The 57,671-nt window shown below is 59.2% G+C and carries 54 protein-coding genes, 1 tRNA gene and 1 riboswitch (2 of these 56 cut by a window edge); of the genes, 34 read left to right on the top strand and 21 right to left on the bottom strand.

Features of this window, described 5'->3' with window-relative positions:
• Positions 1-516: the beginning of an ABC transporter ATP-binding protein gene (locus CARG_RS03695; RefSeq protein WP_020976058.1), read on the bottom strand. It extends 3,114 nt beyond the left edge of the window; 516 of the gene's 3,630 nt are visible here — the first part of the coding sequence; its start codon is at positions 514-516; its stop codon lies beyond the left edge, outside the window.
• Between the two features lie 38 nt (positions 517-554).
• A complete protein-coding gene (locus CARG_RS03700; protein WP_020976059.1) occupies positions 555-1,277 on the bottom strand; it encodes a hypothetical protein in 723 nt (240 codons plus the stop codon).
• A gap of 91 nt (positions 1,278-1,368) precedes the next feature.
• Between CARG_RS03700 and CARG_RS03705 the strand changes: the two genes are divergently transcribed.
• From CARG_RS03705 to CARG_RS03720, 4 genes are all read left to right on the top strand, one after another.
• Positions 1,369-2,211, top strand: coding sequence for a (2Fe-2S)-binding protein (locus CARG_RS03705; RefSeq protein ID WP_020976060.1), 843 nt, complete (start codon positions 1,369-1,371; stop codon positions 2,209-2,211).
• Between the two features lie 94 nt (positions 2,212-2,305).
• A complete protein-coding gene (locus tag CARG_RS03710) occupies positions 2,306-3,025 on the top strand; it encodes a hypothetical protein (protein WP_020976061.1) in 720 nt (239 codons plus the stop codon).
• Positions 2,952-4,223, top strand: a complete 1,272-nt coding sequence (locus CARG_RS03715) for an MFS transporter (RefSeq protein ID WP_236620162.1) — start codon at positions 2,952-2,954, stop codon at positions 4,221-4,223. Before CARG_RS03710 ends, CARG_RS03715 begins: the two co-directional genes overlap by 74 nt.
• A 69-nt stretch (positions 4,224-4,292) precedes the next feature.
• Positions 4,293-6,335: a DEAD/DEAH box helicase gene (locus CARG_RS03720; protein WP_020976063.1), complete on the top strand. Its 2,043-nt coding sequence runs from the start codon at positions 4,293-4,295 to the stop codon at positions 6,333-6,335.
• A 99-nt stretch (positions 6,336-6,434) separates the two neighbouring features.
• Here the strand turns inward: CARG_RS03720 and CARG_RS03725 are convergent, their stop codons facing one another.
• On the bottom strand, positions 6,435-6,887 hold the full coding sequence (locus CARG_RS03725) for a hypothetical protein (RefSeq protein WP_020976064.1): 453 nt from the start codon (positions 6,885-6,887) through the stop codon (positions 6,435-6,437).
• 10 nt (positions 6,888-6,897) lie between these two features.
• A complete protein-coding gene (locus CARG_RS03730; protein ID WP_020976065.1) occupies positions 6,898-7,572 on the bottom strand; it encodes an HNH endonuclease family protein in 675 nt (224 codons plus the stop codon).
• Positions 7,573-7,629: 57 nt separating this feature from the next.
• Between CARG_RS03730 and CARG_RS03735 the strand changes: the two genes are divergently transcribed.
• The 5 genes from CARG_RS03735 to CARG_RS09610 are packed head-to-tail and all read left to right on the top strand — an operon-like array spanning position 7,630 to position 15,725.
• Positions 7,630-10,554, top strand: a complete 2,925-nt coding sequence (locus tag CARG_RS03735; RefSeq protein ID WP_020976066.1) for a DEAD/DEAH box helicase — start codon at positions 7,630-7,632, stop codon at positions 10,552-10,554.
• Positions 10,555-10,570: 16 nt separating this feature from the next.
• The gene (locus CARG_RS03740; protein WP_020976067.1) at positions 10,571-11,341 is read left to right on the top strand and encodes a hypothetical protein; all 771 of its coding nucleotides are present in this window, start codon (positions 10,571-10,573) and stop codon (positions 11,339-11,341) included.
• A gap of 6 nt (positions 11,342-11,347) precedes the next feature.
• Positions 11,348-12,481: a metallophosphoesterase family protein gene (locus tag CARG_RS03745; protein ID WP_020976068.1), complete on the top strand. Its 1,134-nt coding sequence runs from the start codon at positions 11,348-11,350 to the stop codon at positions 12,479-12,481.
• A 20-nt stretch (positions 12,482-12,501) separates the two neighbouring features.
• Positions 12,502-15,162: an AAA family ATPase gene (locus tag CARG_RS03750; RefSeq protein ID WP_020976069.1), complete on the top strand. Its 2,661-nt coding sequence runs from the start codon at positions 12,502-12,504 to the stop codon at positions 15,160-15,162.
• A 44-nt stretch (positions 15,163-15,206) separates the two neighbouring features.
• Positions 15,207-15,725 carry a MarR family winged helix-turn-helix transcriptional regulator gene (locus CARG_RS09610; RefSeq protein WP_020976070.1) on the top strand — a complete coding sequence of 173 codons (519 nt, stop codon included), beginning with the start codon at positions 15,207-15,209 and terminating at the stop codon, positions 15,723-15,725.
• A 66-nt stretch (positions 15,726-15,791) separates the two neighbouring features.
• Here the strand turns inward: CARG_RS09610 and CARG_RS03760 are convergent.
• The 5 genes from CARG_RS03760 to CARG_RS03780 all read right to left on the bottom strand — a co-directional run bounded on the left by CARG_RS03760 (position 15,792) and on the right by CARG_RS03780 (position 21,023).
• Positions 15,792-15,864: transfer RNA gene (locus CARG_RS03760), tRNA-Arg, on the bottom strand.
• Positions 15,865-15,978: 114 nt separating this feature from the next.
• A complete protein-coding gene (locus CARG_RS03765; protein WP_020976071.1) occupies positions 15,979-16,638 on the bottom strand; it encodes a LutC/YkgG family protein in 660 nt (219 codons plus the stop codon).
• Positions 16,635-18,188, bottom strand: coding sequence for a lactate utilization protein B (locus tag CARG_RS03770; RefSeq protein WP_020976072.1), 1,554 nt, complete (start codon positions 18,186-18,188; stop codon positions 16,635-16,637). Before CARG_RS03770 ends, CARG_RS03765 begins: the two co-directional genes overlap by 4 nt.
• Positions 18,185-18,970 (bottom strand): (Fe-S)-binding protein, encoded by a 786-nt coding sequence (locus CARG_RS03775; RefSeq protein ID WP_020976073.1) that lies wholly within the window; start codon positions 18,968-18,970, stop codon positions 18,185-18,187. Before CARG_RS03775 ends, CARG_RS03770 begins: the two co-directional genes overlap by 4 nt.
• A 373-nt stretch (positions 18,971-19,343) precedes the next feature.
• Positions 19,344-21,023, bottom strand: coding sequence for an L-lactate permease (locus tag CARG_RS03780; RefSeq protein WP_020976074.1), 1,680 nt, complete (start codon positions 21,021-21,023; stop codon positions 19,344-19,346).
• A gap of 300 nt (positions 21,024-21,323) precedes the next feature.
• Between CARG_RS03780 and argS the strand changes: the two genes are divergently transcribed.
• The 7 genes from argS to CARG_RS03815 all read left to right on the top strand — a co-directional run bounded on the left by argS (position 21,324) and on the right by CARG_RS03815 (position 29,605).
• Entirely contained in the window at positions 21,324-22,997 is a 1,674-nt protein-coding gene (argS, locus tag CARG_RS03785) for an arginine--tRNA ligase (protein ID WP_020976075.1), read from the top strand.
• Positions 22,998-24,416 (top strand): diaminopimelate decarboxylase, encoded by a 1,419-nt coding sequence (lysA, locus tag CARG_RS03790; RefSeq protein WP_020976076.1) that lies wholly within the window; start codon positions 22,998-23,000, stop codon positions 24,414-24,416.
• A gap of 57 nt (positions 24,417-24,473) precedes the next feature.
• A complete protein-coding gene (locus CARG_RS03795; protein WP_020976077.1) occupies positions 24,474-25,262 on the top strand; it encodes an electron transfer flavoprotein subunit beta/FixA family protein in 789 nt (262 codons plus the stop codon).
• Between the two features lie 18 nt (positions 25,263-25,280).
• Complete coding sequence (locus CARG_RS03800) at positions 25,281-26,198, top strand: electron transfer flavoprotein subunit alpha/FixB family protein (RefSeq protein WP_020976078.1); 918 nt, start codon at positions 25,281-25,283, stop codon at positions 26,196-26,198.
• A gap of 13 nt (positions 26,199-26,211) precedes the next feature.
• Complete coding sequence (locus tag CARG_RS03805; RefSeq protein ID WP_020976079.1) at positions 26,212-27,414, top strand: cysteine desulfurase family protein; 1,203 nt, start codon at positions 26,212-26,214, stop codon at positions 27,412-27,414.
• Positions 27,415-27,489: 75 nt separating this feature from the next.
• Positions 27,490-28,590 (top strand): tRNA 2-thiouridine(34) synthase MnmA, encoded by a 1,101-nt coding sequence (gene mnmA, locus CARG_RS03810; RefSeq protein WP_041746962.1) that lies wholly within the window; start codon positions 27,490-27,492, stop codon positions 28,588-28,590.
• Positions 28,583-29,605: a uroporphyrinogen decarboxylase/cobalamine-independent methonine synthase family protein gene (locus CARG_RS03815; protein WP_144198535.1), complete on the top strand. Its 1,023-nt coding sequence runs from the start codon at positions 28,583-28,585 to the stop codon at positions 29,603-29,605. Before mnmA ends, CARG_RS03815 begins: the two co-directional genes overlap by 8 nt.
• Positions 29,606-29,956: 351 nt before the next feature.
• Here CARG_RS03815 and CARG_RS03820 read toward each other — a convergent pair whose 3' ends face one another.
• On the bottom strand, positions 29,957-30,700 hold the full coding sequence (locus CARG_RS03820; protein ID WP_020976082.1) for a lipase family alpha/beta hydrolase: 744 nt from the start codon (positions 30,698-30,700) through the stop codon (positions 29,957-29,959).
• A gap of 29 nt (positions 30,701-30,729) precedes the next feature.
• Here CARG_RS03820 and CARG_RS10205 point away from each other — a divergent pair, with 29 nt between their 5' ends.
• Positions 30,730-30,876 carry a hypothetical protein gene (locus tag CARG_RS10205; protein WP_169733198.1) on the top strand — a complete coding sequence of 49 codons (147 nt, stop codon included), beginning with the start codon at positions 30,730-30,732 and terminating at the stop codon, positions 30,874-30,876.
• 45 nt (positions 30,877-30,921) lie between these two features.
• Here the strand turns inward: CARG_RS10205 and CARG_RS10440 are convergent, their stop codons facing one another.
• Entirely contained in the window at positions 30,922-31,059 is a 138-nt protein-coding gene (locus CARG_RS10440) for a hypothetical protein (protein WP_236620163.1), read from the bottom strand.
• A gap of 16 nt (positions 31,060-31,075) precedes the next feature.
• Entirely contained in the window at positions 31,076-31,756 is a 681-nt protein-coding gene (locus CARG_RS03825) for a 3'-5' exonuclease (RefSeq protein ID WP_020976084.1), read from the bottom strand.
• Positions 31,757-31,811: 55 nt separating this feature from the next.
• Between CARG_RS03825 and ligA the strand changes: the two genes are divergently transcribed.
• Together ligA and CARG_RS10210 are read left to right on the top strand one after the other, a co-directional pair.
• On the top strand, positions 31,812-33,938 hold the full coding sequence (gene ligA / locus CARG_RS03830; RefSeq protein WP_020976085.1) for an NAD-dependent DNA ligase LigA: 2,127 nt from the start codon (positions 31,812-31,814) through the stop codon (positions 33,936-33,938).
• An 81-nt stretch (positions 33,939-34,019) separates the two neighbouring features.
• Positions 34,020-34,175, top strand: coding sequence for a hypothetical protein (locus CARG_RS10210; RefSeq protein ID WP_169733199.1), 156 nt, complete (start codon positions 34,020-34,022; stop codon positions 34,173-34,175).
• Between the two features lie 83 nt (positions 34,176-34,258).
• Here the strand turns inward: CARG_RS10210 and CARG_RS03840 are convergent, their stop codons facing one another.
• The gene (locus CARG_RS03840) at positions 34,259-34,918 is read right to left on the bottom strand and encodes an ACT domain-containing protein (RefSeq protein ID WP_020976087.1); all 660 of its coding nucleotides are present in this window, start codon (positions 34,916-34,918) and stop codon (positions 34,259-34,261) included.
• 163 nt (positions 34,919-35,081) lie between these two features.
• Between CARG_RS03840 and gatC the strand changes: the two genes are divergently transcribed.
• Together gatC and gatA are read left to right on the top strand one after the other, a co-directional pair.
• On the top strand, positions 35,082-35,381 hold the full coding sequence (gene gatC, locus CARG_RS03845; RefSeq protein WP_020976088.1) for an Asp-tRNA(Asn)/Glu-tRNA(Gln) amidotransferase subunit GatC: 300 nt from the start codon (positions 35,082-35,084) through the stop codon (positions 35,379-35,381).
• Between the two features lie 17 nt (positions 35,382-35,398).
• Positions 35,399-36,895 carry an Asp-tRNA(Asn)/Glu-tRNA(Gln) amidotransferase subunit GatA gene (gatA, locus tag CARG_RS03850; RefSeq protein ID WP_020976089.1) on the top strand — a complete coding sequence of 499 codons (1,497 nt, stop codon included), beginning with the start codon at positions 35,399-35,401 and terminating at the stop codon, positions 36,893-36,895.
• 124 nt (positions 36,896-37,019) lie between these two features.
• On the opposite strand, the gene CARG_RS03855 is transcribed toward gatA, so the two are convergent.
• Positions 37,020-37,364 carry a hypothetical protein gene (locus CARG_RS03855; RefSeq protein ID WP_020976090.1) on the bottom strand — a complete coding sequence of 115 codons (345 nt, stop codon included), beginning with the start codon at positions 37,362-37,364 and terminating at the stop codon, positions 37,020-37,022.
• 45 nt (positions 37,365-37,409) lie between these two features.
• Positions 37,410-37,567, top strand: a riboswitch (cobalamin riboswitch).
• Positions 37,568-37,613: 46 nt separating this feature from the next.
• Here CARG_RS03855 and CARG_RS03860 point away from each other — a divergent pair.
• The 6 genes from CARG_RS03860 (at position 37,614) to gatB (ending at position 44,719) form a co-directional block, all read left to right on the top strand.
• On the top strand, positions 37,614-38,642 hold the full coding sequence (locus CARG_RS03860) for a FecCD family ABC transporter permease (protein WP_020976091.1): 1,029 nt from the start codon (positions 37,614-37,616) through the stop codon (positions 38,640-38,642).
• A complete protein-coding gene (locus CARG_RS03865; RefSeq protein WP_020976092.1) occupies positions 38,642-39,448 on the top strand; it encodes an ABC transporter ATP-binding protein in 807 nt (268 codons plus the stop codon). Before CARG_RS03860 ends, CARG_RS03865 begins: the two co-directional genes overlap by 1 nt.
• A gap of 56 nt (positions 39,449-39,504) precedes the next feature.
• Complete coding sequence (locus CARG_RS03870) at positions 39,505-40,611, top strand: ABC transporter substrate-binding protein (RefSeq protein WP_020976093.1); 1,107 nt, start codon at positions 39,505-39,507, stop codon at positions 40,609-40,611.
• Between the two features lie 25 nt (positions 40,612-40,636).
• A complete protein-coding gene (locus CARG_RS03875) occupies positions 40,637-42,064 on the top strand; it encodes a DHA2 family efflux MFS transporter permease subunit (RefSeq protein ID WP_020976094.1) in 1,428 nt (475 codons plus the stop codon).
• A 58-nt stretch (positions 42,065-42,122) separates the two neighbouring features.
• A complete protein-coding gene (locus CARG_RS03880) occupies positions 42,123-43,151 on the top strand; it encodes a 6-phosphofructokinase (protein ID WP_020976095.1) in 1,029 nt (342 codons plus the stop codon).
• Positions 43,152-43,225: 74 nt separating this feature from the next.
• Entirely contained in the window at positions 43,226-44,719 is a 1,494-nt protein-coding gene (gatB, locus tag CARG_RS03885) for an Asp-tRNA(Asn)/Glu-tRNA(Gln) amidotransferase subunit GatB (protein WP_020976096.1), read from the top strand.
• Positions 44,720-44,852: 133 nt separating this feature from the next.
• Here the strand turns inward: gatB and CARG_RS10215 are convergent, their stop codons facing one another.
• A complete protein-coding gene (locus CARG_RS10215) occupies positions 44,853-45,008 on the bottom strand; it encodes a hypothetical protein (protein ID WP_020976097.1) in 156 nt (51 codons plus the stop codon).
• 204 nt (positions 45,009-45,212) lie between these two features.
• Between CARG_RS10215 and CARG_RS03890 the strand changes: the two genes are divergently transcribed.
• Genes CARG_RS03890 through CARG_RS03900 form a run of 3 tightly spaced genes read left to right on the top strand, consistent with a single transcriptional unit; the run spans position 45,213 to position 48,401 of the window.
• Positions 45,213-46,562, top strand: a complete 1,350-nt coding sequence (locus tag CARG_RS03890) for a YkvI family membrane protein (RefSeq protein ID WP_020976098.1) — start codon at positions 45,213-45,215, stop codon at positions 46,560-46,562.
• A gap of 15 nt (positions 46,563-46,577) precedes the next feature.
• Positions 46,578-47,453, top strand: a complete 876-nt coding sequence (locus tag CARG_RS03895; protein ID WP_020976099.1) for a LysR family transcriptional regulator ArgP — start codon at positions 46,578-46,580, stop codon at positions 47,451-47,453.
• 27 nt (positions 47,454-47,480) lie between these two features.
• Positions 47,481-48,401: a DoxX family protein gene (locus CARG_RS03900; RefSeq protein ID WP_020976100.1), complete on the top strand. Its 921-nt coding sequence runs from the start codon at positions 47,481-47,483 to the stop codon at positions 48,399-48,401.
• A 143-nt stretch (positions 48,402-48,544) separates the two neighbouring features.
• Here the strand turns inward: CARG_RS03900 and ilvD are convergent, their stop codons facing one another.
• The 3 genes from ilvD to CARG_RS03915 form a co-directional block, all read right to left on the bottom strand.
• Positions 48,545-50,410, bottom strand: a complete 1,866-nt coding sequence (gene ilvD, locus CARG_RS03905; protein WP_020976101.1) for a dihydroxy-acid dehydratase — start codon at positions 50,408-50,410, stop codon at positions 48,545-48,547.
• A gap of 71 nt (positions 50,411-50,481) precedes the next feature.
• Entirely contained in the window at positions 50,482-51,003 is a 522-nt protein-coding gene (locus CARG_RS03910; protein ID WP_020976102.1) for a PH domain-containing protein, read from the bottom strand.
• Positions 51,004-51,026: 23 nt separating this feature from the next.
• Positions 51,027-52,730: a mechanosensitive ion channel family protein gene (locus tag CARG_RS03915; RefSeq protein WP_169733200.1), complete on the bottom strand. Its 1,704-nt coding sequence runs from the start codon at positions 52,728-52,730 to the stop codon at positions 51,027-51,029.
• Positions 52,731-53,002: 272 nt separating this feature from the next.
• On the opposite strand from CARG_RS03915, the gene CARG_RS03920 reads away from it, so the two are divergent.
• The 3 genes from CARG_RS03920 to ilvC all read left to right on the top strand — a co-directional run bounded on the left by CARG_RS03920 (position 53,003) and on the right by ilvC (position 56,622).
• Entirely contained in the window at positions 53,003-54,943 is a 1,941-nt protein-coding gene (locus CARG_RS03920; protein ID WP_020976105.1) for an acetolactate synthase large subunit, read from the top strand.
• Positions 54,944-54,945: 2 nt separating this feature from the next.
• Entirely contained in the window at positions 54,946-55,479 is a 534-nt protein-coding gene (ilvN, locus tag CARG_RS03925) for an acetolactate synthase small subunit (RefSeq protein ID WP_020976106.1), read from the top strand.
• A 129-nt stretch (positions 55,480-55,608) separates the two neighbouring features.
• A complete protein-coding gene (gene ilvC, locus CARG_RS03930; protein WP_020976107.1) occupies positions 55,609-56,622 on the top strand; it encodes a ketol-acid reductoisomerase in 1,014 nt (337 codons plus the stop codon).
• A gap of 90 nt (positions 56,623-56,712) precedes the next feature.
• Here the strand turns inward: ilvC and CARG_RS03935 are convergent, their stop codons facing one another.
• From CARG_RS03935 to CARG_RS10225, 3 genes are all read right to left on the bottom strand, one after another.
• Positions 56,713-56,976: a metal-sensitive transcriptional regulator gene (locus tag CARG_RS03935; protein ID WP_020976108.1), complete on the bottom strand. Its 264-nt coding sequence runs from the start codon at positions 56,974-56,976 to the stop codon at positions 56,713-56,715.
• 76 nt (positions 56,977-57,052) lie between these two features.
• Positions 57,053-57,193, bottom strand: coding sequence for a hypothetical protein (locus CARG_RS10220; protein ID WP_169733201.1), 141 nt, complete (start codon positions 57,191-57,193; stop codon positions 57,053-57,055).
• 45 nt (positions 57,194-57,238) lie between these two features.
• Entirely contained in the window at positions 57,239-57,403 is a 165-nt protein-coding gene (locus CARG_RS10225) for a hypothetical protein (protein WP_020976110.1), read from the bottom strand.
• A 157-nt stretch (positions 57,404-57,560) separates the two neighbouring features.
• Between CARG_RS10225 and CARG_RS03940 the strand changes: the two genes are divergently transcribed.
• Positions 57,561-57,671 carry the start of a cation diffusion facilitator family transporter gene (locus CARG_RS03940; RefSeq protein ID WP_020976111.1) on the top strand. Its footprint extends 966 nt past the window's final position, so the window shows 111 of its 1,077 coding nt (coding positions 1-111); its start codon is at positions 57,561-57,563; the stop codon falls past the right edge of the window.

Here is a 57,671-nt window from a genome sequence, read left to right on the forward strand (position 1 = left end):
GCGCCACGCCCCCACAACAATGATCGGGATCGACACCAAAGCCATTGCCGCAAGAGGCGGCGACAGCCACAGCATCACAACGATGACCCCCGCCATTTTGATCGAAGACCCAAGCGCCAATGGCAACATCGCAAGAATCGCCTGCACTGTGGACAAGTCAGAAATCGTCCGACTCATCAACTGCCCCGAATCGACCTGACGAGCCGCAGGCCCATCCAACCGGTGAACCGAACGCAACGCATCAATGCGCAACAGGTGCTGGGTGCTCAAACTCAAGCGCCCGGCCGTGTACCTACGACCAAATTGGAAGCAGAAACGTACCACGGCGATAGCCACCAATGCAGCAATGAGTGGCGCAACCGGGCTGCCCCCAATAGCCCGGTCAATCACATCCTTGGTCAGTAGTGGCGTGTAGACCTCAGCGGCAACCACCATCAAAGTGCATACCGCAGTGACAACAGACAGTCTCCGCTGAGCGACGACGACCTTTGCAAGCCTCAGGGCTGAATCAAACACGTGACAAACTGCCTACACGCTGCACTAAAAGAAACCGATTAAAACTCTGCAGGGAGCGGGCCAAGGGAGGTACGTGCGTTAGAGATCACTTTGTGCGCCAGCGTGCGGTTAGCGAAGGTGCCAACAACCGCGCCCACGCCCAGAGGCAGCAGCTTGCCCAACCATGCAGCCTTGAACTTCTTACCCATGCGCTTGACCGCGGCGGCAGTCAGCTTAGAGTTGACGTCCTTCAAACGCGGAGCACCAAAGCGGGTGAGGGTGGCGGCGACAGATGCGCCATTTTTCTTGTTCAGATCGCCCACCGCGGCGTCAACAATCAGAGTGCCGGCCGAACCTAACAACACCACCAAGATCAGTGCACGACGACGTTCCTCGTCGTGGATATCGACGCCGCGTAGATACGCCGACGCCATCACATACAGCGTCGCAGCATCAAGAAACACCAAAGACTCCGCGCCAACAGCAGCGGCACCAGTGACGAAACCGATCCCGGGGATCGCAGCTGCAGCACCCGCACCCGCACCCGAGCCCATAGCCAGGCGCTTGAGATGCTTGTCCATCATTTTCTGAATCTCGCTGGGCGACGCGTCGGGGTTTCCGGCACGCAACCACTCGACGTATTTGACGATGGCACCGCTTTGCATATGGGCCGCGCGATCAACAGCCTTGATCAACATCCGCCCGCTAGCGCCCGCACGCTGCTCGAGCGCAGCGGGATCAGAGTTCACAGCGTCTGTAATGGAATCCGTATTGGTAGCCATAAGCACACAGTCTAGTAGGGCTCCTAACGGCAGCATTTGTTAGCCTGGGACACTAACAACGCACGACCGCCACATGGATAGGGCAGCACCCATGACATCCCCACCTGACAGCGCAGCGCATCGCGACGCCGTCCTGAGACAGTGCGCTCACCTGTGCGCAGACTACCCACGTTTTGCCCCAGCGCTGCACCCTCAGGATGAGTCGCGGACCTTAACAAATGATGAGCTGCAGCAGCACATTCCACGCGCAATTGCTGATTGTCAGCAGCGTTTCAATCTGGAGCAGCCTAAACATGCTGCACAAGTGTGGTGGTTTTCGGCGTGCAATACTTTTGTGGGGCCGGCTGTGACCGCAGCGGTGGAGTACGCCGCCATTCTTGACATGCATCTGGATGATGGCCAGCTGTTTCTTCGCGATGACGAAGACTACTGGTTGGGTTTCATGCCCGGACGGGTCCATAGGCTCGAAGACACCACCGACGAATCCACGTGCGAGCTACTAGCCGAACAAGCAGCCGCGTTCGCTCGCAGCATCACACCGATTGTTGAGCAACTGGCCGAGCAGGCATCTATGCGGCCCAAACCTTTGTTCGCGATCGCCTATGACGCACTCATCCAGGCTGCGATCAATGCTGGTAACGACAGCTTCGATCCTGCGGAAGGCATAAGGGTCGCCCATGCCTTGGGGCGGGGTTTTGGTTCAGTCACCGGGATCGACAATCTCATCGTTGAGGTAGTGGATGGTCAGTGGGAGGATGCTGACGTCGCGGGGGCCCTGGCGGGCGAAATATGCGAAGGGCACCACGTGGCGCGCCGGGTGAGTTGTTGCATGATTTTTCACTCCGCGAGCAGTGGGAAGTGCGCGAATTGTCCTCGTCAGACCCCGCAGGATCGACATGCAGCGGTGGCATCGATCGTTGATTCGGACTTTTAGGGGCCGGCCGCGGGGTGCGTTCTTCGGCTAGGCTAGGTGCCGTCGCGGGCAGGCGCCGTCTGTTTGTTGAAACTTTCCGTAGAAAAGGTGTGTCGTGAGCTTTTTTGAAGACATTGCTCTGGCTCTGGATGCTGAGGGTATTGAATCTCGTGCCACGGAGGCTCCAGATCCCACACTCTTTGTTCCGATCAGTGCGGATGTGGAAATTCAATTTGTAGAAACTGATCCCGTGCTTCCCGCAGCCAACGTGTATGTCGCTGCGGCTGACGTTGATGAAGACGATGAAGATTTTGACGCCGTGCTCACCTCTGTTGTGTTTTCGGTTGAGGATGCAGTCGCTGCGGTGGCCCAGCACATCGCAACCGACCAATTGGTGAGCATTCTTCGTGAATTGTTGGAAGGCTCCGATAGCCGTTTGCAGGATCTGCAGTTTTTCCAGGATCCTGTCGTTCCTTCATTGGTGACGGCAGAGGTTGGTGATTCATCCACCCTTGAAGTGAGTGTTTCAACGGTGGATGCTGCACCGGTGGCTCGGGTGCGTTTTATCTGCCCGGCACCGGTTGACGCCGATAATCTGGCGCAGCAGTGTGAAGAGTGTGACACAGATGCGGTGGCTGAAGAAGTGCTGGAACTAGGCACTTTTAAGGAGATCAATCGGCTGTTTGACATTGTTGCTTTCGCAGCGGAGCAGGCGGATTCGTGGGAAGAGCAGCTTGTTCCGGTAGCCGATTACGAGGCCTATGGCGATCTTTACGATCACCCGGCAGAAGCACTCGATGACATCGATGGTGTTGATGACGTCGAGCAGTTCTGAACAATCACCTTCGCGCACTCCGATTCCCAGAGAAATTTGGGTGCTGGTTAGTGCTGCGCTGGTCATTGCGTTGGGCTATGGCATGGTCGCGCCGATCTTGCCTCAGTTCGCTAAGAGCTTTGATGTAAGTATCGCTGCGGCATCCGCCGTGGTGAGTGCTTTTGCGGGTATGCGTTTGCTGTTCGCTCCTGCAGCTGGGCGCCTGCTTAACGCTTTCGGTTCTCGCACCGTGTACCTATCCGGTTTGTTGATGGTGGCCGTGTCCACAGGGCTTGTGGCAACCGCACATGACTACTGGCATGTGTTGGTGTTGAGGGCTGCGGGCGGTATTGGATCCACCATGTTCACGGTGTCTGCGATGGGGTTGATTGTCCGCATCGCACCGCCATCCATTAGGGGTAAAGCCTCATCGACGTATGCGACTGCGTTTCTGTTGGGCAATATTTTGGGACCTTTGTTGGGTTCGGCATTGGCAGGCTTAGGTATGCGGGTGCCTTTTATCATCTATGGCATCGCCCTGCTTATTGCCACTGCTTTGGTGTGGATCATGCTCGATCCTGCGGTTATTCGTGACGTCGAGCAGCATGGTGCTTCTGCGATGCGGTTGCGCGAGGCATGGGGCCGTACGTGCTATCGAGCAGCACTCGTCGGGGCTTTTTACAACGGGTGGGCAAACTATGGAGTCAGGGTTGCGATTATCCCGCTGTATGTGGCGACGTTTCACAGTGCTGCACTGACGGGCATGATTTTGGCGAGTTTCGCAGCGGGTAACGCTGTTGCATTGCAAGGAGCCGGTCGTCTGGCGGATACATTGGGGCGAAAACCGCTGGCGCTGACGGGCATAGTGACGAATGCCACCTTCGCAGCTGTGCTGGGGTTGAGTCAGCACACGGCCGTGTTGATCGGTGTTTCGGTTCTGGCTGGTGCAGGGGCGGGTATTTTAGCGCCCGCACAACAGGCTACTGTCGCTGATGTTATCGGACAGGAGCGTTCGGGAGGCGGGGTGCTTGCGACGTTCCAAATGGTGCAAGACCTGGGCACAATCAGTGGCCCACTGATTATCGGAATGGTTGCTGAAGCATTCGGTTTCAGGTGGGCCTTTGCCTTGTGTGCGGCTATTGGATTGGTGGCTGTCGCGGCGTGGGCGCCGGCTGAAGAACCGCTTGGGCTCGGGCAGTCTAGGCCCCAGCCAGCCTGATGTGCTGACGCCACGCGAGGCCGTCATAAATAGCTAAACAGGGGCGGAACGCGTACAGTGGCTAAAACAATGAGCAATACCGATAACGTCACCAGCGGCGTTGAAGAGCTGGAAAACGTGAACTTGTCGGAAGTGGAAGATCATTCGCAGGACGTCCAAGAAGACGTCAGGGAAGCGAAAGAATCTGAGGCTACCGGCCCGATTAATGGTTTTGAAAGCCTTGGACTCCCTGCGAACGTGCTCGCAGCAGTCAAGAAGGTGGGCTTCGAGACCCCGTCCCCCATTCAAGCGCAGACCATCCCGGTGCTGATGGAAGGCCACGACGTTGTGGGCCTCGCACAGACCGGTACTGGTAAGACCGCTGCATTCGCACTGCCAATCCTTTCCCGGATTGACCTGGACATGCGTAAACCCCAGGCTTTGGTCCTGGCCCCCACCCGTGAGCTAGCACTACAGGTTGCAGACAGCTTCCAATCCTTCGCCTCCAGCCTTGGTGGCATCCACGTGCTGCCGATCTACGGTGGCCAGGCCTACGGCATTCAGCTGTCCGGCCTTCGCCGCGGTGCGCAGATCATCGTCGGCACCCCGGGTCGTGTCATCGACCACCTCGAAAAGGGTTCCTTGGACATCTCGGATCTTCGCTTCCTCGTGTTGGACGAAGCAGACGAGATGCTCAACATGGGCTTCCAAGAAGACGTCGAGCGTATTCTCGCCGACACCCCGGAAGACAAGCAGGTTGCACTGTTTTCCGCCACAATGCCCAACGGCATTCGCAGGATCGCCCGCGAGTATCTGCGTGAGCCGAAGGAAATCTCGGTCAAGTCCGAGACCCGTACCAATACCAATATCACCCAGCGTTACCTGTCGGTCGCGCACCGCAACAAGCTCGACGCCTTGACCCGCATTCTTGAGGTCACTGAGTTTGAGGCCATGATCATGTTCGTGCGCACCAAGCACGAAACTGAAGAACTCGCTGAAAAGCTCCGTGCACGCGGATTCTCTGCTGCAGCTATCAACGGTGACATCGCGCAGGCACAGCGCGAGCGCACGGTCGACCAGCTTAAGGACGGCCGTCTCGACATTCTGGTCGCAACAGATGTTGCTGCCCGTGGTCTTGACGTTGAGCGGATCAGCCACGTGCTGAACTATGACATTCCGAATGACACCGAAAGCTATGTCCACCGCATCGGCCGTACTGGTCGTGCTGGGCGCTCCGGCGAAGCTATTTTGTTTGTCACTCCCCGCGAGCGTCGCATGCTCCGTTCCATTGAGCGCGCCACCAATGCGCCCTTGAATGAGATGGATCTGCCGACCGTCGATGAGGTCAACGAATCCCGCAAGAGGAAGTTCGCGGATTCCATCACCAATGCGCTTGAGCACGCTGAGGTCGCTGTGTTCCGCAAGCTGGTCAAGGAGTACTCGGAAGAGCACGATGTTCCCCTTGAGGACATTGCTGCCGCTTTGGCCACCGAGGCCTCGTCCGGCGATGAGTTCTTCATGAAGGAACTTCCCCCGAGCAAGCGCGATCGCTTCGATCGTGACAACCGCGGCGACCGTGGTGATCGTGGCGGCCGTCGTGATCGCTTCGACCGCGAAGCCCCCACGCGTTTCGATCGCAGTGGTAAAGAGATGGCCGTATACCGCTTGGCAGTGGGCAAGCGCCAGCACGTGCGCCCCGGTGCTATCGTCGGCGCTCTTGCTAACGAAGGTGGTTTGAGCAGCAAGGACTTCGGCCGAATCAACATCGCTGTTGATCACACCCTGGTCGAGCTTCCCAAGGACCTTCCGAAGGAAGTGTTCGAGGCACTCGAAGACACTCGTATTTCCGGTCAGCTGATCAACATTGAGCCAGATCCCGGCGCGCCCATGGGGCGTCCTGCAGCGCATCGCTCCCGTGGGGACCGCGATGATCGTGGCGGCCGCGGTGGTTTCCGTGGGCGTGATGATCGTCGTGATGATCGCGGTGGCCGCGGTGGTTTCCGTGGGCGTGATGATCGTCGTGACGATCGGGATGATCGTGGTGGCCGTGGTGGTTTCCGTGGGCGTGATGATCGTCGTGACGATCGCGGTGGCCGTGGCGGCTTCCGCTCACGCAACAACGATCGCTATTAGAAGCAGTCGTCGGCTTGAGGCCGACTAGCTGCTAAAGCTTAAGGGCTGGGAAGATCTCAACGAGATCTTCCCAGCCCTTAAATGGCTTTTAGGGGGGTTTTAGATGAACATCAATACCGCGGCGATGATCCACAGTGCGTTGAAGATTCCAGAAAACATGGCGAGTTGCTTCTTCAGCGCGGGGGCTTTGTCGGGTTCAGCTGCGTGCGCTGCGGGGTCGGTAGCGAGCGCCAGCAAGGCTTTTTGGCGGGGGAGAACCAGGAAGAACAGGACAGCCCAGGCGATGACGCTGATGAGGATCGCGGCGTGAAACTTACCTTGCTTCATGTAGGCACTGTCGAAGATGAACATTCCCAGGCCTGCTAGTGGCACGAGGAGGCTCAGCAGTGCGTAGGTGTTGGTGATGCGGTGCAAGATGCGGGCAGAACCGAGGGAGGATTGGTCGCCTCCTGTGGCTTGGAGTGCGAAAGCGGGGTAGAGGGAGGATGCAACCGCCACGGGCCCGAGGAATAGGATGGCAGCAATGATGTGCACGATAACGAGGATATTCACCCGCTAAACCCTACCCAAGGGTTGCGTGGAGCGCATCTTGGACGATGCAGGCGCGTTTCATGGTGCTGACGTCGTCGTTGCTCAGGTTTAACTGGTAGGTTGCGGCAATCAGCGCTATTCTGCGTGCGTACCAGCAGTGCACGGTGCGGTCGGGCGGCATCCATTCGGCTGGTAGTTTGTCGCCTTTGTCTTGGTTGTGGGTGCGGGACACGGCGACGAGGTTGAGTGGGTCGTTGGCGAAGGCACGCATTGTTGTGTGGTCCCAGGTGTAGGCGCCCATGTCCCAGGCTGCTGATAGGGGAAAGATGTGGTCGATTTCTATCGCTTGGTTGACGTTGGGGCCCATCCGTCCATTGCCGTAGGGATCTGCTGCCTCACCGCGGATGAGCGTGCAGCCATCGAGTGATTGTGGGCCGAGTGCTCGGGAGAGTTCGCGTTGTCGCGTGGTACACGGATGGGTGTTGACGTCGGCCGTGGCCCATCCCCCGAATTGCTCACGGTGGTAGGGGGCTGTCGCCGGCCGGTCGCTGCGCTGTCCCCTGGGTATGTGGGGCAGTGTGTGCGCTAGTGGAGGGTCGTAGGTGAAACCTTCTGTTGGGTGGCCGGGGTGTAGTGAGTGGGCGATGGTGACGATGGTGGCAATAATCAGCAGGCGTTTGTAGTTTCGGAGGGGGTCACGGAGCATATCTACATAGACGTCGTGGTGGTGGGTGTGGTTCCGGGGCCGGGTAGTCTGTAGGTCATGCCCACCCCAGATTTTTTGCTTCACGGCACAGTTGCCGCTGATGGGGTGCTGTATTTGTGGATTGAGCAGACCCAGGGGCACCGTGTGGTGACGGTGCAGGATGTGCCGGGGGATACTTTCCCGCCGGTGATCCATGGGTTGTTGTCGTCTTCTCGTGTGCGGGTGGCTAAAAATATTCGGGTGCATACGCCGAAGGGGAGGGAAGTCCGGCTTGATATGCAGGCTGTGGGGTTGATCCCGGAGCAGGCGGTGCGTTTTTTATCGAGCGCGGCGTTTGTTTTGTCTGATTCGCCGGCGGCGACGCGGCGTCAACGTTCGGCGATCGCACCAGATCTAATGTGGTTGCTGTCCGCGTATGTTGGCATCGAGCGTTTTGTGCGTTCGGGCGGTTTTTTGCCCTCGGTGCGCTGGGAGGATGGCAGCTGGTATGGGTGTTGGATTCTGGCAAGTGGCGTGAGGGAACGGGCTTGGCAGATTGATATGAGCCGTGCTCAGCCGGGGGTTTTGGAGGCCAATTTTGGGCCAGGTCTCATCGAGTGGTTGTGCGGGCGCTACGCCCATTGGGTGGTTGTGAGCTTGGTGGATGACACCGCACTAGACGACCCGCACCCGTTGGTGCGTTCACTGGTGGGATATGAGCCTGTGCGGCGGACCCGGGAGAGTTTTGTTCAAGAGCTCAACGCGTGGGTGAAAAGTGCCAACACGGTTCCTATGCAGGTTGTGGTGATGGTGGAGGAACCAGTCGATAGCTTGTGGCCGGTGAGTGTACAGGTGCGTGTGGGGGTGGATGCGCCCGTCCCGGCTGCGACGCTGTCAGCTGATTTCCAAGTGGAGGCGCAGCAACTCATCGAAGAGGTTGCCGACGCCGCTCCAGGAGTGTCGTGGTGGCCTCGATGGTCAGATGACTGCGTGGAATTGGGGGTGGAGGACATGGCAACCCTCATCGACCGTGACATAGCCGAGCTCAGTCGGGCCGGGGTGAAAGTGATGATGCCCCAATCCTGGTCCAAAGGTTCGGCCACAGCAACGCTCAAGGTTCGCTCCAGCCAGCAGCCCGGCGCGATCGTGCGTCATTTTGGGATGGATCAGATTGTCGAATACGACTGGAAGGTTGCGGTTGATGGCCAGGAGCTTGATGCGCAGGCGATGAATGAGCTGATCCACAGCAGCCATAATTTGGTGAAGATCCGCGGCAAGTGGATCAGTGTTGATCAGCGGATGCTTGGCAAGATTCGCCAGTATATTGAGCGGGCGGCTCAGGCGGATCGTCGTCTGCGGGGTGAGGGCACGGCGGCTGCAAGTGGGGTGATGAGCGCCGCTGACGTGCGTGCTTTGGCGTTGGAGCAGGCTGCAGAGGACGTGCTGGATCGGGATGTGGAGATTGCCTCCAATGATCCCTGGGTGGAGGCCCTGTGGGGTGCGGAGATGCCGGCCCCACAGCCGCGCGAGGTGCCGGACAGTGTGCAGGCTACGTTGCGGCAGTATCAGCAGCGTGGCTTGGATTGGTTGGCGTGGATGTCGGACAACAACGTCGGTTGTATTTTGGCCGACGACATGGGTTTGGGCAAGACTCTGCAGATCCTGGCGCTTGTGGCCTACGAGCGTTCGGGTGCGTCTGCCGCCGGCAGGGCCGCAAAGCCGTCGATCGTGGTGTGCCCTACGTCGTTGGTGCATAACTGGGTGGCGGAGGCGGCCAAGTTCGTGCCCAGCCTCAACGTCGTTGCTTACCATGGCCCGCGCCGAGACATCGAGGCGGTGCGTCATGCGGACTTGGTGGTGACTACCTACACCACGGTCACACGCGACGTCGAAACCCTCAAAGACATCGAGTTCGACCACGTCATCGCCGATGAGGCCCAGGCGATCAAAAACACTGCGACAAAGGCAGCTCGCGCTATTCGTCTGCTGCCCGCGCGCCATCGCATCGCTTTGACCGGTACCCCTGTGGAAAATCGCCTGATGGAGCTGCGGGCGATTATGGATTTCTGCAACCCCGGCATTCTCGGGACGCAGAGTTTCTTCCGCAATTATTTCGCCAATTCCATTGAACGGGATGACAACCTTGATCTTGCGGACACGTTAAAGAAGTTGTGTGCTCCGTTCATGCTTAGGCGCATGAAAACCGACCCCAGCATTATCGATGACCTACCGGACAAGAGCGAGCACATCGTCGAAGTGTCCATGACCGCCGAACAAGCCGCTCTTTACCAGGCGCTTGTTGATGAGATCACCGCGGTGCTCAACAGCACGGATGTCAACGAACGCTCCCGCCGCAAAGGCTTGGTGCTCAGCTCGATCACCCAGATCAAACAAATCTGCAACCATCCCGCCCACTATCTCAAAGACGGCAGCCCCATGATCCTCAAAGGTCGGCACCGCAGTGGAAAAGTCGAAGCATTAATGAATATTGTTGACGCCGCGTTGCGTGCAGGTAAGCAGATTTTGGTGTTCACGCAATACCGCGAGTTCGGGACCATGCTGCGAACCTATTTGAGTAACTACACCGGAAGCGACATCGACTTCCTCCACGGTGGCACTACCCCACAGGGGCGGCAGCAGATGGTTGAACGCTTCCAACAAGGTGATGCGCCCATGTTGATCGTTTCGCTCAAGGCTGGTGGCACGGGCCTGAACCTCACCGCAGCAAGCGTCGTGGTTCACATGGACCGGTGGTGGAACCCAGCGGTAGAAAACCAAGCCACCGACCGTGCGTACCGCATCGGCCAGCGCGACAATGTTGCCGTGTATAAAATGGTCACCCTATCGACCCTCGAAGAATCCATCCACGATGTCCTGGCCGGAAAACTCACTCTCGCCAGCAGCGTGGTGGGTGCCGGCGAGGGCTGGCTGACAGAACTGTCGCCCGAAGAATTCACCATGCTGCTCCAAGCGGACAGCATCAGCGAACGCACGACCACTTAAAAAAAGGGGGGAAGTTATGAACGTAAGCGACACACCACCGGCACGCTCGGTCAAAGACAACGTCATCTACGCCAAATTCGGCGCATCCCAACAACATGACGAACCCGCACAACCTGCAACCCCCACCACAGTCGCCCCCACGATTACCCCGCACGTGCAGCTGCGCCTGCTGCTAGCCACCATCTGCGAGCGCGGCCGTTACACTCGCGGCGTCAACTATCATCGCGATGGGCATGTCACCAGCACCGACGTTCGCGCCGGGCTGGTCACAGGGCTGGTGCGCGGATCTCAATTGGATCCCTTTGAGGTTGCCCTCCACTTCGCATCCAACCCCCTTGACCGCGACAGCATCACCGGCATACCCCATGCGTTGACGTTGATGAGCAAAGGCACATACCCGCAGCAGATCGCGACCCAACTGTTTGATATCCAGCGTTGCGAGTGCACCTGTCCGGACCCAGCTCCCGTGTGCAAACACGCCGTCGCCGTCGGACTCGCCTTCGCCGATATGCTGCACAGCAACCCCGAAAAAGCACTCGCTCTCCGGCACATGAGCCTGGCAACCATAGCTGATGCCATCGATGCCCCACCCGCAGCCGATTTTTGGAACGGCGGGCAGTTGCCGCCACTGCCGGACATAGAACCCGACAGTGCCCTCGAACGCGGCGACCGCACGCTGCTCACCCAAGCTATACGCGCGGCATCATTAAACTCCGTAGAAGCACTCAGAGGCATGTATCAACTCGAAGAGATCTACGAGCACATCATGCCCACCAACCCTCGCTAGGACACCATGACACGCTTCATCCACACTTCCGACTGGCAACTCGGTAAAACCTGGGCCCGGCTACGCCCCGAAGCCGCAGCACGATTGGCCGAAGCACGCCTCGAAGCCATCCGCACCCTCGGAAAGCTAGCCACTGAACACGGCGCAGAGTTCATTGTCGTCGCAGGCGATGTGTTCGAGCACAATAGCCTTAGCCGCGAAACCCTCGGCCGTGCGCTCGAACAACTTAAAGCATTACCCGTGCCCGTCTACCTCCTACCGGGAAACCACGACCCCCTGGTCGCCGACAGTATCTTCTACGAAACCCAGGACATCCCCGGCGTCCATATTGTCACCGACCACACGCCCATTCGCGTCGAAGGCACCAGCACACCGGTAGAAATTGTCGGAGCCCCCTTGCTCACCCGTCACCCCGACACAGACCTCGTCGCACTCGCCCTCGACGCACTACCCGATGACCCCGAACACCCAGCACGCATCCTCCTAGCCCACGGACAAGTACTCAACCGCGACACCATCGACAACCCCGCCACCATCGACCTTGGGCTGATTGAAGACGCCCTGCAACGCGGCGTCATCAATTATGTTGCGATGGGCGATACACACTCCGCGCAAACAATCGGACACAGCGGCGCCGTGTGGTACTCCGGAGCACCAGAACCCACAGACTTTTTCGACACAGCAACCGGTGGCGGTGAAAACAACAGCGGCCACGCCCTGCTGGTTACCCTGCGCGACGAAGGGGTCGATGTCGAAGAACTATCCACGGGCACCTGGACCATGGAAGCCATCGAAGCCGATGTCAACAGCATCGATGACGTCGAGGATTTCCTCGCGCGCCTCGACGCCTACCCCAACAAATCAAAAACAGTCATCAAATACACCCTGCGCGGCACCGTCGATCTCACCGCAATGAACCACCTTGACGCAGGACTTGACGCACGAACCCCCATCTTCGCCGCATTCTACCCACGCGAACGGCTCATGGACCTCACACTCGCCCCCGGCACCGAAGAGCTCGACACCCTCCAACTAGGAGGCTACGCAGACGGAGCACTCCGAGAACTCCTCGAGGCAAGCGCAGACGGCGACACAACAGCCGAAGACGCCCTCCGCCTACTGTTCCGACTCCAACACTAAAGACCCCACACGAGGACACCATGCGCATTCACAGCCTGAGCTTCGATAACCTCCGCGGAGTCGAACACTTCCAGCTATCCAACATCCCAGACACCGGTGTTGTCATCGTCAGCGGCAGCAACGAAGCTGGAAAATCCACCATCCTCGACGCCCTCGACATGGTGCTGACCCAAAAACACACCACCGGAAAAGCCCAGTACAAACTCATGCGCCCCGTCGGGCGCGACGTACCCACCACCATCACACTCGACGCCACCATCGGGCCGCACCACATCAACGTCACCAAAACCTACTTCAAACAAAAACGCTGCGAACTACGCATCCTGACGCCCACCGTGGAAAACCTCACCGGCGGCGAAGCCGAACAGCGCCTCGAAGACATCCTCGCCGAACACATCGACCCCACCCTGCTCAGCGCATTGTTCGTCCGCCAAGGAACCATCGACGAACGCATTAATGCCGCAGGAATCCCCAGCCTGAGTGCCGCACTCAGCGCCGCCGGCGCCGCCAACGACCTCGACAACGGCAACCCCACCGAGGTGACGGGGGACAACACCGCCCTCATGGACGCCGTCGCAAAAGAATACGGACGCTACTTTAGTGAAAAAACAGCCAAACCAACGGGCGAATATAAACAAGCAGAAGCGGACCTCGCCGCAGCAGAACAACGCTATGCCCAAGCACAAATCGACGTTGACAGCGTAAAAAACTACGTCGATCGGGTCGGCGAAGCAGAAGCCATACGCGACGACGCCGCCCAACGCATACCCGGTGTTCGTGAAGAACTCGAACAAGCCCGCGCAGACCTCGCCGAAGCCCAAGAAGCCACCAAGCACGCTCACGCAGCAACCGAGAAAAAGAACAGTGCACAGATCGTACTAGAAGCAGCAGAGCAACGCCTCGATCAGCGCACAGCACTCAAAACCCGCGTCGCCGCACTGAGCAAGCACGTGGAAACCCTGCTGCAACAACAACCAGAACTCGAACAAGCCCACCAAGAAGAACAACAGCGCGCAGCCGAACTCCACGAACGCGTTACCCAAGCCCAACAACTGCGCGATACCGCGGCAGCTGCCGTGCGCGACGCCAAACAACAACTCACCCGCGCCTCCCAACTGCGTGACTGGGCACACCACACCCAACTGCTCGATCAAGTAGCTGGCATTAACGACCAGATCGTCGAGCTGGAAAACATGCTGCCTAGCAACCCCATCAGCGCCGAGCTCGTCCAGAAGATCACAGAAGCAGAACGTGACACACGCGAGGCACGGATCCGCGCCAGCGCCGTCGCAGCAAAAATCACCACCCAAGCAGTAGGGGAGGGCGCCCCCACAGAAATCCTCCTCGACGGCGAACCCACACCCGTAGGCGAGACCCATACACTCACCCACGCCACCACCGTCCGCATTGCCGACGTAGACATCCACATCACCCCTGGCCTCGGGAACGAGGACGTCTTCGCCGACCTCACACGATGCGAACAGCAACTCACCGCATTGCTCGACGACGTCGCGGCGTCATCAGCCGAAGAAGCACTCAGCAGGGCGCAAGCCGAACGCCAACTCGCCGAAGAAATCACCAGCTTGACCCGCGAACGCACCGCCATCATCGGTACACGCGACGTTGACGACATGCGCAGGCACACCCAACGCATCGAACAACTCCTTGGCGACTTCGACCCCATCACCGTCGATGAAGCAGAACAAGCATTGGTTAAAGCCAGCGCTGCTCACGAAGAGGCCGAAGAACACCACACCCAAGCCGACAGCGACGCCCGCGTGCACGAAAGCCGCGTCATGGCACTACGCACACCCGCAGAAACAGCCCTCAACATCCACCGAAGCAACCTCGAAGCCGCACAAGCAACCCTCGCGGAAGCCGCCGACGAACTAGCAACCGCAGAGCTGGAGCACACGCAAGAACAACTCGACGCCGCTCACGCGCAGGCCCTCAGCAACTTCGAACAAGCAACAGCCGCCGAACAACAGGCCCTGGACGCACTAGCCCAGGCGGACCCAGAACTGCGACGCAGCCTCTACGAAGGCGCCCAAGCACAACTCGACAGCCTCCGGGAACGCATCGACGACGCCCGCACCACCATCGCCACCTGCACCGGGTACATCGAACAGGCACAAGGTGCGGCTGAACGCCTAGAAAACAGCCATGCAGAAGTCGACAACGCCCGACGGCACCACGCATCAATACAACGGCGAGCCGAGGCAGCCAAGCGCCTACGCGACGTCCTCATCGGCCACCGCGACGCCGCGCGCGCAGCCTACGCCAAGCCCTTTGCCGACAAACTCAACGACCTCGCCAGGGCAATCTTCGGGCCCGACCAACGTTTCGACCTCGATGCAGAACTCGGGATCGACAGCCGAGTCAACATCGGCAGCGATGGCAGTGCCCTGACCAGTGTTCCGGTCGGCCAGCTCTCCGGTGGCGCCCAAGAACAACTCGGCATGCTCCAACGTTTTGCCGTCTCAGAACTCGCGGGCTGTAACCTGCCAGTGATCATCGACGATGCACTTGGGCACACCGACACGCACCGACTATCACGCATGGCCACCGTGCTCAGTAGGGCTGGGCGGCAGCAGCAAATCATCGTACTCACCAGCACACCAGCGCGGTTCGAAAAAGTCGTCGGCAAGAAGGAATATTCCGTCACAGACCTTCAGATGTGACAGGGCTGCAGCACTAAGGAATACTTCTAACAAGGAGGTAAGACATGAGTACTCAACACCCGCTTAACCTCGAAGGCGACGATGGTCGCGACGCCCGCGGTGAACTGTGGGCCCGCATCACTGCAGCAGGCCTCGCCGTACACAAGGCCCTCGATGAAGGACTTCCCGGAGGAATCAGCAGCGCTGACTACTCCATCCTTTCCGTGCTACGCGCAGCACCCCACGTGCCGCTAGACCACCAACACTGCCACGCTTTCGAACTTCGCCTAAAGGAAATCTGTGACCTGCTGCAGTGGGACCGATCCAGAGCATCACACCAAGTGATCCGCATGGAAAAACGCAACCTGGTCGCGAAACATCCCTGCAGCAGAGACGCACGCGGCGTCGTCATTCGCTTGACCGAACAAGGCCAAGAGATCATTGGAAAACTGCATCCCCAATACCTCGACGCCATTGACGAAGTATTCTTCAGCAAGCTCGACGCGGAAGAAATCTGCATGATCAGCTCAGTCGTCGACCGTGTGCTGGGGCCACAAAAACAAAAACTCCAAGAGTTGGCGTAGCACTAGAGTCCGCCGCCCCAGCCGGCAAAAACAAAGCCCGCCTGTGTGCAACAGACGGGCTAGATGTGCCCCCGAGACGATTCGAACGTCCGACCGCTGGTACCGGAAACCAGTGCTCTATCCCCTGAGCTACGGAGGCATGTGCAAAACAAGCGCTTGCAACCTCAGCCATGTTACCACCCAGCCAGACACGGCGTGAAAAAGCCCCGCCACACGGATGTAACGGGGCAGAAAGAAGCGACCTGAACTGGTATTACTTCTTGACGATAACCACGATCAACGTACGCGGACCGTGCACGCCCTCGACACGATTGAGCTCAATGTCTGACGTCGCGGAAGGACCGGAAATCCACGTCACCGGCGCGGTGCGGGACAGGCGGGCGACCGTATCGGGAATGCCGTAGGTGATGGTGCCCTCGCGGACGATGCACACATGGCAGTCCGGGACCAGGGTCAGCGCACGACGCCCACACACTGGGTTGGATTCCAAAGAAATCGTGCCGGTCTGGGCGCAGGTCACGTGACTGTCGGTCACCACGGCGTCAACCCCATTGAGCAGACGCGGATCCGAGGAACGATCATCCGGGGTTGCTTCACCGCTGAACTTCTCAAACAGGGCAGGATCGAGACCCTCTGCGTAGCGGACGGTGGATGCACCGCGCGAGTTGAGGATGTCACCGATAGTGGCGGACAGCTCCGCCTCAGTGGTCTCCGTGACCTCAGCCTTGTAGTCGATCAGACGATCGATGAGGATCTCACGGAGCTCCTCAGTGCTGTAGTGGTACTCGCGGTTGTATTCGCGAGGAACCTCTACCGGACCCGGGGCGGTGTTAGCAAGCTTGTGTGCGTTAGCGATCCTGCTCAGGATTTCCTTCTTCGCCGCTTGGTTGCGGGCGGAGTTGATGACGCTCACTTTGTCTCCTCGGGGCTAGTGGGGTGTGCGGGCGGCTGGGCGGGAATGCCTTCGGCGCGCGCTGAGGCAAGCAGCTGTTGTGCTTCCTCACTGTCGAACCACTGGCGGAAAGACTTCTTCGGCGGAACCGCGGTGTCGCGAACGTCAGTCCATCCGGCCAAGAAGCTCGGAAGGTGGGTGATTTTTCCGTTGAAACCACCCAAAATACGGCCGAGGGAAACCATGTGGGTGGACAGATTCCACAGCTTCTGGTTTCCGAAGACAAGTCCCATGCCGCCCATGATGACGCCCTCTACCTTGGGCTTGTGATTTTCGATCTTCTTGTGACGCAGTTCCAGTAGTGCACTGGGGATATCGATCTTGACCGGGCAGGCCTCGAAGCAGGCGCCACACAGGGTGGATGCGTAGGGCAGGGAGGCGTTGGGGTCGTGCGAGGAATCCATGCCGGTGAGCTGCGGCGTCAGGATCGCACCGATCGGGCCTGGGTAGGTGGAACCGTAGGCGTGTCCGCCCGCGCGTTCGTACACAGGGCAGACGTTCAGGCACGCAGAACAACGGATGCACTTGAGTGCCTCACGGCCGATTTCATCAGCCAGTGCTGCGGTGCGGCCATTGTCCACCAAAACAATGTGGAAGTTCTGGGGGCCGTCGCCTTCGGTCACACCCGACCACATAGAGGTGTAGGGGTTCATGCGCTCACCGGTGGAGGAGCGGGGCAGAAGCTGCAGGAATACCTCGTAGTCCTGGAAGGTGGGCAGCAGCTTTTCGATACCCATGACGGAGATGAGGGTCTCCGGCAAGGTGAGGCACATGCGGCCATTACCTTCGGATTCCACGATGGTGACGGTGCCTGTCTCGGCGATACCAAAGTTCGCGCCAGAGATAGCCACCTTGGCATCCATGAACTGCTCCCGCAGGAAGGTGCGCGATGCTTCAGCAAGCTCTGCCGGATCCGACGATAGTGTTTCGTCGGTGTTGGGCATCTCTTTGATGAAGATGTCGCGGATCTCTGCCCGGTTGCGGTGGATAGCCGGAACCAGAATGTGCGATGGGGTGTCCTTACCCAGCTGGACGATGAGCTCAGCTAAGTCGGTTTCGCGGGCTTCGATGCCGGCTTCGCGCAGCTGGTCGTTAAGGCCGATCTCCATGGTGGCCATGGACTTGATCTTGACGACCTTCTTCTCACCGGTCTCCTGTACCAGTGCGGTGACAATCTCGCCGGCTTCTTTGGCGTCGCGGGCCCAGTGGACGTGACCTCCACGTGCGGTGACGGCAGCTTCGAACTGCTCCAGCAGCTCAGGCATGCGGGCCATCACGTCGCGCTTGATGTGCGAACCGGCCTCGCGCAATGCCTGCCAGTCATCGATCTCAGCGATGACGGCAGCACGCTTGTCGCGAATGGTGTGCGTTGCCTTGTGGAGGTTGCGCCGCTGGGTGGCGTTGTACAACTCGTGGTGTGCAGCCTTGGGGAAGGTTTCGGTGCCGCGCAGGTGTCCAACACCCTCAGGTGCGCGGGGCGGCATGGTCGGCTTGCCTAGGAAGACGCTCACAGCATTGCCTCCTTGGTGTAGATTGCGGACGAAGGCGTCCAGGGGTGGTCTTTGGTGGACGCCAGAATCTCAGCCATATGCACTGCACGAACACCAGCGTGCTGGCGGGACAAAGCGCCGCCGATATTCATCAAGCAGGAAGCGTCGCCTGCAGTGACGTATTCTGCCTCGGTGCTCTTGATGTTCCGGCACTTGTCACCCACCATCGATGCGGACACTTCAGCATTCTTCACAGAGAAGGTGCCGCCGAAACCGCAGCATTCGTCGGCGTGGGGAAGCTCCACCAAGTCAATACCTTCTACGTTGCGCAGCAATCGCAAAGGGCGGTCCCCAACCTTGAGGAAACGCAGGGAGTGGCAAGTGGAGTGGTAGGTGACGCGGTGGGGGAAGAATGCGCCAAGCTGATCAGTGCCCGCGACGTCAATAAGAAACTCGGACAAATCGTAGGTCTTTTTCGCAGTGGCACGAGCACCGTCGACTAGTGCAGCGTTGCCGTAGCGGGAGGCGACGTGTTCGTGTTGCTCGCGAACAGCACCGGCGCAGGAACCCGACGGGGCGACGACGCAATCGATCGACGGATCCGAAAAAGCGTCGACATAGTTCTTGATTTGGGGGATAGCCTCGCGCTGGTACCCGGTGTTGACGTGCATCTGGCCGCAGCAGGACTGTTGCTCCGGGAAGACGACTTCGTGGCCGAGTCGGGAGAGGATGACTGCAGTGGCCTTGACGACGTCCGGGAACATCGCATCGCCAATGCAAGTCGAGAAGAGAGCGACGCGCATGGGCTGCTCCTTTTCTTTTCAAGCGGGTGAGTTGTTTTCTTTTAAATGCGTTTAGAGCTGTTTAAAAACCACAAACGTATGCGTCAATCCTAGCAAACAAATCTGCATCGATTTTATAGATGACCGGCAATAATCCTGGCGTCGCACATGGGCTGATGTGCGAAACCAAGGTTTAACTCACAAGAAATTAATTCGTAATTCCTGCAGGGTGACTTAATACAGCTTAGGCAGAATTAAACTTTTGGACTTTTTGAGTTTGCTGTCGGGAATTTGCAGGTATTTCGCGGAGTGTTTGCTATGAAAATTACAATGACAACGTTGCGGAAATGGGTGTGGGGCGCCGGAAGACGCCCCACAGTCGCTGATGCCCTGGCTACACGAGGAAGCTCAGAACGTTGGTCTGGAGGTAGACCAACAGGCACACTACGAAGAGCATGCCCAGCGACCAGCCGGCCACGGACTTGAAGATGGAGGATTCTTCGCCCTCCAGGTTTACTGCAGTTGCGGCAATAGCTAGGGACTGCGGGGAAACCATCTTGCCGACCACACCACCGGTGGTGTTGGCTGCAAGCATGAGGTCCGGGTTCAGGCCCGCGTGCTCGGCTGCGGTTACCTGCATCTTGCCGAACAGGGCGTTAGCGGATGTGTCGGAGCCGGTGACTGCAGTACCAACCCAGCCCAGAGTCGGCGCGAGGAAGGCGTAGACCGCGCCTAGGGATGCGACATATTCGCCGATGGAGACGGTTTGACCGGAGTAATTCATCACATAAGCCAGAGCCAGCACAGCGGCAATCGTCAGGGCTGCGTGGCGCATGCGGAACATGCAGTGGCCGATTTCGGCGAAAACCCGACCGAGGTCGGTCTTGTAGCGGCCACCCTCATTGAACACCGCGTAGATCACACCGACGATCAGGCCCGAAATGAGCAGCAGGGTGCCGGGGTTGTTGATGTAAGCAAGCGAGTATGCGGACTTCACAGGCTCACCGGAGGCGGTCAGCAGGTGGTCCTTAAGGACCGGCCAATCGAAGGAGATCATGAAGGTCTCCTTCAGCCATTTCGGGAAGGGGTTGGTGAGCGAACCAAATTTGTCGAGGTTGCACACACCGAAAATCAGGGTGACAACAAGGTAGGGGAGCAGTGCCATCCACACGCGGACGCCGGGTAGCTCATCGTGGATTGCTGCGGGGCCGACTCCCATGCGCGCACGCATTTCTTCGACGCCGCGAGGCTTCCAGAACCGCAGGAATCCGACGGCGACGCCGAGGGAGAAGATGCAGGCGACGATGTCTGTGAGCTGGTACGCGAAGAAGTTAGAGGTGGCCCACTGGGCGATACCGAAAGCGAAGCCGATGACGACGGCGGGTACCCATGCGTCCTTGACGCCGCGGACACCGTCGAGGATGAGCAGCAGGATCAGCGGCACGAAGAATGCGAGAACCGGCGCTTGGTGGCCGACGATCGCTGCGATGTGGTTGGTTTCTTCGGCGGTACGTCCGGCGACTGCACCGGCAGTGGTGATCGGGATGGCGACGGCGCCGAAGGCGACGGGTGCGGTGTTGGCCAGCAGTACCACGGTGGCGGCGCGCAGGGGCTTGATGCCGAGCGCGAGGATCATCGTGGCGGTGATGGCGACGGGGGCGCCGAAACCTGCGAGTGCCTCCAGTAGGCCACCGAAGCAAAAGGCGATGAGGATGGCCTGGATGCGGATGTCGCCATTGCCCAGGCGGTCGAAGGTGCGGCGGAGGTCTTCGAAGCGGCCGGAGATGACGGTGACTTCGTAGAACCAGATCGCCATGACGATGACCCAGACGATCGGTAGTAGGCCGAAGAGGCCGCCGCGTCCGGCAGAAGAGACGGCGAGAAGCCAGGGCATCTTGAAGCCGACGATGGCCACAAGAATTGACGCCGCGAGGGCGACGAGTGCGGATGTATGGGCGCGTGCCTTGACGCCTATGAGCATCACAAAGAATGTGAGTAGTGGAATGGTCGCTACGGCTGCGGATAGGCCGAGGCTTCCTGCTACGGCACTGGTGTCAGCAACAAAGCTCTCCATCGGTGCTCCTTGTTAGAAGTAGGTGTGCAAAAAACGTTTGTGTGCGTTAGGCCACTTTTATGGGCGCCGTTAAGATTCTCGCAATCACAATACCTATGAGATGTTACTCCTATCACTCTTCCTATCGCTATGTTTTACCCCTCCTATAAAAGCTATTGTTCAACAATCGACTTTCCAACCTGTAAAAATGTGTAAGGCAGTGAGTATTGTCACCTCCCGCGGGCTCCCCCCGTTGCTTGCCAAACCCCAACGAGGGGCAATATTGTGTGCGACAAACCAGCTTCGATAGGCTTGCAGGTTATGACTCCCGCAGACCTTTCACAGCTGATCCGGGCTGTCGCAGTGGATTACTTCACTGAGCAGCAGCTCGATGCCTCCGTATTGCCTCAAGAAGTAACCGTTGAGCGCCCCCGAAACCCGGAGCACGGCGATTACGCAACCAACGTGGCACTGCAGGTAGCAAAGAAGGTCGGTAAAAACCCCCGCGAGATCGCCCAGGGTCTGGCCGACGCGCTGAGCGCTCAGGACGCGATTGCCAGCGCTGACGTCGCGGGCCCCGGCTTCCTCAACATCCGCCTGGCTGCAGCAGCCCAAGGACAAATCGTCGCCACCATCATCAATGCAGGTCAGTCCTTCGGCCACAACGACAGCTTGAGCGGCGCCGCCATCAACCTGGAATTCGTGTCCGCCAACCCCACCGGCCCCATTCACCTCGGCGGCACTCGTTGGGCGGCGGTAGGCGATGCTCTCGGTAGAGTGCTAGCAGCCAACGGCGCGCGCGTCACGCGCGAGTACTACTTCAATGATCACGGCACCCAGATCGACCGCTTCGTGCGCTCCCTCATCGCCGCAGCCGAAGGACAACCGACCCCTGAAGACGGGTACGGCGGAGCCTACATTCAGGACATTGCGAAGGCTGTCGTTGCGGCCGAGCCTAGCGTGCTTAACCTGCCCGAAGAACAAAAAGCAGAAGCCTTCCGCGCACGCGGCGTCGACATGATGTTCGCGCAGATCAAGGAGTCACTGCACGAATTCGGAACAGACTTTGACGTATTCTTCCACGAAAATTCCCTCTTCGAATCCGGCGCCGTTGACCGTGCGATCGCGATGCTTAAAGACAACGGCAACCTCTACGAAGCCGACGGTGCGTGGTGGCTACGCTCCACGGAATTTGGAGACGACAAGGATCGCGTCGTCATTAAGTCTGATGGCAACGCCGCGTACATCGCCGGCGACATTGCCTACGTGGTCGACAAAATCGAACGCGGCCACAACCTGTGCATCTACATGCTGGGGGCCGACCACCACGGTTACATTGCCCGCCTGAAGGCAGCAGCTGCGGCACTGGGGTACGACCCCAACCAGGTCGAAGTCATGATCGGTCAGATGGTTAACCTGCTGGAAAACGGCGAAGCCAAGAAGATGTCCAAGCGCGCCGGCACTGTGATCACCCTCGAAGACTTGGTGGAGGCAATTGGCGTCGATGCAGCCCGCTATGCCCTGATCCGTTCCTCCGTGGATTCTTCTCTGGACATCGACCTCGGGTTGTGGGCGTCCCAGTCCAGCGACAATCCGGTGTTCTACGTCCAGTACGGCCACGCCCGCTTGTGCTCGATTATGCGCAAAGCCTCCGAGATCGGCATTGAGGTTCCTCATGACGCCGCGGGGCTGTCCGCCGTCGACCTGTCTTTGCTCACCCACGAGCGTGAGGGCGACTTGATCCGCACCTTGGGCGAATTCCCCGCCGTGGTTAAAACAGCAGCTGAACTGCGCGAACCCCACCGCGTTGCTCGCTACGCCGAGGAGCTGGCCGGGACCTTCCATCGCTTCTACGACGCCTGCCAGATCCTGCCGAAGGCGGATCAGGACGTCGAAGGTGTTTTCCGCGCGCGCTTGGCGCTTGCGCAGGCTAGCCGCCAGGTGTTGTCCAACGCTCTTGGACTGTTGGGTGTTAGCGCCCCGGAGAGGATGTAGATGCTCGACCAACCCAAACCCTCGACCCCGCAGCCGACCATCCCGAAGGTGGATCGGGCAGAAATCCCCGACTTCAATGACCTTCCGGGCCAGGTGTGGCCAAGGAACGCCCAGCGTCAGGAAGACGGAGTGGTCACCATTGCTGGTGTGCCGCTTCCTGAGATCGCGGAAGAATACGGCACCCCTGTGTTCGTTGTCGATGAGGACGATTTCCGTTCACGCTGCCGCGATATGGCCCAGGCTTTTGGCGGCGGCGAGCATGTGCACTATGCGTCCAAAGCCTTTCTGACAACCACGATTGCACGGTGGGTTGACGAAGAAGGCCTGTGTTTGGATGTCGCCTCCGAAGGGGAACTGCGGGTCGCATTAGCTGCGGGATTCCCGGCAGAAAGGGTCACCGCCCACGGCAATAACAAGTCCACAAGCTTTTTGAAGTTGTGTGTCGACGCCGGTGTTGGCCACGTAGTGCTTGATGCACCTGGGGAGCTGGATACGCTGAACGCTGTCGCCGCCGAGGCCGGTCGTGTCCAGGAAGTCATGGTCCGAGTAAAGCCCGGCGTGGAGGCGCACACCCACGAGTTCATCGCCACCAGCCATGAGGACCAAAAGTTTGGTTTCTCTTTGGCCGCTGGGTCGGCGCATCGGGCGGCGCAGGCCGTCATGCGTGCCGAGAACTTGTCGTTGGTTGGGTTGCACTGCCATGTGGGCTCCCAGGTGTTCGATGCGGAAGGCTTCAGCCTCGCAGCCGAGCGCGTGTTGGGTTTGTGGAGCCAGCTGGCCAAGGAGGGCGCCGAGTTGGAGATTCTCGATCTTGGTGGCGGCTACGGTATTGCCTACACCGCTGATGAGCAGCCCTTGGATGTCAAGGCGATTGCCGCGGATTTGTTGGCCCGCATTGACGCACATGCGGCGGCGCGAGGGATTGAGGCCCCGAAGATCATGGTGGAGCCGGGTCGTGCCATTGCCGGCCCTTCGACGGTCACCGTCTACGACACGGGTGTGATCAAGGATGTTCACGTCGATGACAACGCCACTCGCCGATACATTGCTGTTGATGGTGGGATGAGCGATAACATTCGACCTTCACTGTATGACGCCGCGTACGATGTGCGCGCAGTCAATCGTTTCTGTGACGGTGCCCCTACCGCGAGCCGTATCGTGGGTAGTCATTGCGAGTCCGGTGACATTTTGCTGCGCGACGCGTTGCTTCCGGACGATATCGCGACCGGTGATCTGCTTGCCTTCGCCGCTACTGGCGCCTACTGCTACGCGATGACGAGCCGCTATAACTACATGCTTCGGCCCGCAGTGGTCAGTGTTCGCGCTGGACAGAGCACTTTGATGGTGCGGCGCGAAAGCATTGACGACGTGCTGGCCATGGAGCCTGGCTACACCCCACCGACGCAAACAAAAAACTAAGGCTAGACTTTTAAGCAGCCCTAACCCCCATCAGCATCGAAAGGCAGTCCCTTAGGAATGTCCACCATTTTTGTTCTGGTCAAGCACGTGCCTGACACGTGGTCCACTAAGACGCTGAACCCCGATTTCACTCTCCACCGCGAAGGTGTAGACGAAGTTATTGATGAGATTAACGAGTACGCAGTGGAGCAAGCGCTCCGTTTGAAGGAGTCCTTGGGCGAGTCCACCGTTGTGGCTTTGTCCATGGGTGCGCCTTCCTCTGAGGAAGCGTTGCGCAAGGCACTGGCTATGGGGGCGGATCATGCTGTGCTGCTCAGCGATCCTGCGCTTGCTGGTTCGGATGCCTTGGGGACGGTGTGGGCTTTGAACTGTGCAATTGATGCCGCGGCCCAGACGTTTGGCGCGCCCGATGTGATCATTGCGGGCAATGCCTCGTCGGATGGTTCGATGGGGGTTGTGCCGGGTGTGCTCTCGGAATACCGCCAGGTACCTGCGCTGACCAACGTGCGTGAGATCAGCGTTGACGGCGGCGTCATAAAAGCTGTTCGCGAAGACCATTCAGGTACCTACCAGCTCAGCGCCCCGATGCCGCTGGTTATTTCCGTGACGGAGAAAAACGACAAGCCGCGTTTCCCCAACTTCAAAGGCATCATGGCGGCGAAAAAGGCGGAGATCGTGCGCCTGAGTCTGGCCGACACCGCAGCTGAGGCCACACAGGTTGGTTTGGCGAATGCCGCAACCGTGGTGACTGCAGCGGCGAACCGCCCCGAACGCAGTGGCGGACGGATCGTACGTGGTGAGCAAGGCGTGGAAGAGCTTGTCGCCTTCCTCAAGGATCGCATCTAGCGCGAAGGGACAATGACAATGACTAACGTTTACGTACTTGCGGAATCTGCCGCTCATTCCGCGATCACTGCGGAGATGATCACTGTAGCACGCAATCTCGGCGACGTCACCGCCGTGCTTGTTGACGCCCCGGAGCTCGCCGAAGAGATCACGCAGCTGGGCGCCCAGCGCGTGGTGCACGTCAACTCCCAGGGCAGGGTCCTGCTGCCGGCAGTTGATGCCCTGCAGACCCTGGCGGCCGCCCAACCCGGTCCCATCATCGTGCCTGGCCACGCCACCGGCAACGAGATCGCCGGTCGCTTGGCGGCGCGCCTGGCAAGCGGCGTCCTGCGTGATGTTGTTGGAGTTAATCCCGACCGCACGGCACAGCAGTCCATTTTCGGTGACACCGTTTCTGTGAGCGCGGCTGTCGGTGGCGAATGCCCGGTGTACACGCTGCGCCCGGGTGCTGTCCCCGCTGAGCTTGTGCCGGCTGCCGACGTCACAATCGAAACCCTGGAACTTGCTGGCCCGGGTGCACTGGACGCCACCGTCGAGTCCTTCACCCCGGCAGTGCACGGAGACCGGCCCGAGCTCACCGAGGCCAAGGTTGTTGTCGCCGGTGGTCGTGGTGTCGGTGAGGACGGTTTTGCAACACTCGTGGAACCCCTTGCAGACGTTTTCGGTGCCGCGATCGGTGCGACCCGCGACGTCGTCGATCAAGGCTGGGCTGACGGCAGCATGCAGGTGGGGCAAACGGGTGTCACCGTGTCCCCCGACTTGTACATTGCGCTTGGTATTTCCGGCGCGATCCAGCACAAGTCCGGCATGCAAACCTCCAAGACCATCGTCGCGATCAACAACGATGAGGACGCGCACATCTTCGACATCGCCGACCTTGGTCTGGTGGCCAACGTTGAAGACGTCGTGCCAGTGCTGATCGAACGTTTGAAGTAGCCCCACGGCAGTTATGCAGGTGTTTCTCGATCACGCCGCGACGTCGCCCACCCGCGAGGTCGCGATCGAGGCCTACCTTGAGCACGCGCATCTTCTTAACCCAGGCGGCCAATACGCTTTAGGCAGGCAGGCGAAGGCAGCCCTCGAGCAAGCCCGCGAAGACATCGGGGAGCTGCTGGGAGCAGAACCCATTGAGGTCATCTTCTGTGCGAGCGGCACCGAGGCAGACAACCTCGCAATCCACGGACTGTGGGGGAATGCGACACACGGCGTGGTGTTTACCAGCCCACTGGAGCACCCCGGCGTCCGGGAACCCATCAGGCACCTAGCCGGCGCGCGTGTGGTCGACATGCCACTAGGACGAAACAACACTGCACGGGTCGACAGTGAACTTTTCCGTCGACAACTGGTGGAATACGCTGTAGCGCACTCTGCAGGGGACACGGTTGATATTCGGTTTGCCACCTGCATGATGGCTAATAATGAGACCGGCGCCATCCAACCTATCGCCGACATTGCCCGGCTGTGCGCGCAGCCCCCGGCAGTACCCGGTGCAGGGCCACAGTTAACACCTTTCCCACTGCATGTTGACGCGGTGCAGGCCGTCGGGCACATACCTGTTGATTTTCATGCACTCGGTGCGACAACGCTTGCCGCGAGCGCCCACAAGTTTGGTGGACTGAGGGGCGTGGGGCTGCTGTTGGCCAAACGTTCCCCAGCTCTGCACCCGCTGCTCACCGGTGGGGGACAGGAGCGCGGCATCCGGCCCGGCACCCACGATGTTGCCGGCGCCGTCGCCACAGCCGCCGCCTTAAAAGAGGCATGTTCCGAGATCGACGCAGAACACCAACGCCTAGCTGGCCTGCGCGACCAGATGCGCGAACGCATCACCGCAACCATAGACGACGTCATCATCCACACCCCCGAAGACGACATCCTGCCCGGGCACCTACATATCTCCTTCCCCGGGGCAGAAGGCGATAGTTTGTTGATGCTTCTTGACGTCGCGGGCATTGCGGCATCCACAGGGTCAGCGTGCGCCAGCGGAGTCAACCGGGCCAGCGAAGTGCTGCTCGCCATGGGAGTGGACGAACCCACCGCGCGCGGAGCCCTCCGCATCACCCTCGGACGTACAAGCACCCAGGACGACGTGGACAAGCTACTGGCAGTGCTTCCGGACGTGGTGTCCCGCGCCCGCCTGGCAGGCATGGCCTAGCAGGTAGTAGGGTACTGCTAGTATTTTCCCGGATTCACCCACCACCCAATCACCCACCAGCCCAATGAGGAGACCATGCGAGTTGTAGCTGCGATGAGCGGCGGTGTTGACTCGGCGGTGGCTGCGGCACGAGCAGTCGAGGCCGGGCACGATGTTGTCGGCGTCCACCTAGCCCTGTCGAAGGACCCACAGTCGGTGCGCGAATCTTCCCGCGGATGCTGCTCGCTAGAAGACAGTGCCGATGCCCGACGCATCTGCGATAAATTGGGCATCCCGTTCTACGTGTGGGATTTCTCGGACCGCTTCAAAGCAGACGTCATTGACGATTTTGTCGAATCCTATGCGGTCGGGGAAACCCCCAACCCCTGCCTGCGATGCAACGAAAAAATCAAGTTTCGCGCACTGCTGGAACGCTGCGTTGCCCTCGGCTTTGATGCCGTGGCGACCGGGCACTACGCGCGGCTCGTGCAGCCGGAGGATGGCGGCGACGGCTACCTGCGACGTGGGGACGACCCCAACAAGGACCAGTCCTATGTGCTGGGGGTGCTGACCAAAGAAGAACTCAGCCGCTGCATGTTCCCCGTAGGTGATACGGAAAAGCCACAAATCCGCGCGGAGGCCGCCGCCCATGGTTTCTCGGTAGCATCCAAACCGGATTCCTACGACATCTGCTTCATCCCCGACGGCAACACCCAGGCCTTCTTGGGCAAACACATTGGTCTGCGGCCAGGCATGATTGTGGACCAACAAGGCGCCCCGCTGAGGAAGCACTCGGGCGTACACGAATTCACGATCGGACAGCGCAAAGGCCTGGATATCAAGCAGCCAGCCGCCGATGGCAAGCCCCGATACGTCACCGACATCGACGCAGCCACGGGCACAGTCACGGTTGGCTCACGCGCCGACCTGTCAGTCACTCACATCGAGGCCGATCGCGTCAAGGTACTGCACCCGATGATGGAGCAGTCGGAACCTTTCAATTGCGAAGTCCAGGTGCGTGCCCACGGCGGGATCGTTGCCTGCACCGCCCAGGTTGATGGTGACCGCATCCGAATCGACCTCGCCGAACCACTGTCCGGCGTTGCGCGGGGGCAAGCAGCAGTCCTCTACCTTCCCGACGACGGCGGCGATATTGTGCTGGGCTCCGGAACCATCTGCGGGACGTCGCGTGACTGACGGTCTGGATCGCGGAGAGCATGCAGGTGGCGTAGCTGGCGGAGAATGCGTAGATCACGTAGAGCGCGTCACGAGTGCGGCGCCCTCCCACTTCCCTGGAACGGATATGTCCGTTGCATGTGACATCGTGGGCAGTGAGTCAGCGGCAGCCTGCACGATCCCCTTGCTGCCGGAACGAGGGGCGCACGCCGAGCTTGTAGCGCGCACAGCAGTCCTACTGCCCGAAGTCTACTGCGAGGTAGGCGCCCGCAGCTGGGTCCTCACGGATCGACCCCAGTTGACCACGCGCCGGGCCGTAGACACCTGGCGGTGGGACCTTGACGCTTGCGAACAACAGTGGGGCCAACGCGACGTCATTGTTTCTGTGATGGGCCCGTGGTCCTTGGCGACGGCCCTCGAACTGCCCAATGGGCACAGGGCGGTGACGGATCCCGGTGCTCGGCGAGATCTTAACCAGGCGCTCGAAGCGGGGGTGGCGGAGGCCGTCGCTGGGCTGTCGGCGCGTTTTGGTGGCGCCGTGCAGGTCGTGCTGGAGGAGCCCTGGGTGCCGGCGTTGCTTCAGGGGTCGGTGCCTGATACGAGTGATTTCGACGAGCTTGCGGCCGTGCCTCAGTATGAGATCAGTAAGGCGTTGGATGCACTGGCGGTGGGGCCAGCCTGGTTGGATTGTGCTTCGTTGGCGACGTTGTTGCAGTGGGAGGGTCCTGTGACGTTCGATCCGCTGGGGTTGAAGGGTACGGCGGGGTTTGATGCGGCGGCGGAGTTGCTGTCGGTGGACAAGGGGGTGCGGCTGACCTTGTCGGTGGATGAGTTGATGGGGGCGGGAGATGATGCGGCGCGTGGGGTGGCGGTGCGGGTCGCCAGGTTTGTGGACATGTTGGGGGTGGGGAGGGAGATGCTGCAGCGGATTGCGGTGTGTGCCAAGGATGGTGGGGATGCGTTGGGTTTGGCCGGGGCGATTGCGGTGGCGAGGGAGGCGACTGACATGCTGCATCGGGATGCGGGGGATCTTTAGGTTTAGGGGGCCGGGAGGATTGCGCGTGCTGGGAGGGTGATCTGGCGTTCCTGGGGTTGCTTTTTCGTCTGTTCGCAATGATGGTCGGGTGGTGGGGGTTAGGTGAATAGGGGTTCGGGGTGGGGGTGGTTGTGTGCGGTGAACGCTTAGAACATTCCCCTCAGGTGAGCACCCAACCCGTGGCCTGTGGCGGGGAGTTCACCGTGGCGGCGCGCGGAGATGACTGTCTGAGCGCCGTCAATGTATTTAGACGTAAAAGATACCTGAATCGGTTCCATGGGGTAGCAGAAGTGATAAAAAATTTTCTCCTGCGGACTGCCCCACAATGACTAGCCGATGAACGCCGGCAGCCTATGCGCTCAAGCGGGCGTGCTGTTCAATCTCGCCGACCACCAACGAGCGCACCCGACGATCATGCGGCATATTTTCATGCAACACCACAACATGCGGGAAGAAATCCTGCACATAGGAATTCTCCGCACCCTCAAGGAAACACGATGTAGACGGTACCACGGTCGAATCCGTCTTAGTCGCCAGGCAGGTGTACATCACCCCGGGCAACAGGTCGCCGTCGGCGTTCAACTGCTCCAAAACTTCGGAACCAGCGATTTGTTGCATCCCAGCGGGGCCAAAGTAGTTGTCGATCATCGACTTCATCAGTTCCGCGCGGCGATCATTGGTCACCCGAGACGACAACATCCCACCCAGCGAGGTGCCGTGATTGGGCGTCGACAAACAAATGATGTGGCGAGTGGGAATGTCAAAAAATTTAGCGCACCAGCGGGCAATCAACCCACCCTGCGAATGCCCAACCATAATCACCTTTTCCGCACCGGTCGCATCCAGCACCTGGCGAATATAGGCAGCCACTTGCTCTGCAGAATCCGGCACACTAGACGTCGCGCGCTGCCCATAGGCCGGCGCAAAAACCACCCACCCGAGTTTTCGTAGTTGGGTGCTCAGCTCCAGCCAGTCACCGTTGGACACGCTCGTGCCATGCAGCAGGACGACCGGCCACGGGCGCTGCGGTGTGGGACGTGCGCGCCAGTCGTCTTCAAACCAGCCGCGCGTCGGTAAATAAGTAGAAACTGGCACGGGTTACTTCCGTTCTTGATTGCCCTGGGGTGCGAAACGATTCTGCGGTGCAGCAGGATGTTGCTGCGGGCGTTGGGCTGCGTACGGCTGCTGCATGGGCTGCTGTTATTGCATTATTGGCTGTTGCATCATCTGCTGAGGTTTGTTGCTTCCACGGCGGCCGATCAGAACAATAACGCCGATGACCAGCAGCGTCGGCACTATCCAAGCTGCAACGATGATCAACAGTTCAACAATTCCAACGCTTCCCATGTGCCCAACCTACCAGGCGGCAAACCGGGAAAACGCTGGGCGTAGGCATCCCGGCCAGCAAGCGGAAGTTCCAAAGTAGCAGCAAGCCCCACGACGTCATTACCCATATGTGTTTTCCGTCCGCTAGCCGCGCATCGGCCACGACATATTGAAATCCGACACGTCCCGCCCCTGGCCCTCAAAGTACTTCTTCAAACCGGCCTGCTGCTTGTAAAACCACACGGCCTGCTTTTCCATCAACTCATCCACGTCCATCGTGCTGAGCTCCGGGTGCTTCTTCGCCAACTTCCAAGCAATGCGGGCCGCAGCCAAGGCATCAGCAGTCGCCTCGTGTGCGTTATCCAGCGGCACACCATGGTGCTCGCACATCGCGCCCAGCGTGCGCTTGCCTTTGCGGTAAGGATCAAAAGCCTTGTCCACAACATAGGGGTCGAACACAGGGCCGTCGACCGTGAAATCGCCGCTGAGCTGTCGCAACACACTCAAATCAAACGCTGCATTAAACACGATCAAGGTGTGGCCCTTGTCCCAACCCTCGCGTATAGCCTGGATGGTCGATGCCAAGACATCCTCGTGCGGCTGGCCGTTCTCACGCGCATACTCGGTGGTGATCCCGTGCACCTTGGTGGCTTCCTCCGGAATGTCCACGCCCGGATCCGCCAGCAGCTCGACCTTGTCTACGTCTTTGCCCGCAATGGTGATCATTGCTGACGTCACGATCCGCGCGGTCGCAGGATTCGGTGAGGTTGTCTCCAGGTCAAAGGACAGCATCGAAGCAGGATTAAACGTAGCGGCGAGAGGCATGGTTACAGTATGCCAGCGTCATAACTTATCGGGGTGCCAAGTAGACTGGGGCGCTATGAGCCAGGCCCCCCACAACGACAGTCAGCTCCGCCGACAATGGGACGAACTTGCGGAAAAAGTCCGCTACCACCGAGAGCAGTACTACAACGGTGAACCATCAATCCCCGACGCGGATTTCGACGCATTGTTCCGCGAACTGGAGCAACTCGAACGTGACCACCCCGAGCTTGCTGTTCCCGATAGCCCCACCAAGCAGGTCGGCGCACCTGTACCAGAGCAATCCACCTTTGACAACGTCGAGCACCTCGAGCGCATGCTCAGCCTGGACAACGTGTTTGACGAGGCCGAACTAGGGGAGTGGCTAGCCCGTACACCCGCGGAGAAGTACCTGTGCGAGCTGAAAATCGACGGGTTGTCCCTCGACGTCATTTACCGCAACGGTGTGCTCGAACGCGCAGCCACCCGCGGCGACGGGCGCGTGGGTGAAGATGTCACAGTCAACGCCAAAACTATCACTGACCTGCCGCACGAGCTGCACGGCTCCGATGACTTTCCCATCCCGGAGGTCCTCGAGGTGCGCGGTGAGGTCTTTATCAGCGTCGCCGATTTTGCCGACGTGAATGCAGCGCGTATCGAAGAAACGGCCACCGAGAAAAACCCACAGGGCCGCCCCTTTGCCAACCCGCGTAACGCAGCCGCCGGAAGCTTGCGGCAAAAAGACGTCGAGCAAGTCCGCCGTCGAAAACTGCGAATGATCTGCCACGGCCTCGGCCACTGCGAGGGCTTCACCCCCACTTCGCAACATGAGGCCTACCAGGCGCTCGAAGCATGGGGACTACCCGTCAGCCCCTACACCGAACTTGTTGACGCCGCGGACGTGCCGGACCGCGTGAAGTACTGGGCCGAACATCGCCATGATGCCTTGCATGAAATGGATGGCCTGGTGATCAAGGTCGATAATATTGCCGAGCAGCGGGACCTAGGGGCAACCTCCCGCGCGCCGCGTTGGGCTATCGCCTATAAATATCCGCCGGAGGAAGTAACCACCAAGCTCGTTGATATCCAGTGCGGTGTGGGCAGAACCGGCCGCATCACGCCTTTTGCCATCATGGAACCGGTGTATGTGGCCGGCTCCACCGTAGAGATGGCGACTTTGCACAACCAGTATGAGGTTCAGCGCAAAGGCGTACTCATCGGAGACACGGTCGTGCTGCGCAAAGCGGGCGAGGTTATTCCCGAAGTTCTGGGCCCAGTTGTTGAGCTTCGTGACGGCAGTGAAACGCCCTTCGTTTTCCCCACCACTTGTCCTTCTTGTGGCACTCCCTTGGCCCCGCAAAAAGAAGATGACAAAGACTGGCGTTGCCCCAATAGCCGTTCCTGCCCAGCACAACTGTCCGCACGCTTGACCTACCTGGCGAGCCGCAGCGGATTCGACATCGAAGCCCTGGGGGAGAAGGGTGCGCGCGACCTGATTGAGTCCGGAGTCCTTTCGGATGAAGCGGGGTTGTTCGATCTTGATGAGCAAGCCTTGCAGCGCACCCTGGCCTATACAAAAGGCAGTGCGCGCGATAGGGACAAGGTTCGGGCGCGACGGGCCGAAGACCCCACCTTTGTGTACGAAGGCGAGCTCAACGCTAACGGGCGTAAGTTGCTCAAAAACCTCGAGGAAGCTAAAAATACAGAACTGTGGCGGGTGCTGGTTAGCCTGTCGATCAGGCACGTCGGTCCCACGGCTGCTCGTGCTTTGGCGGACAAGTACCACAGCCTCCCCGCGCTTATTGACGCCCCGGTGGACGATCTCGCGCAGATTGATGGGGTGGGGGAGATCATCGCGGCGTCATTCAAGCAATGGTTTGAAGTTGATTGGCATCGTGTGATCGTCGACCGTTGGGCTGCAAGTGGTGTGACCATGGAGGAAGAGGTCGGCGAGCAGCTGCCCCAGACCCTGGAGGGGCTGACTGTTGTGGTGACGGGGTCCCTCGAGGGCTTTACTCGTGATGGTGCCAAGCAGGCGATTGTTGAGCGCGGTGGTAAAGCTGCCGGGTCGGTGTCGAAGAAGACGGACTTCGTGGTGGTGGGCGAAAATGCGGGTTCGAAGGAGGCTAAAGCTCGTGACCTGGGCCTGCCGATTCTGGACGAGGCTGGGTTTGTGCGCCTGCTTGACAATGGTGTGGAGGACTAGTTCAGCTCACAGTTGTGTTTTTATTAAGTTTTCAATAAGGTGGCGGCTAGACAATAACCCCACCACCTTTTGGAGGTCACCATGCACAACGTTCACGAAAGTCACGACCACGTCCACGGGGAGGGCTGCGGCCACGTCGCCGTTCCCCACGGTGACCACGTCGACTACGTTCACGATGGCCACCTCCACCACAGCCATGATGGCCACTGGGACGAATGCGTCTGCGACTGCGCCTAAGCCTAAGTAAAAAGCGCGTTACCTCCACAAACAGTGGGGTGACGCGCTTTTTGCAGCTCACCGAATAGCTACAAAGCCAAAGGCTAACCGATGATAGCCCCGGCAATACGCCCCAAATTGCCCAGGTGCTCGACCTCGCTAGCCAAGAAATCCGGACCACCAGGGCGGCCGAGTATCAGTAGTAGCGAATCACCCACCGGGGTCACAGCCAACGCCGCATCGAGCAACGCCCACGGCTCCGGAATCCACTGTTCGGACTCGGGGTCCAAAATGCGCGCCCCGTTGATCTCGGGCATCATAGGATTGTTGCCATCGTCTTCCGGCGCTGCTGCAGAGGCAGCCACCCGACGCGAGGACCCCGACACGTCCAGCAGAATGGCCCAACCGGCAGTCATCGTCTGGGGTAGTGCGCTGACAAACCGCTCCGCCGCACGTTCCTTGTTGTGCCGATTTGACGCGACGTCAGCAAGCAAAGCGATCTGGCCACGGCGGTCGACAGCGCCGGAAAATGGGCGGATCGAATCAACCTCCACGCCGTCCAGCCCCTGCGCCGCGGTAATGAGGGTGTCAGGTAGGGAAGAAGCGGGGATCTCCACCACGAGATCATCCATCGCGGTGCCTTCGGGGAATGTCTGCACAACGTCGACGGAGCGAATGTTGCAGTCCACCGTGCCCAGTGCATCAGCAAGTCGGCCCAGGCTACCTGGGGTATCGGGGAGTAGAACCCGGAGAAGGTAAGACATTGGAAACCAATCTGAAAATGTCGGTGGTGTGAATCAGTGTTCCCTAACTCTACCAACACAAGTACCTATCACGTCGATAGGCACCCGCTAGAGCGCATCCCCGGGTGGGGTGCAGTAGACTGCTAGAGATCGATCCCTTGAATCCCCGTAAAGGAATGAAGACGTGCCAGAAATTTCGCGCGACAAGGTTGAGCATCTCGCCAAGCTCGCCCGACTTGCCCTGACCGAAGAAGAACTTGAACAGTTCGCAGGACAGATCGACGGCATCATCGCTAACGTGTCCGCGGTGGGCAAAGTCGCCGCCGATGGTGTGGAACCTATGAGCCACCCTCACTCCATTCAGACCACCATGCGCGAAGACGTCGTGGTGCCCACCCTCACCGCCGAGCAGGCGTTGGAGATGGCACCGGCTGTTCAAGAGCAGCGCTTTATGGTCCCGCAGATCCTTGGCGAAGAAGAATAGGAACGGCACGAACAATCATGACTGAATCTACCTACCTTGCTTCCCAGTCGCCCAGCGAGCTGACTCGCATGACCGCGGCGGAGCTAGCCGACAAGATCCACAGCCGTGAAGTGTCTTCTGTCGAGGTCACCCAGGCTCACCTCGATCGCATCGACGCAGTTGATTCCGACCTGCATGCCTTCCTGCACGTAGGTGCCGAGGCTGCTTTGGAGGCCGCTTCGCGTGTTGACGCCACGTTGGATGCGGGTGAAGCTCCCGCGTCGCCGTTGGCGGGTGTGCCGCTGGCACTCAAGGATGTCTTTACCACCACGGATGCCCCCACTACGTGCGCCTCCAAGATTCTCGAAGGGTACGTCGCCCCCTATGATGCGACAGTCACCCGGAAGATTCGTGAGGCCGGCATTCCCATTTTGGGCAAAACCAATATGGACGAGTTCGCCATGGGCTCTTCTACCGAGAACTCTGCTTACGGCCCCACCCACAACCCGTGGGATGTTGAGCGTACCGCTGGTGGCTCCGGCGGCGGATCTTCAGCGGCTTTGGCTGCTGGCGAAGCCCCCCTTGCTATCGGTACCGACACCGGTGGTTCCATCCGCCAGCCCGCAGCGCTGACCAACACCGTTGGTGTGAAGCCCACGTACGGCACTGTGTCTCGCTACGGTCTTGTTGCGTGCGCCTCCTCGCTTGATCAAGGCGGTCCGACTGCTCGTACAGTGCTTGACACGGCGCTGTTGCATGAGGTCATCGCCGGGCATGATCCCTTCGATGCGACCAGTGTGAACAAGCCGGTGGCCCCGGTTGTCGCGGCTGCTCGTGAAGGTGCCAACGGTGATCTGAAGGGTGTGCGCGTCGGTGTCGTGAAGCAGTTTGATCGCGAGGGCTACCAGCCCGGCGTGCTCGAGCAGTTCCACAAGGCTGTCGACCAGCTCACCTCCCAGGGGGCTGAAGTGGTGGAGGTCGATTGTCCTCACTTTGATGATGCTTTGGCGGCTTACTATTTGATTCTTCCCTGTGAGGTGTCCTCTAACCTCGCGCGCTTCGATGGCATGCGCTACGGGCAGCGAGTCGGAGACGATGGCACCCGCTCTGCTGAGGAAGTCATGGCAATGACTCGTGCGGCTGGATTTGGCCCCGAGGTTAAGCGCCGCATCATCCTTGGCACCTACGCCTTGTCTGTTGGCTACTACGACGCCTACTACTTGCAGGCTCAGCGCGTGCGCACGCTCATCGCCCAGGACTTCGCTGCCGCATACGAGAAGTGCGACGTGTTGGTCTCGCCGACCACCCCCACCACCGCGTTCAAGCTTGGTGAGAAGGTCTCTGACCCGCTGGCGATGTACAACTTTGACCTGTGCACCCTTCCGCTGAACCTTGCAGGTCTGTGCGGCATGTCGGTTCCTGCGGGTCTAGCATCCGACACTGGTCTCCCTGTTGGTTTGCAGATCATGGCACCTGCATTCGCTGATGATCGCCTTTACAAGGTGGGTGCAGCTTTCGAAGCTGGGCAGAACTAAACACCCCCTCTTTGGCGGGGCAGCAGGCACGCATGTGGTGTGTCTTGTCCGTGCGGATAGTATTAAGCCCGCCACCGAGTATGGAGGGGCAGGGTGGCGGGCTAAACGGAACTCTGCAGCCCCTTTACTGGGCGTCGGAGAGGAAGTGCGCAGCGCACGCAGCCGCGCCCGTAACAGCGATGACGGAAGGCCACGCGCCGATCTTCTTCGCAAGCGGATGGGAAGCACCAAAGGCGCCAATGTAGGCACTGGTCAAGCCCGCAGCCAACGTGACACCGCCCTTAGCCCACCAACTGCGTGCAGCCCAGCCACCGGCAGCGGCCAACAACGCACCGCCAAGGGGGCGGATACCGGTCTCGCGGGCGATGAGCCAACCGCCCACCAACCCCACGCTGACGAGGGCTGCAGTGTTGACGTCTTCGGGGGCTTTAATGTCGATGGCGCTGGAAGTCTTCTTCGAGTTACTCATGCATTCAACTGTAGACCGATTATCGGAATGCGCCAGAGTCACACCCGTTCGGTAGGGGGTTTAGGTGGCCGAAAACTGGGACTTTAGACTGATATACGACCATGGAGCGGATGCGAGGAACCCGGTGGGAATCCGGGACTGGCGCGCAACGGTATTGCCCTTAAGGGCACAAGTCCGATACTCGCCCGTTCACTATGTCTCGAGTGCGTACCTCGCGTCCAGGTGCTGCTCACGAACGAAAGGCCTAGCGTGAGGCTGTCTTTGCTCTCGCTACTGCTCAGTATCCTGTTGCTTTTAAGCCTGATCGCATCCCTCACCTTTGGATCGGTGGAATATTCCCACGCCCAAGTATGGGAGGTTGTGTCAGCTCGTTTGCAGGGGATGCATGGCCCCGACAAAGCCATTGATTCGATCGTGTGGGAGTTACGTGCACCGCGCGGACTTCTTGCAGCCGTGGTTGGCGCCGGCCTTGCACTAGCCGGTGTCGCTATTCAAACCTTGGTGAGAAACCCACTGGCAGACCCATACTTGTTGGGTATTTCCAGCGGTTCAGCGGTGGGCGCCACCGCGGTGATCACCTTTGGCTTGTTTTCCGGACTAGGTGTGTACGCCTTGTCCGGTGGTGCTTTGCTCGGTGCCATCGCGGCAACAGCAGCGGTGTATCTGGTGACCGTCGCGCAAGGCGGTATCACACCACTGCGTTTGATCCTCACAGGTGTTGTGCTGAGCTCCGCGTTTTCCGCGGCGTCAAGCTTTCTGGTTTTTAAAGGGCCAGACCCCCGGGCAGCACAATCGGTGATGTTCTGGATGCTGGGCTCTGTTGCCGCAGCACACTGGGACACTCTGTTGTTGCCCGCCATCATCGTGGCTGTGTCGTTGGTGATTCTGGTGCTGCTGTCCGGAAAACTTGATGCTCTTGCTGCGGGACCCGATACTGCTGCTGCCCTTGGCGTCGATGTTGGAGCGTTGCGCAAGTTTCTATTTTTCCTCCAGGCGCTGTTGGTGGGCACCATGGTCGCGGTGGCCGGTGGAATCGGCTTCGTCGGGTTGGTTATTCCCCACATTGGTCGTTTATTGGTGGGATCGCTGCACCGCAGGCTTCTGCCCATCGCGGCACTGTCCGGTGCGATCTTCTTGCTGTGGGTTGATGTGGTTGCGCGCATTTCCGCCCCGCCACAAGAGATCCCGCTGGGTGTGGTTACTGGTGTCATCGGCGCCCCGCTCTTCCTATTGCTGATGGGGCGTAAAAGCACACTCAGTAGCGAGGGGGCGCGTTAATGACACAGCTTCAATGCCACAGCGTGCTCGCCGGTATTGATGCCAAGCATCCTATTGTCGGCGGCGTCAGCTTCACGGCTGCTCCCCATACGATGACCGCGATCGTCGGCGTCAACGGCGTTGGAAAATCCACCTTGTTGCGTTCGCTTGCTGGGATCACGCGGCCTTTGGGTGGCACCGTGGAGCTTCAGCTCGATAGTGCTTCCGCGCCGGTTGATGTGCATGGGTTAAAACCGAAGGCCCGCGCGAAACTCATGACTTTGGTCGGCCAAGAGGAATCCCCACCCGGGGATCTTACCGTGGCCGAAGCAGTGCAACTTGGCCGTCTGCCGCACCTGAAGTCTTGGCAGATTGGTGGCAAACGCGAGCGCGCTATCGTCGAGGAAGCGCTGGAGCTGGTGGGAATGTCGCACGTCGCCGACCGGCCCACTGTCCAGCTATCCGGTGGCCAGCGGAGGCGCGTCATGTTGGCCAGAGGTTTTGCCCAGGGCACGGACCTCATCGTGCTAGACGAACCCACCAACCACTTGGACGTCCACCACCAGCTACATCTGCTAAAAGTGCTACGCGAATCCGGCCGCACCATCGTCGCGACTATTCACGATCTCGACTTGGCGATGGCTCACTTCGATCAGGTCGTCGTACTGCACAAGCAGCCGAATGATGACGTCGCGGGGGTACTTGCCACCGGACACCCCCACGACGTCCTCATCCCCGAAACCATTCGGGAAACATTCGATGTCCGCGCGCTCGTCGCGCAGCCTGGGGGTGCATGCAGCCCCCATGTGCTGATCGATTCCCTGTAGAAAACGAACCCCAAACTAGCTGCCTTTCAAGCTAGTTGATCACAAGGAGAACACTTATGAACACGTCTACCCAACGTTCCCGCAAGATTGCAGTCAGCGCATCAGGTCTGGCGCTCTGCGGCTTGCTTGCGGCCTGCTCTGGTAACACCGCCCAAGACGCATCCGGCTCGGCTAGCACCCAAGCCCAGGGTGAAGGCGCACCGGTAACCATCGTCAACTGTGGCGAAGACGTCACCTACGACCACGCCGGCAGCCTTATGGTCAACGACTCCAACATTTTGGCCGCCGTCTACGCAGCGGGTGCAGGCGACAAGGTTAAAGCAGTCACCTCAGTCAACAAAGACAAAGACGTGCTGGTCGAAAAATACGGCAAGATCGCCGACCGTGACGAGCTAAGCGACCAGGCCGCCGGACTCGAACAAATTATCGCCGAAGCCCCCGATGTTTATGTCGCTGGCTGGAACTACGGTATGGATGATGCCAACGGAGTGAACCCCGAATCCCTCGCCAGCCATGGCATTGGCGCCTACGTACTCACCGAATCCTGCCGCCAGTCCGACGGCACAAAACGCGGCACCGTCGAACCGTGGCAGGCCGTGCGCGAAGACCTTAACAACCTCGGCACCGCCTTCGGTGACGAAGAAACCGCCAAGAAAGTCATTGAAGATCAAGACTCTCGACTTGATAAGTTGAAGGCTGCGCCGCAGGCGGACACCAAGCCCGTCGCCTTCGTTTTCGACCAGGGCCGCGACGGTGTGTTTACCTCCGGTCGCTTCGGCGGTCCCGAGGCCATCATCACCGCAGCCGGCGCCACCAACGCAGCGGGCGATGTTGATGACACCTGGACCACCGTCTCCTGGGAAAAGCTCGCATCCACCAGCCCCGACGTATTCGTCTTCGTTGACTACCCCGGCCAGAACCTCGAAGAGAAAATCGAGATGCTCAAGACCAACCCGGTCACCAAGGATCTGCCCGCGGTGAAGGAAGAACGCTTCGTCAACCTGCCCTACGTCATGTGGACCTCCGGCCCCTTAAATATTGACGCCGCGGAACTGGTGCGCAAAGCACTCGAAGGCTACAACCTGGTGCCCGCAAGTGACATCCAGGCACAGTTCCAGCTGCCGGCCAGTGTCGCCGGACAGAACTACTGGAACTCCAAATAAACAACTCAAGGTGTACCCTGTGTGAGTGAATTCAACCCCGCGCACCCAGGACACACCGCCCGCCGATGCACACGGGCAGCAGTCGCAGCTTCCAGAAAAACAAGCGTGGAAGGCTCTGACCGCCCTGTGCATCGGCTTCTTCATGATCCTTCTGGATCAAACCATCGTGGCGGTTGCCTCGCCGAACTTCCAATCAGAACTCGACGCAAGCCTCAATGCCGTCGTCTGGGTTACCTCCATCTACCTACTGACCTTCGCAGTACCTCTTCTTGTCACCGGAAGGCTAGGGGATCGCTACGGTCAGCGCAACGTCTACATCGCCGGCATGAGCCTGTTTACACTGAGCTCTCTAGCATGCGGGCTTGCCCCAAACATTTATTTCCTCATTGTCGCCCGTGCATTCCAAGGCCTCGGCGCTTCCATCCTTTCGCCCCAAACCATGAGCGTCATCAATCGGCTATTCGCCAGAAACCGACGCGGCGCAGCCATGGGAGTCTGGGGCGCAGTCGCGGGACTGGCAACCCTTGCCGGACCACTGCTTGGCGGGCTTCTGGTCGGAACCGTTGGCTGGGAATCCATCTTCCTCATCAACGTGCCCATCGGAGTCGTATCGATCATCCTCGTCCTGCGCTGGGTACCCAAGATGCCACGCACCGCACGCAGCGTTGATGCAGCAAGCGTCGCGGCGTCAATAATCGGTGTTTTCTGTTTGGTGTTCGCAGTCCAGCAAGGTCCCGAACTCGGGTGGCCCGCGTGGATTTGGGGCGTGCTCGCACTGGGAATCGCAACAATGGCAGGCTTTGTCTACCTGCAACGCCAAGCCACCACGCAGGGGCGCGACGCACTGGTCCCGCTGGGGTTGTTCCGTAACATCAACTTCGCACTCGGTACCTTTTCCATCGCCATGATGGGATTCACCGTCGCAGGCACCATGCTGCCCATCATGATCTACCTCCAAGACGGGGCAGGGCTTAGCGCGCAAGCAGCAGGGCTAATGCTCACCCCCATGGCGCTCATCTCCGGCATGCTCGCACCATTCGTCGGCAGGCTATCCGACCGCGTGCACCCCCGCATCCTGTCCACAGTTGGGTTTTCGATGATGCTCATCGCCATGATTCTCATGGCCATCACGATGAACGACCACCTCTCCTACTGGTGGGTACTCGTACCCATCGCGGCTCTCGGCGTAGGCAACGGCTTCGTATGGTCACCCAACTCCGCAACCTCCATGCGCGACATCGACGTCACCAAAGTCGGAGCCGCCTCCGGTGTGTACAACACCAGCCGACAAGTAGGATCCGTCATCGGTTCCGCAGCCATCGGAGCAGCCATGCAAGTCGGTGTGACCCACACATCCGTGGCCAACGCGATGGGACACGTCATGTGGCTGCCTGCTATCGCAATGCTGCTCGGCCTGATCGCCGTTACACAGTTCCGCAGCCACGCCAACTAAAACCGCACCCCACCTAGCGCTTGGGTACCAGAGCACACACACGACTAAGCTTGACGTTATGCGAATTGCAACTCTCACCTCCGGTGGCGACTGCCCAGGACTCAACGCTGTCATCCGAGGCATAGTCCGCACTGCTGCCGACTTCGGGTCTACCGTAGTAGGCTACGAAGACGGCTGGGTCGGCCTCATGGAAGACCGACGCATCCAGCTTTACGACGACGAAAACATCGACCGCATTCTGCTGCGCGGCGGCACAATCCTCGGCACCGGTCGACTTCACCCCGACGAGTTCAAATCTGGTATCGACCGCATCAAGGCCAACTTGGAAGACGCCGGAATTGATGCGCTCATTCCCATCGGCGGCGAAGGAACCCTCAAGGGTGCCAAGTGGTTGGCCGACAACGATATACCCGTCGTAGGCGTGCCCAAGACCATCGACAATGACGTCAACGGCACCGACTACACCTTCGGCTTCGACACAGCAGTGTGCGTAGCGACCGACGCGATCGACCGCCTACACACCACCGCTGAATCCCACAACCGCGTGATGATCGTCGAAGTCATGGGACGACACGTCGGATGGATCGCCCTGCACTCCGGCATGGCCGGCGGCGCGCACTACATCGTTGTTCCCGAAGAACCCTTCGACATCGCAGAGATCTGCAAGGCGATGGAACGTCGCTTCCAGATGGGCGAAAAATACGGCATCGTTGTCGTCGCTGAAGGCGCACTGCCGAAACCCGGCACCATGGACTTCAATGAAGGCGGGGTCGACCAGTTCGGCCACCAAACTTTCAACGGTATCGGGCAGGTTATCGGCGATGAAATTAAGCGCCGCACTGGCCACGACGTGCGCACCACCGTGCTCGGCCACATTCAGCGCGGCGGAACCCCAACCGCCTACGATCGCGTGTTAGCAACCCGCTACGGAGTCCACGCTGCCCGTGCTTGCCACGAAGGCAAGTTCGGAATCTGCGTCGCCCTTCACGGCGAGCACATCGATCTCATTCCTCTCGAAGAGGCTGTCGGCACCCTCAAGCGTGTTCCGATCGGGCGTATCCGCACCGCGCAGCAGCTCTTCGGCTAAAAACTGGCCCCTGGCACTAATGAGTGCCCACCTGAGTGCCCAGATCGGTGGGCACTCAGGTAAAATCCTTAGCCATGTCTTTGCTGATGGATTACGACGACGTCGTCGAGCAGTTCGACCCGGTGATGGGCCTGGAAGTGCACGTAGAGCTCGCAACAGAAACCAAGATGTTTTCTGCTAGCTCCGCCCACTTTGGTTCCGCCCCCAACTCCAACGTAGACCCCGTGTCATTGGGCTTGCCGGGCGCACTGCCCGTAGTCAACGCCAAAGGTGTGGAATGGGCGATCAAGATTGGCTTGGCACTCAACTGCTCCATCGCAGAATCCTCCCGCTTTGCTCGTAAGAATTACTTCTACCCGGATCAGCCGAAGAACTACCAGATCTCGCAATACGACGAGCCCATTGCCTACGACGGCTACCTCGATGTCGTCCTTGACGACGGCACCGAATGGCGCGTAGAAATTGAGCGCGCACACATGGAAGAAGACACTGGCAAGCTCACCCACCTCGGCGGTGCAGACGGCCGCATCCACGGTGCTACCAGCTCGCTCGTAGACTGCAACCGCGCAGGCATCCCCCTCATTGAAATCGTCACCAAACCCATCGAAGGGGCAGGGGAGCGTGCACCGGAGGTCGCCCGCGCCTACGTTTCGGCACTTCGTGAACTGGTCAAGGCTCTGGGCGTGTCCGACGCTCGCATGGATCAAGGTTCCATGCGCGTGGACTCCAACCTCTCCCTCAAGCCCAAGGGGCAGCAGGAGTTCGGCACCCGCACCGAAACCAAAAACATCAACTCTCTTAAGTCCGTTGAGCAGGCAGTGCGCTACGAAATGATGCGCCAGGCCCAGGTCATCGTCGATGGCGGCACCATCATCCAAGAGACTCGCCACTACCAGGAAACTGACGGATCAACCACAGCGGGTCGTCTGAAGGAAACAGCGGAAGATTACCGCTACTTCAACGATCCCGACCTACCTCCGGTAATTGCACCGCGCGAATGGGTTGAAGAAATTCGCGCCACATTGCCGGAGTTGCCCTGGGTGCGTAAAGCTCGCATCCAGAAGGAATGGGGACTGTCCGACGCAGAAATGCGCGACCTCGTTAACGCCGGCGCTCTGGAACTCATTATTGAAACCGTGGACGCCGGTACTACCCCCGGTGAAGCCCGTTCGTGGTGGGTGTCTTACCTGACCCAAAAGGCTAATGCTGCGGACATTGAGCTCTTTGACCTGGCTATTACGCCCGCTCAGGTGGCTGAGGTTGTGTCGCTAATTAACGAGGGCAAGCTGACCAACAAGCTCGCCCGCCAAGCGGTTGACGGCGTGCTCGAAGGCGAAGGCACGGTCTCTGAGGTTGTGGCCGCCCGTGGTCTCGAGGTCGTCCGCGATGACGGCGCTATCGAGAAGGCAGTCGATGAGGCCCTGGCCGCCAACCCGGATATTGTCGAAAAGATTCGCGGGGGTAACGCCAAGGCCGGCGGCGCAATCGTCGGAGCCGTCATGAAGGCCACTCGTGGCAAGGCGGATCCCGCGCTGGTCAACAAGCTGATTGCAGAGAAGACCCGCTAAAAGCTCGTGGCCATGTGCTATGACCCCAGTGCTTGAATGAATCAAAAACGGCCGGCGGAAGATTACTTCCGCCGGCCGTTTTGCGCAATGCCAGATCACTGCTATGACCTGTTTGGTTGTGGGGTGAGGGGCCCTAGTCGTGCACTTTGTCCGTGGCAACGGCGTTTGGTGCTTCGGTCGGGTGTATGGGTTGAGTGTGCTCGTCGATTTCCGGGATTTTTCCTTCATCGGCATGCATGCGGTAGTTAAGAATTTCACGACGCAAGGGGCCGGCAAGTAGGTACAACATGTAGCTCAGCTACTCGTGCACGTGCCCACTGATCGTTAGTGATCGCACTGAGAGCCGGCTGCGCAGTTCGAAACTGACTTAGTGGTTATGTACACTGTTAAAACGTTCGGTGCCCAGTGCGCCGGAGTGGCCAGCCAGCGACACACGCATCGGGGGATGTGAACGCATGATCGGCAGGTCGCCTCTCACCTGAAAGGTTTTCTCGTGAACACCGTGGTTAAACGCGTGTTGAGTATCTCTATGGCTTTCGTCGGCCTCAGCGTCGGCGCAGGCTTCGCCTCCGGTCAGGAGGTTTTGCAATTCTTCGTCAAGTTCGGCATGAAGGGTGTCTTGGGCGCCCTCGCTGTCGGCGTCGCAATGGCCTTCATCGGCATGATCATCCTCCAGCTCGGTAGCTACTACCAAGCGGACGGCCACAATGTGGTGCTCGATGAGATGGCGCACCCCATCACTGCGAAATTCCTCGATTTCTGCGTGATGCTCACCATCTTCTCCATCGGCATGGTTATGTTTGCCGGCGCCGGAGCCAACTTTGACCAGCAGTTTGGCTGGCCATCATGGACAGGGTCAGTTCTTCTCCTAGTTCTTACCCTTGTTCTTGGTCGCTTTGACGTCGATAAGGTCTCGCAGATTATTGGTGCGATCACCCCTGGCATCATCATCCTGGTCTTGGTTGCCGCTGTGTACTCCATCATGCATGCTCCGAGCGACCTGTCTGCGCTTGAGCCTATGGCCGCAGAAATCCAGAGCACGCTGCCCAACTACTGGATTTCGTCCCTGAACTACATCGGCCTCTCCCTCATGGTGGTCGTGTCCATGTCGATCGTTATCGGCGGCTACTACCTCAACCCCCGTATTGCGGGCATCGGTGGCCTGGTCGGTGGCGCCGTGTTTGGTGCTCTACTCTTCCTCAGTGCGCTGATCCTCTTCCTCCAGGTTGGCGACCTTGGTGATGCCGATCTGCCGATGCTGACGCTGGTGTCCAACATTCACCCCACACTGGGTCTGCTCATGTCGATCGCTATCTACGGCATGATCTTCAACTCCGCACTGGGCATGTTCTTCGCCCTGACCTCTCGCCTGACCACTGGGCACCCTGAGCGCTTCAACAAGGTATTCGTTATCACCGTGCTCATTGGCTTTGCGGCCAGCTTCATGGGCTTCAAGACCCTGGTGAGCTACGTTTACCCGGCACTGGGTTACGTTGGCGTTCTGCTGATGGCTTTGCTGTGCATCAACTGGATCCGCGACCACGCGACCATCAGTGCAGAATCCCGTCGACGCGCCCGCATCCGTGACCTCGTTCGCCTCAAGCTGGACCCCGCGCAGCACTTCACAGCCAAGGACGAAAAAGAATTGGCCAAGCGCGTGTCCAAGTCCAACATTGCAGACGCCGACCTAATCGAAACCGTTCACGAGAAGGTCACCGAAGAGCTCGTCGCAGATGATGACATCGAATTCACCGAAGAAGACGCCGCCGTCGTCATGGAAGAATTGTCGACCTCCGAGGAAGGCACCGTCGCTGAAGTTAAAGGCGCGAAGGGCGATAAGTAGCTAGACTGATTCTTTATGAATCCGGCTCACCTCGCGACCCTCCTCGCCGTACTAGACGAAGGCACGTTCGAAGCCGCGGCTCACTCACTGGGGATCACCCCCAGTGCCGTCAGCCAGCGCATTAAAGCACTCGAGTCCCAAGCGGGCCGAGTGCTTGTGCGTAGGTCCACCCCACCCACCACAACCCCAGCGGGCGAGGTATTCGCACAACTTGCACGGCGCATGCAACTGCTCCAAGCCGAAGCAGAAGCAGAAATCGGCAGCCTACTATCCCGCGTTCCGCTCACCGTGGCCGTTAACGCCGACTCGCTAGCAACATGGTTCCGCGACGTCATCAGTGAAGTAGCACATTGGGACAACGCCACACTCAACCTCCGGGTGGAAGACGAAGCAGCAACTCTCAACCTGCTACGACTGGGCGAAGTAGTCGGTGCAATCACCAGCGAACCCACCTCGGTCGCAGGATGCGATGTAGTACCCATCGGGGAAGTCCGCTACTACGCCTGCGCCACCCCCTCACTAACAGCAGCACACGCGGCAACAGAGCCCACCAACGGGGAGCTCTACGATCTCCAGTCCATGCCCTCCCTGCGCTATGGCCCCAACGACCGCATGTCTGATCGTTTGATCAGCTTCAATGAACTCCATCACGTCAGCGAAATTCCGAGCTCTGAAGCCTACCTGCATGCCGTCACCGCGGGCCTTGGATGGGGCCTGCTGCCGGAAGCCCAATGCGCATCCCTGCTTGAAGAAGGCAAACTGGTGCGCGTCGACCCCCGCGACGTCATCATCCCAATGTTTTGGCAACAATGGCGTCTCGAATCCGACATGCTCAGCCGACTCAGGGATGCAGTGATTAGCGCAGCGCCGCGCCCCGCATCCACCACATAAGGGTGATTGTCACCTAACCTTAGATGCATGTCTGAAAATACCCCCGATCGCGCAAACCCAGCGGACTCTCTGGACGTCCCCACCTACCAGCAACCCAACATCCACGAGCGTGTGGGACGCGCAGCACCCCAGCAGATCCCTGCGCAGGGGGCCGCTCCGGCTGAATCTGAGGCTGAAGCCCAGCCGAAAGACGAGCATTCCGCACCCTTAGCCTCTGACGCGCCAACCACGGCGTTCGACGAAGTCTCCGTCGACCAACCGGCTGCAGCACCCGCGCAGGACACCACCGTGGCGGAACCCGCCACCACCCCTGCAGCTGTCGCTGAGCCGGCAGTAGACCCCGCCCCCACCACGGTCGCCCCGGCTGTCGTTCCTGCAGCAACCCCCGTCGCGGAGCCCGAAGAACCCATGGTTCTGGACGAGAAGAACGTCACCGTCGTCTCTGACCGCCGCGGCACCCTCAACTTCGGTCTGTTCCTCATTCGCGCAACTGTTGCCGCCGTGCTCATCGCGCATTCCGTGGTCGTATTTTTCGGGCTCGGAAGCTCTGCAGGACTCAGTGGACTCCAAGCAGACTATGCAGCATACAACCAGCCTTCTATCCTGTCGGTCCTCATCCCGTCCCTCGAGCTGACCGCAGGCGCCTTCCTACTGCTTGGCCTGATCACACCAGTTGCTGCCAGCCTGGGCCTCGTAGCAACAGGTTTCGCCATGCTGCACGATCTGAGCACCAACGGTCTACGCGACACCGCAGCAGGACACGACAGCTACACCGCCATCATGCTCTTCCTCTTGGTCCTCGGCCTTCTGTTTACCGGCCCCGGCCGTTGGTCTCTGGACTTCTCCCGCAGCTGGGTGCGTCGCCCGTTGGCATCCTCGTGGATCTTCGCACTCGTCGGTATCGGCGGTCTCGTGGCCATCTGGTGGTTCCTGGCTGGCACCTTCTAGCCCCTCTGCAAGGGTTGACCGCCGTCTCGGCGATCACCCTTGGGTAAAAAGCTCGCCACGGGGCGCAGAAGTTAACATTGCGGACACAAAGTGGGGCTGCTTCCTTAACGTTTTGGAAGCAGCCCCACTGGCGTATCTGCCTGCTAATCGACCTGGCGGACCGCGCCCTTATCTGCTGACGTCGCGAGCTTTGCGTACGCACGCAGCGCCTTGGTCACCGTCCGCTGACGCGACGTCGGGCTGAAGGGAACATCCCTTTGCAATTCCTGTTCGCGCCTGCGTTCGATCTCGGCTTCGTCGAGATCTACGGACAATTCACGAGTGTGCACATCAATGGTGATCTGGTCGCCGTCGCGAACCAAACCAATCAACCCACCGTGCGCGGCCTCGGGGGAGACGTGCCCAACAGACAGTCCAGAAGAGCCACCGGAGAAACGGCCGTCGGTGACCAACGCGCACTTCTTGCCCAAGCCAGCACCCTTAAGGAAGGCTGTGGGGTGCAGCATTTCCTGCATACCGGGGCCACCAGAGGGGCCTTCGTAGCGCACTACCAGAACTTCGCGGGCCTGGATCGTGCCATTCAAAATGACAGATACGGCCTCTTCCTGCGATTCAACAACGCGCGCCGGCCCGCTGAAATGCCATAGGGACTCGTCAACGCCTGCGGCCTTGATGATAGCGCCGTCGACTGCCAAGTTACCTCGAAGGACAGCGAGCCCACCATCTTTGGTGTAAGCATGCTCGACATCGCGGATGCATCCGCTCGCGGCGTCCACATCCAACGAATCCCAACGGTTGTTGGTCGAGAAAGGCTCCGTGGTGCGTACACCACCGGGAGCGGCGTGGAACAGCTTGATAGCCTCATCGGTCGCCTTGCCGCCGCGGATATCCCAGTCGTCCAGCCACTGCTGCAAAGAATCGGCATGTACTGCACGAACATCGTCATGTAGAAGGCCGCCCCGATGGAGTTCACCCAAAATAGCGGGAATGCCCCCTGCACGGTGGACGTCCTCCATGTGGTAGTCGGAGTTTGGTGCGACCTTGGACAAGCACCCAACCCGCCGAGACAACGCGTCGATATCGTCGAGGGTGAAGTCCAGCTCTGCTTCCTGGGCGGCGGCAAGGATGTGCAACACGGTGTTGGTCGATCCGCCCATAGCCATGTCTAGCGCCATAGCGTTATCAAAAGCGTGCGCGTTGGCGATGCTGCGGGGGAGCACAGATTCGTCGCCTTGCGCATAGTAGCGTTGGGCCAATTCCACAATGAGTGAACCTGCGCGCTGAAACAATGCCTTGCGGGCGGCGTGTGTGGCTAGGGTGGAGCCATTGCCAGGCAAGGACAAACCGAGTGCTTCGGTAAGGCAGTTCATCGAGTTGGCGGTGAACATGCCCGAGCACGACCCACAGGTTGGGCATGCAGAGCGTTCGACTGCGTCTAATCCTTCCTCACCGACCTCATTATTCGCCGATGCAGAAATAGCGGTGACAAGGTCGGTGGGGGCGTGGGCCACACCATCAACCACGACAGCCTTTCCGGCTTCCATGGGGCCACCGGAGACGAACACTACCGGGATGTTCAGGCGTAGTGCAGCGTTCAGCATCCCGGGGGTGATTTTGTCGCAGTTGGAGATGCACACCAGCGCGTCGGCTGTGTGGGCATTAACCATGTATTCCACAGAATCCGCGATGATTTCGCGGGATGGTAGGGAGTACAACATGCCACCGTGGCCCATGGCGATGCCATCATCGACCGCAATAGTGTTGAATTCTTTTGCCACACCACCGGCAGCATGCACGGCTTCGGCGACGATGCGCCCCATGTCGCGAAGGTGAACGTGGCCGGGTACGAATTCGGTGAAGGAGTTAGCGATGGCGATGATCGGTTTGCCGAAGTCGCTGTCGGTCATTCCGGTTGCGCGCCAGAGGGATCGGGCACCAGCTGCGTTGCGGCCTACAGTTGTGACCTTTGAACGCAGAGGGATGGCGTTGGAATTTCGAGGGCTATTCATCAGGTGTTTTCCTCAACAAGGCTTTGGGGTGGTGCACCACGCAGGGGCTGCGCGTGATGTTGTGTCGTGTGTTAGTTCTCGGACTGTTCGGTGGCTGCTTTGTCCGCATCCACTAGAACTTGGCGGCCGTCGCGGTGGATGATGGTGACTTTGTCGTGGGAAGCTTGTTCGGCTTGCGCAATGACGTCGGGGATGCGTCCTCGGGATGCCTCCGCCAGCTTGGACACGTCGTTGAAGCTGACGCCGGGCAGAGAGTGCTGTGAGCCGTCAGTGGTGGTCACTTTCGCAAAGCTTCGCCCGAATCCGATGCCGTCAATGTTCTCCCAAGTTAGATCCACTGGTTTTTTGAACACGTAGCGGGCGTGGATGCCTTCTTCGTCGACTCGGGTGGACGAGCGCAGTACCCACACGATCAGGCCAATGGGGATGATGTAAAACCAGCCAAGGAGGAGCGGCTTGTGGCCGACTGTCAAGGTGAGCATCATGGCCATGACGATTGCGCTGATCAGGTTCATCCGATCAACGCGGAACAGGTTCTGGTCGCTGTGTGCGGAGACCTGGGTGGTCACGGTGGGCTGGTCGCTGGTGCTCATGAGCTAAAGATTCTACCGTCCGTTTAGTTTTGCTGGTTGGATGGGGTGGGTTGGTCGGGGTTGACTGTGGGCGCTGGTGCTTGGGGTTGTTCAGCGCCGTCTGCTGGGGGCTGCGCGGGTGAGGCTGGTTCATTGCCTCCGGTGGTGTCATTCTGGCTATCTGCGTCGGAGTTGCTGTCGGGACCGGTGGGGGTGCCGGTGCTGTTGGTGTTTTTGTCGTTTGCCTCCTCTTTGTCTTTGTCTTCAGTGTTAGTTGTGGACGTGGTGGTTGTTGTTTTTTCTTCGGTTGATGACGTCGCGGGGGTCGTTGTGGACGTCTCTTGCGTAGGCTCAGTGGGGGTGGTAGGGGAGTCGGTGGGGTCTGCTGGGGCGGTGGTTTTGACGGAGGGGGCGAGGATGCCTCTGCGGAAGCGTTCGTCGTGCTGGGATCCGTCGAGGGATAAGCCCTTGAGAGTGAGGAAGATGATCAGTAGAACGAGCAATACCGTGGTGGAGGGGCGGCAGCGGCCATTGATCGACAGTACGCGGGCGATGTTGCTCTTGAATGGTGGTTGCCCGCTTGTGTGGGGGGTAGAGTGCGTCGAATCGGTTTCCGCAGTGGTTGGGATGTTTTTGGCCGCAGCGTAGTCGTTGGTGGGGGCGCTGAGGTCCGCTCGACCGCGTTCTTTCGGTGAGGCCGCATCAGATTCGACTGCGGTGGTGTGGTGGCTAGTGGTGCGCGTGACGCGCTGGGCGGGGTCTTTGGACACGTAATCCGCCAGGCGTCGTGTGCTGAGCGCAGGGTTGGATGCGACGTCATCATCAATTTTTAGACCTGGTAGTTGCTCGGGCGATAGCTCCGACGCGGGAGTGATGGTGGCGAGTTGATCGAGGACCACGCCACTGGTTGTGGTTGCCGACCCGTACTCTTCCCAGAATTCCTCCAGGATGTAGGTGCGGATAGTGCGTTCAACAATCCATTGCTTTGCGGGATTAACTTGGACGACGAAGCGCATGTTGACCATCCAGGGCATGCCCACGACCGTTGGTTTTTCGATACCCACAGCCGGGTGAACGTCGAGTTCGCCGCGGATATCCCGCCGAATTTCGGGATCGTTGAGGGCCCGGAGTGTGGCAGCAGTTGAGCGGTCAATCGCATCCTGAATAGTGGCTGAACCCAACAAAGGAACGGGAACGACGGCAACAGCCCTAGCCCAGTAATTGGATTGATTGATGCAGATTCTGGCGGCGGAGTTGGGCACGATCACGGTTTCGCCGTTAAGGGTTCGCACCGTAGTTGCGCGCATTGTGATGCCAATGACATCACCTTCGACGTCCACACCGGAGCCCTTAAACAACACCCAGTCGCCCACACCAAACTGTTTTTCCTGAAGAATAAAAAACCCGGCGAGGAAGTCCGCGATGATCGATTGGGCACCCAAACCAACAGCCGCTGAAATGACGGTGGCTGGTATAGCGACGCCGGCCAACGACACCCCGAGATATTTCAGTAACAGCACTGCCGCCAGGAAATATAGGATGATTTCGCCGATGTAGACGAAGGTCTCGAGCAGTGCGCGGCGGGTCTTGAATTCCTCTTCCTGCTGATCCATGCGGCTGGACAACCCCCGCACAACCATGCGACCGATCCGGGGGATCAACATCACCACGATGATGAATATCAGCGGAATGAGCGCTGTCGTGAGGAACCATGTCCAGATCGAGTACAGGATGTAGTTGACGGGCATGGCCGCCATACTACCCCCGCTTGTCTACCCCTATGCCGGGGTGCATGTGATCTAGACCGTCCGATAGCGCTATAGTTCTAAGCCATGACGATCGTACGAATTATTAACGTAGTAAAGCCTCGGTGTTTGGCTTAGGCTGCAACGTTATATTCGTTCGTTCAAGTCAAACACCCTCGTTAGGTGCCCAGTGGAGGTGCCACGCGAGGGTTTTCGTTTTCATAGGGACGCCGCATATCCCCTCGAAGAAATGGAAGAAATGAAGGAGCCAAAAGATGCCTGAATCTACGCCGCAGAAGATGACGGGCGCGCAGGCCATTGTGCGCTCGTTGGAAGAGCTCGGTGCCGACGTTGTGTTCGGCTTGCCCGGAGGCGCAGTCCTTCCCCTGTACGACCCGATTTACTCTTCGGAGAAGCTGCGCCACGTGCTTGTGAGGCATGAGCAGGGCGCAGGGCACGCTGCGACCGGCTACGCTCAAGCGACCGGCAAGGTGGGTGTGTGCATCGCAACGTCGGGGCCCGGCGCCACGAACTTGGTGACACCCCTGGCTGATGCCAATCTGGATTCAGTTCCGATTGTTGCCATCACAGGCCAGGTCGGGCACACCCTGCTGGGTACTGACGCCTTCCAGGAGGCAGACATTCGCGGCATCACGATGCCTGTCACCAAGCACAACTTCATGATTACTGACGCCAATCAGATACCTGCGGCGATTGCTGAAGCGTTCCACTTGGCATCGACTGGCCGCCCTGGCCCGGTGTTGGTGGATATCCCGAAAGATATTCAGAACTCTGAGATGGAGTTCGTGTGGCCGCCTGAGTTAAACCTTCCCGGTTACAAGCCGACAACTACACCGCATCCGCGCCAGATTGAAGAAGCGGTCCGGATGATCTCCGAGGCTAAGCAGCCGGTGTTTTATATCGGTGGCGGTGTTATCAAGGCAGATGCTCACAAGGAGCTCCTGGAGTTTGTCGAATACACCGGCATTCCCGTTGTGACTACTTTGATGGGCTTGGGTTCCTTCCCCGACAGCCATCCGCTGCACCTCGGTATGCCCGGCATGCACGGCTCCGTGTCGGCTGTGGGTGCCATGCAGCGTTCCGACCTTTTGATCACCATTGGTGCACGTTTTGACGACCGCGTGACCGGCGACGTTGATTCTTTCGCTCCGGATGCTCAGGTCATTCATGCCGATATTGATCCGGCTGAGATTTCTAAGATCCGTGAAGCCCAGGTTCCGATCGTCGGTGATGCTCGTGAAGTATTGGCAGCGTTGCTCGACGCTTATAAGCGTCTGGATGTGCCTCGCCCGCAGATTACGGAGTGGACTGCCTACACCGCTGGTCTGAAGAGCAATTTCCCACGCGGCTGGGATGAGCCTTCCGATGGCAAGATCAGCCCGCAGTATGTCATCAACACCCTGTCGAAGATTGCTGGGCCCGACGCGGTGTATGCAGCTGGCGTCGGCCAGCACCAGATGTGGTCTGCGCAGTTCGTTGACTTTGAAAACCCTCGCACGTGGTTGAATTCTGGTGGCGCAGGCACCATGGGATACTCGATTCCTGCAGCGATGGGGGCTAAGGCTGGTTGCCCGGATAAGGAAGTGTGGGCGATCGATGGTGACGGTTGCTTCCAGATGACCAACCAGGAGCTCACCACCTGTGCTGTGGAGGGTTTCCCGATCAAGGTTGCTTTGATCAACAACGGTAACTTGGGCATGGTGCGCCAGTGGCAGACCTTGTTCTATGAGGGTCGTTATTCGAACACGAAGCTACGCCCGCAGGACGAGTACATTCCGGACTTTGTTGGGTTGTCGGAGGCCATGGGATGTGAGGCTATTCGTGTGACCAAGACGGAAGATGTCATTCCTGCTATTGAGAAGGCTCGGTCTATCAATGATCGTCCGGTGGTGATTGATTTCATCGTGGGGGAGGACGCGCAGGTTTGGCCGATGGTTGCCCAGGGTAAATCCAACTCGGATATTGAATATGCGCTGGGGTTGCGCCCGCTGTTTGATGAGGATTCTGCTGGGGAGCCGCCGGCGGTTATTGATCGCGTGGTGGACGACAACGCTTTTGATGCTGCCAAGCGTGGTGGTCATGGTTTCGGTCATAGGTCCGATCCGGGTGGCGCAGCTCCTGGCCCTGCGGACTCTCGGGCGGCAGGCCATCATACTGCTGCCTACAATGCGGCTCACGCTGAGAAGGGAAAATAATCATGGGTGCATACGCTTCCAACAATAGCGAGGCGACTAACCGCTACACCTTGTCGGTGTTGGTTCAGGACGTTGACGGTATTACCTCCCGCGTGGCCGGTATGTTTACCCGCCGTGGTTTCAACATGTATTCGATTGTGTCGGCGGCTACCGAAACCGAGGGCATCAGTCGTATTACGGTGGTTGTTGATGCGGATGAGGTTGTTATCGAGCAGATCACTAAGCAGCTCAACAAGTTGATCCCGGTGCTTAAGGTGGTGCGCTTGGATGGTGATTCCTCTGTTGCTCGCGCTTTGATGCTGGTCAAGGTTGCTGCTAACAACGCGAACCGTCCTCAGGTTGTCGACGCCGCGAATATTTTCCGCGCTCGCGTTGTGGATGTGGCTCCGGATTCGGTTGTTTTGGAGACCACGGGTAACCCGGGCAAGCTTGAGGCATTGCTGGAGGTTCTGCAGCCTTTCGGGATCATCGAGATGATTCGTTCTGGTGAGATTGCTTTGAACCGTGGGCCGAAGCCGTTGTCGATGCGCCGTTAGGCCCTAAAGCAACCGATGTTCCACATTGTGGGAAGTGCATTCTACAATGTGGACATGTCGGGTGCTGTTTTGCTATAGTTTTTTTCTGACGTCGGGGAGTGTCTCCGGCACAATGTGAAAGGTTTATCCATGGCTATTGAACTCTTGTACGACGCTGACGCTGACCTGTCGCTGATCCAGGGCCGCAAGGTCGCCATCATTGGCTACGGCTCCCAGGGCCACGCACACGCGCAGTGCCTGCGTGATTCTGGTGTTGAGGTTGTCGTCGGTCTTCGTGAGGGCTCCAAGTCCGCTGCGAAGGCAGAAGAGGCAGGTTTCACCGTCAAGAGCAACGCCGACGCAGCAGCATGGGCCGACGTGGTTATGCTCCTCGCTCCCGACACCTCTCAGGCAAAGATCTACTCGGACGACATCGCCCCAAACCTCAAGGATGGCGACGCCATCTTCTTCGGCCACGGATTGAATGTGCACTTTGATCTGATCAAGCCCGCCGATAACATCACCGTCGGCATGGTTGCCCCCAAGGGCCCCGGCCACCTGGTGCGCCGCCAGTTCGTCGACGGCAAGGGCGTTCCCTGCTTGATCGCAGTTGACCAGGATCCTAAGGGTGAGGGCAAGGCTCTGGCTCTGTCCTACGCGGCGGCTATCGGCGGTGCTCGTGCGGGCGTCATTCCCACCACCTTCAAGGAAGAGGTCGAAACTGACCTCTTCGGCGAGCAGGTCGTGCTGTGTGGCGGCCTTGAGTACCTGATGATGGCTGGCTTCGAGGTACTCACCGAAGCTGGTTACGCACCGGAGATGGCCTACTTCGAGGTTCTTCACGAGATGAAACTCATCGTCGACCTCATCTGGGAGGGCGGCCTGGCGAACATGAACTACTCCATCTCTGACACCGCAGAGTTCGGCGGCTATGTTGCTGGCCCCCGCATCATTGATGCAGACACCAAGCAGCGCATGAAGGATGTTCTGGCGGATATTCAGGACGGCACTTTCGTCAAGCAGCTGATCGCTAACGTTGAGGGCGGCAACAAGGACCTCGAGGCTAAGCGTGCAGCTGTTAACGCTCACCCGATCGAGGAGACCGGCAAGAAGCTCCGCGATTTGATGAGCTGGGTGAAGAACCCCCTCGACGCTACCGCCTAATGGTGGCGTAACCGGGGGGTAGCCCTAGCGCATAGTTACAAGAAGGCGGGTGCCGTAGAACCTTTTCTACGGCACCCGCCTTCTTTCGTGTTAGCTCAAGGACAAGAAGAGTTTTTCTAGCTTTTCTTCATCGATGGAGCTGGCTCCCTCGCCTTCCGCGAAACACTTCTTCATGCCAGTGACGATGATGGAATACCCGGCTTTGTCGAGCGCTTTTGATACGGCTGCGAGCTGCATGATTGCCTGGTCGCATTCGTTGCCTTCCTCCAGCATGCGGATAACGCCCGCGAGCTGACCGTGAGCGCGTTTCAGCCGGGTCACGGACTTTTTTACTTCATCGGGTTGTAAGTGCATAGTCCGCCTTTAGCTGCTCTCGTAGTTCGCCTGCGAGTAGGTCAGGTAACCGCCGGCTAGGTTGGATGCGGTGACGCTAGTGTCGCCCACGGCTGTTACTTCGGCGTAGGCGTGCTGCGGTGGACATGCCGCCGGCGACGCTGCCCACGATGATGGTCGTGGCGTTTGCCTTGGGGGTTGTTGTTTCTCGCGCTGTTGTTTGGGTGTGGGTGTTCATCGCGTACTCAACCTTGTCTCATGCATGTGGCGAAGGATCTTGCGACTAGTTCTTGCCGAAGATCTTGGACAAAAATCCACCGGCGTTGTTTTCGCGCGGGCAGGTGCACCATTGGCCGGCGGGAACTTGGGCCTTTACCTGGTCAATGTGCTGGCCGCAGCCGGCCCAAGTGGTTTTTCCGCATTTGGAGCAGGGGATAGGACGACACATGGGAAACTCCTTCGTGTTGTGCCGGGCCGGTGGTGGCCCGGGCTGTGGATTTTCGTGATGCGTGAACATCAACGAGCTTGATTATACCCCCGGGGGTATAGATAGTGGGTTTTCATTAAGATGTCAATAAGGATTAAGGCTGTGGTAAGGTGGCTGCATGCATCGCGACAACAGCCAGCGCAGAGAGCATGCGCACGGCCATGATCACGCCCACGAGCATCACCACGGGCACCACCACGTCCACGACCATGATCACGGCCATGATCAC

Origin of the sequence: Corynebacterium argentoratense DSM 44202 (assembly GCF_000590555.1) — a bacterium.
Taxonomy (GTDB): domain Bacteria; phylum Actinomycetota; class Actinomycetes; order Mycobacteriales; family Mycobacteriaceae; genus Corynebacterium; species Corynebacterium argentoratense.

Excerpts from the sequence above, each read along its gene's own strand:
- CARG_RS03700 (WP_020976059.1), bottom strand. The coding sequence starts at position 1,277 with ATGGCTACCAATACGGATTCCATTACAGACGCTGTGAACTCTGATCCC.
- CARG_RS03705 (WP_020976060.1), top strand. The coding sequence starts at position 1,369 with ATGACATCCCCACCTGACAGCGCAGCGCATCGCGACGCCGTCCTGAGA.
- CARG_RS03715 (WP_236620162.1), top strand. The coding sequence starts at position 2,952 with ATGGCGATCTTTACGATCACCCGGCAGAAGCACTCGATGACATCGATG.
- CARG_RS03720 (WP_020976063.1), top strand. The coding sequence starts at position 4,293 with ATGAGCAATACCGATAACGTCACCAGCGGCGTTGAAGAGCTGGAAAAC.
- CARG_RS03730 (WP_020976065.1), bottom strand. The coding sequence starts at position 7,572 with ATGCTCCGTGACCCCCTCCGAAACTACAAACGCCTGCTGATTATTGCC.
- CARG_RS03735 (WP_020976066.1), top strand. The coding sequence starts at position 7,630 with ATGCCCACCCCAGATTTTTTGCTTCACGGCACAGTTGCCGCTGATGGG.
- CARG_RS03740 (WP_020976067.1), top strand. The coding sequence starts at position 10,571 with ATGAACGTAAGCGACACACCACCGGCACGCTCGGTCAAAGACAACGTC.
- CARG_RS03745 (WP_020976068.1), top strand. The coding sequence starts at position 11,348 with ATGACACGCTTCATCCACACTTCCGACTGGCAACTCGGTAAAACCTGG.
- CARG_RS03750 (WP_020976069.1), top strand. The coding sequence starts at position 12,502 with ATGCGCATTCACAGCCTGAGCTTCGATAACCTCCGCGGAGTCGAACAC.
- CARG_RS09610 (WP_020976070.1), top strand. The coding sequence starts at position 15,207 with ATGAGTACTCAACACCCGCTTAACCTCGAAGGCGACGATGGTCGCGAC.
- CARG_RS03775 (WP_020976073.1), bottom strand. The coding sequence starts at position 18,970 with ATGCGCGTCGCTCTCTTCTCGACTTGCATTGGCGATGCGATGTTCCCG.
- CARG_RS03780 (WP_020976074.1), bottom strand. The coding sequence starts at position 21,023 with ATGGAGAGCTTTGTTGCTGACACCAGTGCCGTAGCAGGAAGCCTCGGC.
- argS (WP_020976075.1), top strand. The coding sequence starts at position 21,324 with ATGACTCCCGCAGACCTTTCACAGCTGATCCGGGCTGTCGCAGTGGAT.
- lysA (WP_020976076.1), top strand. The coding sequence starts at position 22,998 with ATGCTCGACCAACCCAAACCCTCGACCCCGCAGCCGACCATCCCGAAG.
- CARG_RS03795 (WP_020976077.1), top strand. The coding sequence starts at position 24,474 with ATGTCCACCATTTTTGTTCTGGTCAAGCACGTGCCTGACACGTGGTCC.
- CARG_RS03800 (WP_020976078.1), top strand. The coding sequence starts at position 25,281 with ATGACTAACGTTTACGTACTTGCGGAATCTGCCGCTCATTCCGCGATC.
- CARG_RS03805 (WP_020976079.1), top strand. The coding sequence starts at position 26,212 with ATGCAGGTGTTTCTCGATCACGCCGCGACGTCGCCCACCCGCGAGGTC.
- mnmA (WP_041746962.1), top strand. The coding sequence starts at position 27,490 with ATGCGAGTTGTAGCTGCGATGAGCGGCGGTGTTGACTCGGCGGTGGCT.
- CARG_RS10440 (WP_236620163.1), bottom strand. The coding sequence starts at position 31,059 with ATGGGTAATGACGTCGTGGGGCTTGCTGCTACTTTGGAACTTCCGCTT.
- CARG_RS03825 (WP_020976084.1), bottom strand. The coding sequence starts at position 31,756 with ATGCCTCTCGCCGCTACGTTTAATCCTGCTTCGATGCTGTCCTTTGAC.
- ligA (WP_020976085.1), top strand. The coding sequence starts at position 31,812 with ATGAGCCAGGCCCCCCACAACGACAGTCAGCTCCGCCGACAATGGGAC.
- CARG_RS10210 (WP_169733199.1), top strand. The coding sequence starts at position 34,020 with ATGCACAACGTTCACGAAAGTCACGACCACGTCCACGGGGAGGGCTGC.
- CARG_RS03840 (WP_020976087.1), bottom strand. The coding sequence starts at position 34,918 with ATGTCTTACCTTCTCCGGGTTCTACTCCCCGATACCCCAGGTAGCCTG.
- gatA (WP_020976089.1), top strand. The coding sequence starts at position 35,399 with ATGACTGAATCTACCTACCTTGCTTCCCAGTCGCCCAGCGAGCTGACT.
- CARG_RS03855 (WP_020976090.1), bottom strand. The coding sequence starts at position 37,364 with ATGAGTAACTCGAAGAAGACTTCCAGCGCCATCGACATTAAAGCCCCC.
- CARG_RS03865 (WP_020976092.1), top strand. The coding sequence starts at position 38,642 with ATGACACAGCTTCAATGCCACAGCGTGCTCGCCGGTATTGATGCCAAG.
- CARG_RS03870 (WP_020976093.1), top strand. The coding sequence starts at position 39,505 with ATGAACACGTCTACCCAACGTTCCCGCAAGATTGCAGTCAGCGCATCA.
- CARG_RS03880 (WP_020976095.1), top strand. The coding sequence starts at position 42,123 with ATGCGAATTGCAACTCTCACCTCCGGTGGCGACTGCCCAGGACTCAAC.
- gatB (WP_020976096.1), top strand. The coding sequence starts at position 43,226 with ATGTCTTTGCTGATGGATTACGACGACGTCGTCGAGCAGTTCGACCCG.
- CARG_RS10215 (WP_020976097.1), bottom strand. The coding sequence starts at position 45,008 with ATGTTGTACCTACTTGCCGGCCCCTTGCGTCGTGAAATTCTTAACTAC.
- CARG_RS03895 (WP_020976099.1), top strand. The coding sequence starts at position 46,578 with ATGAATCCGGCTCACCTCGCGACCCTCCTCGCCGTACTAGACGAAGGC.
- CARG_RS03900 (WP_020976100.1), top strand. The coding sequence starts at position 47,481 with ATGTCTGAAAATACCCCCGATCGCGCAAACCCAGCGGACTCTCTGGAC.
- ilvD (WP_020976101.1), bottom strand. The coding sequence starts at position 50,410 with ATGAATAGCCCTCGAAATTCCAACGCCATCCCTCTGCGTTCAAAGGTC.
- CARG_RS03910 (WP_020976102.1), bottom strand. The coding sequence starts at position 51,003 with ATGAGCACCAGCGACCAGCCCACCGTGACCACCCAGGTCTCCGCACAC.
- CARG_RS03915 (WP_169733200.1), bottom strand. The coding sequence starts at position 52,730 with ATGCCCGTCAACTACATCCTGTACTCGATCTGGACATGGTTCCTCACG.
- CARG_RS03920 (WP_020976105.1), top strand. The coding sequence starts at position 53,003 with ATGCCTGAATCTACGCCGCAGAAGATGACGGGCGCGCAGGCCATTGTG.
- ilvN (WP_020976106.1), top strand. The coding sequence starts at position 54,946 with ATGGGTGCATACGCTTCCAACAATAGCGAGGCGACTAACCGCTACACC.
- ilvC (WP_020976107.1), top strand. The coding sequence starts at position 55,609 with ATGGCTATTGAACTCTTGTACGACGCTGACGCTGACCTGTCGCTGATC.
- CARG_RS03935 (WP_020976108.1), bottom strand. The coding sequence starts at position 56,976 with ATGCACTTACAACCCGATGAAGTAAAAAAGTCCGTGACCCGGCTGAAA.
- CARG_RS10220 (WP_169733201.1), bottom strand. The coding sequence starts at position 57,193 with ATGAACACCCACACCCAAACAACAGCGCGAGAAACAACAACCCCCAAG.
- CARG_RS10225 (WP_020976110.1), bottom strand. The coding sequence starts at position 57,403 with ATGTGTCGTCCTATCCCCTGCTCCAAATGCGGAAAAACCACTTGGGCC.